The sequence below is a fragment of the Streptomyces sp. NPDC097981 genome, assembly GCF_040302565.1.
In the GTDB taxonomy this organism is placed as follows: Bacteria; Actinomycetota; Actinomycetes; order Streptomycetales; family Streptomycetaceae; genus Streptomyces.
Map to the genome: position 1 here is coordinate 170,088 of NZ_JBEORW010000001.1, position 57,024 is coordinate 227,111.

Genomic DNA, 57,024 nt, shown 5'->3' on the forward strand with positions numbered 1-57,024 from the left:
CGCTGCCGTTGGGGTTGGTGACCGTCACGTTGAGCGCCACGGCGGTGGCCCCGGCCGACACGCCGCCCGCGCCGCTGATCTGGGTGCTGAAGGTCCCCTGCCCGGGGACCTGGCCCTTGGCGGTGCCGAGGCCCGAGCGGGTGTCGACGAAGCGGACCGGCGCCATCGGGGTGTAGCCGCTGGACGCGGTGTGGGTGAAGTACCCGGCGACGTCCGCGACCAGGTCGACCGACTCCCAGCTGCCGTTGTACAGGTTGACGTAGCCGTTCGCGCCGACCGGCACGATGACCAGGTTCGGGACGGTCTGGTAGCGGGCGAAGTTGAGGTTCGACGTCTTCGGCTGCTCGTCGCCGTCGGCGAAGGCCGTCACGTGGCCCTCGCTGGTCGTGTTGGTGGCGGTGACGTTGAGGACCACCGCGGTCACGCCGGCCGGGATGCCGCCGTTGCCGCCGACCTTCAGGTGCGCGGAGGAGTACGGGGCCACCTTGCCCGCCGGTGCGCCCGTCCCGTTGCGGGTGTCCAGCAGGCGGGTCGGGCCGTACGGGGTGTAGTCCGACCCCTCCGTGGTGACCACGATGTCGTTGGAGACCACGGTCTGGGTGGCCTGGTCGGTGACGCTCACCTTGACCGTGTACGTGCCGAGCTGGTCGTAGGTGTGCGCCTCGGTGACGGTCTGGGTCCCGGCGGCGTAGTCGTTCGTCGTCTTGTTGTCGCCCCAGTCGACGTGGACCGAGAGCGTCGTGGGTGCGCTCGTGATGTCGGCCTTCAGCTCCAGCCCGCGCCCCGTGGTGGTCGTGGCGTGCAGACCCACCGCGAGGGTGGGGTTGGTGTCGGCCGCCTGCGGGGCGGCCGCGGCCTTGTTCCCGCCGGCCGCCGGGGCCTGCCGGGCCGACCGGTCGGCCGGACTGCTGAACGTGGTGGACTTCGGAGCGGCGGCCTTGCTCATGTCCGGCGCGGTGACCCCGTGGGCCCTGCCGGCGGCCGGGCCGGCCGCGTGGGCCATGGCCGGTACGAGAGAGATGCCGGCCGCGAGAACGGCCGCGGATGCTGCGATTCGGCGATGGGACACCGATTCCCCCCAATGTCGGTGAGTCCTTGATCAGGACTGAAAGCCCGCTCAGAGTACAGAGGCCGGAGGTCTTTGCCATGAGGGTTTCCGCAGGTGGGAAGCGGTTTTCTCGGAAGACTGCGGTCCGGTTTTCCGGCCGGGGCGTCGGGTCGGCGCTAGCGTGAGGACGGACTGCGAGTGCGAGCAGGTGTGACCTGGGTGCTGAGTGGAGGCGTCCATGAAGGCGGCGGTGCGCAAGTGGGAGGCGGTGCGGGAGTTCGCCCGCAGGTTGCCGGAGGCCGCGGAGGAGTTTCCCTGGGGCCCCGAGGACTGCGTCGTGAAAGTCAACAAGAAGATCTTCGTCTTTCTCGGCAACGCCGACGGCCCGCTCTCGCCCGGGCTCTCCGTGAAGCTCAAGGACGAGGCGCTGCACGGCCACGCCATGACCGCGCCCGGGGCGGAGCCGACCGGGTACGGGCTGGGGAGGGCCGGCTGGGTCTCCGTGCCGCTGGGGGAGAAGGGGGCGCCGTCCCTCGAAGTGCTGTGCGAGTGGGTGGAGGAGAGCTACCGGACGGTCGCCCTCAAGCGGCACCTGAGGGAACTCGATGCGCGAAACGAGCCAACCGGCTAAGCGCTTGCTCTTGTGCTGAGTGGAACACGTTCCTAGCATCGCTGGTGTTACATCGGTTGTGTCACACAGTGGCGTCAGTGGTGCCACGGATGCTGGGGGCTCGATGGCAGTGACAGGGAACGGCCCGCTCGCCGGGGTGCGCGTCGTGGAGCTGGCGGGGATCGGCCCCGGACCGTTCGCCGCCATGCTCCTTGCCGACCTCGGCGCGGACGTCGTCCGCGTGGACCGGCCGGGCGGCGGCGGGCTCGCCGTCGACCCCGCCTACGACGTCACCAACCGCAACAAGCGCTCGGTGCTGGTCGACCTCAAGTCCGCCGACGGCCCGGCCCGCGTCCTCGACCTCGTCGAGCGCGCCGACGTCCTGATCGAGGGCTTCCGCCCCGGGGTCGCCGAGCGGCTCGGCGTCGGCCCGGCCCACTGCCACGCCCGCAATCCGAAGCTGGTGTACGGCCGGATGACCGGCTGGGGCCAGAAGGGCCCCCTCGCGCACACCGCCGGGCACGACATCGCGTACATCGCCGTCACCGGGGCGCTCGGCATGATCGGCAACCCCGGCGAGCCCCCCGCCGTCCCCGCCAACCTGGTCGGCGACTACGCGGGCGGCTCGCTCTACCTCGTCATCGGGATCCTCGCCGCCCTTCAGCACGCCTGCACCCCAGGGGGCGGCGGGCAGGTCGTCGACGCGGCCATCGTCGACGGCACGGCCCACCTCACCGCGATGATCCACGGGATGGTGGCGGCCGGCGGCTGGCAGGACCGGCGCGGCGCCAATCTCCTGGACGGCGGCTGCCCCTTCTACGGCACCTACGAGACCTCCGACGGCGGGTACATGGCCGTCGGCGCGCTGGAGCAGCAGTTCTACGACACCTTCGTGGAGCTCCTCGGCATCAAGGACGAGGCCCCGGCCCGCAAGGACCCGGCACGCTGGGGCGAGCTGCGCGAGGCCGTCGCCGCGCGCTTCAAGTCCCGTACGCGCGAGGAGTGGACGGCGGTCTTCGAGGGAACGGACGCCTGCGTGGCGCCCGTGCTCTCGCTGCGCGAGGCCCCGCACCACCCCCACCTCGCGTCCCGCGGGACGTTCACCGAGTACGGCGGGATCGTCCAGCCCGCCCCCGCCCCGCGCTTCTCCGCGACCCCGACCCGCGTCACCTCCGGACCCGCACAGCCGGGCGCGGACACCGAGTCCGTGGCCGCCGAGTGGGACGTGCCGGCCCTGCTCCCGAAAGAGGCCTGATGGAACTGTCGATGATGCTCGACTACGCCGGCGACCCGCGACGCGCGGCGGACCGGGCGGCCGAGCTGGAGGCGGCCGGGCTCGACGCCGTGTGGGTCGCCGAGGCCTGGGGCTTCGACTCTCCGACGATCATGGGGTATCTCGCCGCCCGCACCGAGCGGATGAAGATCGGCTCGGCCATCCTCAACGTCTACTCCCGCACCCCCGCCCTCGTCGCCCAGACGGCGGCCGGGCTCGACGCCGTGTCGGGCGGCCGGGCGATGCTGGGCCTCGGCGCCTCCGGCCCGCAGGTCGTCGAGGGCTGGCACGGGAAGCCGTACGACAAGCCGCTCGGCCGGACCCGTGAGACGGTCGGGCTGTGCCGCCGGATCTGGCGCCGCGAGACGATCGACCACCGCGGCATCACCGACATGCCGCTGCCGCCGGAGAAGGGCGGCCGGCACGGCAAGCCACTGAAGATCCTCACCCGGCCGGTCCGCGACACGATCCCCGTCTACATCGCCTCGCTCGGCCCGGCGAACGTGCGGATGACCGCCGAGATCGCCGACGGCTGGCTGCCCACCCTGTTCATCCCCGAGAAGGCCGGCGCGGTGTGGGGGGACGCCCTCGCCGAGGGCACGGCCCTGCGCGCCCCGGAGCTCGGCCCGCTGCAGACGGTGGCGGGCGGACTGCTGGCGATCGGCGAGGACGCGGCCGCCGTACGGGACCTCGCGCGCCCGCAGATCGCGCTGTACGTCGGCGGGATGGGCGCGGTCGGCAAGAACTTCTACAACGACCTCGCCGTCGCCTACGGCTACGGGGAGGAGGCCCGGAAGATCCAGGAGCTCTACCTCTCCGGCCGCAAGCGCGACGCGGCGGCCGCCGTCCCGGACGAGTTCTGCGAGCTCATGACGTTGTGCGGGCCGGAGGGCTACGTCCGCGAACGGGTCGAGGCCTTCCGGGATGCGGGCGTCACCATGCTCAACGTCACACCCGTCGGAGCCGAGCCGGCCCGGCTGATCGAAACCGTCAAGAGCTGGCTCTAGGAGGCCCCCGATGCAACGCCGCATCTTCGACGCCGACCACGAGGCGTTCCGCGAAACGGTCCGCACCTTCCTCACCAAGGAGGTGCTGCCGCACTACGAGCAGTGGGAGAAGGACGGCATCGTCAGCCGCGAGGCCTGGCGGGCCGCCGGCCGGCAGGGCCTGCTGGGCCTGGCCGTCCCGGAGGAGTACGGGGGCGGCGGGAACACCGACTTCCGCTACGCCGCCGTGATCGCCGAGGAGTTCACCCGGGCCGGGGCGGCCGGGCTCGCGATCGGACTGCACAACGACATCATCGGCCCGTACCTGACCTCGCTCGCCACCGACGAGCAGAAGCGGCGCTGGCTGCCCGGCTTCTGCTCCGGCGAGACCATCACGGCGATCGCGATGACCGAACCGGGCGCGGGCTCCGACCTCCAGGGGATCCGGACCAGCGCCGAGGACCGGGGCGACCACTGGGTCCTCAACGGCTCCAAGACCTTCATCTCCAACGGCATCCTGGCCGACCTGGTGGTCGTCGTCGCCAAGACCACCCCGGAGGGCGGCGCGCACGGCCTGTCGCTGCTGGTGGTCGAGCGGGGCACGGAGGGCTTCGAGCGCGGCCGCAACCTCGACAAGATCGGCCAGAAGGCGCAGGACACCGCCGAGCTGTTCTTCCACGACGTCCGCGTCCCCAAGGAGAACCTGCTCGGCGAGCTGAACGGCGCCTTCGTCCACCTGATGACCAATCTCGCGCAGGAGCGGATGGGCATCGCGATGGCCGGCATCGCCGCCGCCGAGTACCTGCTGGAGATCACCACCGCGTACGTGAAGGAACGCGAGGCCTTCGGGCGGCCGCTCTCCAAACTCCAGCACATCCGCTTCGAGATAGCGGAGATGGCCACCGAGTGCGCCGTCACCCGCACCTTCCTGGACCGCTGCATCGTCGACCACTCCAACGGCGAGCTGGACCACGTCCACGCCTCGATGGCCAAGTGGTGGGCGACCGAGCTCCAGAAGCGGGTCGCCGACCGCTGCCTGCAACTGCACGGCGGCTACGGCTACATGACCGAATACCCGGTCGCGCGGGCCTTCACCGACGGCCGCATCCAGACCATCTACGGCGGCACGACCGAGATCATGAAAGAGATCATCGGCCGCTCGCTGCTCGGCTGACCTCCCCGATCGATGACCTCCCCCTTGGAAACCTCCGAAAGGCTTGACCAGTGAGCACCGAAGCTTACGTATACGACGCGATCCGCACCCCGCGCGGCCGCGGCAAGGCCAACGGCGCCCTGCACGGCACCAAGCCGATCGACCTGGTCGTCGGCCTCATCCACGCCCTGCGCGAGCGCAACCCCGGCCTGGACCCGGCCGCGATCGACGACATCGTCCTCGGCGTCGTCGGCCCGGTCGGCGACCAGGGCTCCGACATCGCCCGGATCGCGGCCATCGCCGCGGGGCTCCCGGACACGGTGGCCGGCGTACAGGAGAACCGCTTCTGCGCCTCCGGCCTGGAGGCCGTCAACCTGGCCGCCGCCAAGGTCCGCTCCGGCTGGGAGGACCTGGTCCTCGCGGGCGGCGTGGAGTCCATGTCCCGCGTCCCGATGGCCTCCGACGGCGGCGCCTGGTTCAACGACCCGATGACCAACTGGGACACCGGCTTCGTCCCGCAGGGCATCGGCGCCGACCTGATCGCCACCATCGAGGGCTTCTCCCGCCGCGACGTGGACGAGTACGCCGCCCTCTCCCAGGAGCGGGCCGTCGCGGCCATCAAGGACGGCCGCTTCGCCAAGTCGGTCGTCCCGGTCACCGACCGCAACGGCCTGGTCGTCCTGGACCACGAGGAGTTCGTCCGTCCGGGGACGACCGCCGACACCCTCGCCAAGCTCAAGCCGTCCTTCGCGGACATCGGCGACCTCGGCGGCTTCGACGCCGTCGCCCTGCAGAAGTACCACTGGGTCGAGAAGATCGACCACGTCCACCACGCGGGCAACTCCTCCGGCATCGTCGACGGCGCCTCGCTCGTCGCCATCGGCTCCCGCGAGGCGGGCGAACGGGCCGGGCTCACCCCCCGTGCCCGGATCGTCTCGGCGGCCGTCTCCGGCTCCGAGCCCACCATCATGCTCACCGGCCCTGCCCCGGCCAGCCGCAAGGCCCTCGCCAAGGCCGGTCTGACCATCGACGACATCGACCTCGTCGAGATCAACGAAGCCTTCGCGGGCGTCGTGCTGCGCTTCGTCAGGGACATGGGCCTCTCCCTCGACAAGGTCAACGTCAACGGCGGCGCGATCGCGCTCGGCCACCCGCTCGGCGCCACCGGCGCCATGATCCTCGGCACCGTCATCGACGAACTGGAGCGCCAGGACAAGCGCTACGGGCTCGTCACCCTCTGCGTCGGCGGCGGCATGGGCGTCGCGACGATCGTCGAACGCCTCTGAACCGTCCTGCATCCCACGCCCCCGGACCTTCCGAAACGAAAGCAGTGACCATGAGCGAGTCCACCACGATCCGCTGGGACCAGGACGAGACCGGCGTCGTCACCCTGACCCTCGACGACCCCGCCCAGTCCGCCAACACGATGAACCAGGCCTTCAAGGACTCCATCGCGGCGATCGCCGACCGCGCCGAGGCCGAGAAGGACTCCATCCGCGGCATCATCTACACCTCCGCCAAGAAGACCTTCTTCGCGGGCGGCGACCTCAAGGAAATGATCGGGCTGCGCCCCGAGCACGCACGGCTCGCCTTCGACACCGGCACCGCGATCAAGAGCTCGCTGCGCCGGATCGAGACCCTCGGCGTACCCGTCGTCGCCGCCATCAACGGCGCGGCGCTCGGCGGCGGTTACGAGATCTGCCTCGCCTCCCACCACCGCATCGCCCTCGATGCGCCCGGCTCCAAGATCGGCCTGCCCGAGGTCACCCTCGGCCTGCTCCCGGCCGGCGGCGGCGTCACCCGCACCGTCCGCCTGATGGGCATCGCCGACGCGCTGCTCAAGGTCCTGCTCCAGGGCACCCAGTACAACCCGCAGCGCGCGCTGGAGAACGGCCTCGTCCACGAACTGGCCGCCACCCCCGAGGAGATGCTGGCCAAGGCCCGCGCCTTCATCGACGCCAACCCCGAGTCGAAGCAGCCGTGGGACGTCCCCGGCTACAAGATCCCGGGCGGTACGCCGTCCAACCCGCGGTTCGCCGCCAACCTCCCGGCGTTCCCCGCCAACCTGAAGAAGCAGCTGAACGGGGCCCCGTACCCGGCCCCGCGCAACATCCTGGCCTGCGCCGTCGAGGGCGCCCAGGTGGACTTCGAGACCGCGCTGACCATCGAGGCCCGCTACTTCACCGAGCTGGTCACCGGACAGACCGCCAAGAACATGATCCAGGCGTTCTTCTTCGACCTCCAGGCCGTCAACGCCGGCCGCAGCCGCCCGCAGGGCATCGCCCCGCGCAAGGTCGCCAAGGTCGCCGTGCTCGGCGCGGGCATGATGGGCGCGGGCATCGCGTACTCCTGCGCCCGCGCGGGCATCGAGGTCGTCCTCAAGGACGTCACCGCCGAGGCCGCCGCCAAGGGCAAGGCGTACTCCGAGAAGCTGCTCGACAAGGCGGTCTCCCGCGGCCGCACCACCGAGGCGCAGCGCGCCGAACTGCTCGCCCGGATCACGCCGACCGCCGAGGCCGCCGATCTGGCCGGCTGCGACGCCGTCATCGAGGCCGTCTTCGAGGACACCTCCCTCAAGCACACGGTGTTCCAGGAGATCCAGGACGTCATCGCCCCCGACGCGCTGCTCTGCTCCAACACCTCCACGCTGCCCATCACGGGCCTCGCGGAAGGGGTTTCGCGCCCCGCGGACTTCATCGGACTGCACTTCTTCTCGCCCGTCGACAAGATGCCGCTCGTGGAGATCATCAAGGGCGAGCGCACCGGCGACGAGGCCATCGCCCGCGCCTTCGACCTCGTACGGCAGATCAACAAGACCCCGATCGTGGTCAACGACTCGCGCGGCTTCTTCACCTCGCGCGTGATCGGCCAGTTCATCAACGAGGGTGTCGCGATGGTCGGCGAGGGCATCGAACCCGCCTCCATCGAGCAGGCCGCCGCCCAGGCCGGCTACCCGGCCAAGGTGCTCTCCCTGATGGACGAGCTCACCCTCACCCTCCCGCGCAAGATCCGCAACGAGACCCGCAAGGCCGTCGAAGCCGAGGGCCTCACCTGGACCCCGCACCCCGCGGACATGGTCATCGACCGCATGGTCGACGAGTTCGACCGCCCCGGCCGCAGCGGCGGGGCCGGGTTCTACGCATACGACGAGGCGGGCAAGCGGGCCGGCATCTGGCCGGGCCTGCGCGAGCACTTCGCCAAGCCGGACGCGGAGATCCCGTTCGAGGACATGAAGGAGCGGATGCTCTTCTCCGAGGCCCTGGACACCGTCCGCTGCCTCGACGAGGGCGTGCTGACCTCGATCGCCGACGCCAACATCGGCTCCATCATGGGCATCGGCTTCCCCGCCTGGACCGGCGGCGTGATCCAGTACATCAACGGCTACGAGGGCGGCCTGCCCGGCTTCGTGGCCCGTGCGCGGGAGCTGGCAGCCGAGTACGGCGAGCGCTTCAACCCGCCGGCCTCCCTCGTGGCGAAGGCCGAGCGCGGCGAGACCTACGCCGACTGATTCCGGGGCCGGGCCGGACGCCGCGCGGGAGCGCGGCATCCGGCCCGGCTCAGCCGGACTCCGAGGCGAACGCCGCCCGCAGTTCCTCCCTGAGGGACCGCTGGAAGGCGGTGACCAGCGCCTGCACCACCATCGGCTGCATGTGCGCGGACAGCGCCTTCATCGATTCCACCCGCTCCGGATCGCTCTCGCCCTCCGTGAACGGCCCCCACACCTCGTCCCGGAACAGCGCGGTCAGCTCGTGCGCCGCCGATCTGGTGTGCTCCGTCAGCACCTTGCGCGCGGCGAGGATCGTCTCCTGCGCGATCGGCACGTCGAGGAGCGCGACTCCCAGCCGCAGCAGGCCCACGTCCATCCGGAAGCCCTCCCCGGCGGGGGTCAGCACGTTCATCGCCGTCAGCCGCTGCACGTCCGTGTCCGAGAGGGCGCGCCCCGCGCGCTTCTCCAGCTCCGCCCGGGAGACCTCCCGCGCCGAGTCCGGCGCCCAACTGGACACCAGCGCACGGTGGATCGCCAGATCGTGCGCGCTCAGATCGTCGGGCAGGGCGTCCAGGTAGCGCTCGATGGCCGACAGCGTCATGCCCTGGTGCTGCAACTCCTCGATCAGCGCGAGCCGCGACAGGTGCTCCGGCCCGTAGTGGCCCACCCGACGGCGTCCGATCACGGGAGGGGGCAAAAGCCCGCGCGTGCTGTAGAACCGTACGGTGCGCACGGTGACGCCAGCCCTGGCCGCCAGCTCGTCGACGGTGAGCATCGGCTCTGGTGCCTGGTCGGCCATCGTCCGCGCCTCGCTCTCTGCTCCACAGCTTGGGTTCAACAGTATTGCTGTCGCACCAACGATGTGAAACGGCCAGGAGCTGCCCATGCCCATGAAACTGCGACTGCCCGGACAACCCGAAGAGCTCACCCTCCCCGCCCTGCTGGCGCGCAACGCCGCCGAGCACGGCGATCTTCCCGCCCTCTCGTGGCGCGAGGGCGACGGCTGGACGACCCTCGACTGGACCGAGGTCCGCCGCAAGGTCGCGATCCTCGCCTCCGGATACGCCGCCCTCGGCGTCGAACGCGGCGAACACGTCCTGATCATGATGGGCAACCGTCCCGAGCACTGGCTCAGCGACCTCGCCCTCGTCCACCTCGGCGCCGTCCCCGTCACCGTGTACGGGACCTCCGCGCCCGAGCAGATCGCCCACATCGCCCGCCACAGCCGGGCCCGGGTCGCCCTCGTCGAGGGAGCCCGCGAGCTGGCCCGGTGGGAACCGCTGCTCGCCGACGACCGGGTGCCCCTGGAGCGGCTCGTCGTGGCCGAGGCCGCCGAGGCGGGCACGCACCGCACGTACGGCTCCCTGTATGCGAGCGGGGCCCGTACGCACCGCCCCGACGCCTTCGAGAAGGCCTGGCAGGAGACCCGCCCCGAGGACCCCCTGACCGTCGTCTACACCTCCGGTACCACCGGCGATCCCAAGGGCGTCCGGCTGACCCACCGCAACATCGTGCTCCAGGCCGTCCGCCTCGACCGGCGCACGGACCTGCCCGAGCACGCCGAGCACATCTGCTACCTGCCGTTCGCGCACATCGCCGAGCGGATCCTCGGCATCTACCTGCCGCTGCTGCGGGCCGCGCACGTCCGGCTGGTCGCCGACCCGGCCGCGGTGGCGCCCGCCGTCCGCGAGCTGCACCCGGTGCAGTTCTTCGGCGTGCCCCGGGTCTGGGAGAAGCTCGCCGCGTCCGTACGGGCCGTGCTCGCGCAGCTTCCGGCCGCGCAGCGGGAGTCCATCGAGGCCGCGAACGACCTCGCGCGCGCCCGGGCCGGCCACCGGGAGCGCGGCGAGCAGGTCCCGGCCGCGCTCGAAGCCTCGTACGCCCGGGCGAAGGAGCAGGTGCTGGACCCGCTGCTGGGCCTGGCCGGGCTGGACCGCCTGGTGTGGACGGCCAGTGCCACCGCGCCGATGCCGATCGACGTGGTGCGGTTCTGGGCGGGCTGGGGGATCACCATCATGGACGCCTGGGGCCTCACCGAGACCTCGGGCGTGTGCACGGTCAACAGCCCGGACGGTTTCCGGCTGGGCTCGGTGGGGCGACCGATCGAGGGGCTGGAGCTGCGGCTCGCCGCGGACGGGGAGATCCTCACGCGGGGCGCGACCGTCTTCGGCGGCTACCTGCGGCCCGACGGGTCGGTGGAGAGCGCGCACGACGCCGAAGGGTGGTTCGCGACGGGGGACATCGGCCGGCTCGACGAGGACGGGTTCCTCTGGCTGACCGACCGCAAGAAGGAACTGATCATCACCTCGAACGGCAAGAACGTCTCGCCGGCCCTGGTGGAGAACACCGTCAAGGAGCATCCGCTGATCGGCCAGGCCCTGGTGCACGGCGACGGCCGCTCCTACCTCGTCGCGCTGCTGGTGCTGGACGGGGAGCTGGCCCCGGCGTGGGCGGCGGCCCGCGGCATCGGGGCCGGCTCGCTCGCCGAGCTCGCGGGGCACCCGGCCGTCCGCGGCGAGATCGCCCGCGCGGTCGCGGCGGCCAACGCCCGGCTCAACAGGACCGAGCAGATCAAGCGGTACCGGCTGCTGACCGCGGAATGGGGCCCGGAGTCGGGGGAGCTGACGCCCTCGCTGAAGCTGCGCCGCAGGGTGGTCCGGGAGAAGTACGCGGACCTGATCGAGGACATGTACGCAGAACCGCACGAGGCCCCGTAACCCGACCCGACCCGGACCGGCCCCCGGCCCCGTCCCACGACGGCCGGGGGCCACGTGCGCGCCGGATCATGACGCGCTCGCCCCGGCCGCATGCTCCAGCGCGCGCACCAGCTGCCTCATGATCCTGGCGAGGCCGCGGGCGTGGTTCCAGTTCGCGTGGGAGCCGGACCCCAGCGGGCCGACCGCCGCGAAGTACTCCCATTCGGCGAGGGCTTCGAACGCCCCGGCGGGGCGCTGCGGCGAGGGTGTCCCGCACAGGGCATCGTGGAGCTTCTGCCCGCAGGTGATCAGGTCGTCGATGAGCGCCGCGACGCCCTCCGGACCAGGACGCTCGCCGTACGGGACGAGCGCCCGGCCGACCAGGGCGATCGCCTCCACGTGATCCTGCGGCACGCCCATGCCGGGGCTCCCTACCATCGTCAGCGGGTGGAGACACCAGCCTGACGGCCCGGCGGGGGACGAACACACACAGAATTGTGAGTGCTACATGCCGACCCAGCGGGCCATCCCGCCGAGGTTGTCCGGGGCGCGCCGCGACATGTGCACCAGCCCGCGGATGGTGGTCCGGGTACCGGACAGATGCCGTGTCTGTTCAGGCGCCAGCCTCCTGGCTTCCGCCAGGTACTGCAGCGATGTCTTGGCGGAGCCGGCCTCCATCTCGACCAGCGCCCGATCCACCAGATATCGGGCCCGCCGCGACATCAGCATGGTCTCCGGAAGCTTCAGCGCGCGGGCCTGACGGAGAGCGTCGCCGAAGCGGCGCATCGCAATCGATGCACCAAGCTCGTGCAGCTGGACGTTGATTCGCCCGAACGAGAGCCAGTGCACTTCCCTGGCTTCGCCGCCGACGCGGTCCGCCAGGTCGCGGGCGGCGGCCAGATGCGTTGCCACCGCGGTGGCGTCCTCGTTCTTCGCGGCGACGGTGGCCGCCCCGAGGTGAAGTTGCCCGGCCACGGCGAGGGACTCGCGGCTCGTCTGCTCGGCCAACAGGCCGTGCCCCGACGAGATCAGCGGCAGGCTCGTCGAACAGCGCCAGAGGATGGCCCGCTTGTACCGCTGCACCGCCTCGATGCACGGGTCCGATGCCCGACCCGCGGCCCATTCCATCCGGTCCAGGGCGACGCGGGCGAGGTCAGGGTGGTCAAGCTTCAGTGCCACGTCGTGGGCGGTCCGGTACGCCGAGGCGAGGGACCGCCACAGCGACGTCGACGGGGCGGTCCACACGGCGTGGGTCAGTTCCACGATCAGGCCGGGCAGCGCATGGGCCGCCGCGCGCAGGCGCGCGGCACGCACGTGCCGGCACAGCGCGTCCGCCTCGGCGATCAGGTCGGGCGCCGGCCGGATACCTGCCAGGTCCGGGTTCGGTCCGAGGTCGAACCGGTCGAGCGCCTCCCGGATCGGGGCGATGAGGGCGAGCAGCCGCTCGGAGGGCAGCAATGTCATCGCCGCCGGTCCTGTCAGCTTGGACGTGTCCACCCCGAGTGCTTGCGCCACTGCCACGACGAAACCGGGAGTTGCGGAGCGAGCGCCGCACTCGACCTGGTTCAGCAGGCTGAGGCTGTACGGAATTCGGTCGGCCAACTCGCGCTGTGAGAGGCGTCGTAAGCGACGCTGCTCCCTGATCCGGGAGCCGGTGTGGTCGTCGTCGGGTAGAGGCATGCTGGTCTCCGTCCAGGACTCGTCATCAAGGACGGTACCCGTGCCCGTGGTCCTGGGTGAGTGGTCGCCTTCGGCTCCTTTGAGGTGGGGCGATTGCATAGTGTCGGGAGACATGACGACGAGGACCTTGTACCTGCTCTGCTCGGCCGCCCCGCCCGTTTTCGAGATCGCCGGGGTGGTGGAAGAGGCGCAGCGTCGCGGTTGGGACGTCTTCCTGGGCCTGACCCCGACGGCCGCGGACTGGCTGGAGGACGGTCTCCCGGGGCTGGCAGCCCTGACCGGGCATCCGGTGCGCACGCGGTACAAGCGGCCCGGAGGGCCGGACGTGTGGCCACCCGCGGACGCCGTGCTGTTCGCCCCCGCGACGATGAACACCGTCAACCGGTGGGCGCTGGGGATCACCGACACGTGGGTCGTCGGGGTCGTGGCGGAGGGCATCGGCAAGGGCATCCCGATGGCCGTCATGCCGTGCGTGAATGCCGCATATGCGCAGCACCCGCAGTTCCCGCTGTCGCTGGAAACGCTCCGGTCGGCCGGTGTCCGGGTGCTGTACGGCGAGGGCGGGTTCGCGCCGAACCAGCCGGGCGAGAAGAAGCCGTACCCCTGGGGGCTGGCCCTGGACACCGTGGACGACATGGTGCCGGTGCACGGGACCTGAAGGCACGAAAGCGCCCCCTCCCGCGGCCCGCAGGCCGGAGAGGGGGCGCCGTGTCGTTGACGTGATCCCGTGCCACTGACCGGCCGGCCGGCCGGCCGGATACGGGGGCGGGCCTCGTGGCCGGCTGGTTCCCGTGCGCGGTCTAGCGGCCGATCAGCGGGTAGTGGTCGGACAGGTTGGTGTACGTGTACGAGGTGCCCCAGCTGGAGACCGTCCAGGGCGCCGACTGCTCCTTGACCACGTTGTTCTCCCAGCCCGCCGGGCGGGCGTTGCCCTTGCGGTAGAGGACGTAGTCCAGGTCCTCGCGCGGGTCGGTCGGGTAGCGGTAGTTCGCGATGGAGTTCAGCGCGGTGTCGAAGGAGTACGGGTGGCCCGTGCGCGAATCGGAGTTCGCCAGGTCGGCGTTGGCGAGCATGGACGCGAACTCGGGGGAGCGGGAGTCGACGTTCATGTCGCCCGCGACGATGACCTGCTCGTCCGCCGGGATGTTCTTGCCGTCCAGGAAGGCGTCCATCGCCTTGAACTGGCGGGCGCGCATGTCCGCCGCCTCGCCCGCGCCGCAGCCCGGGTCGGTGGACTGGGCGTGGGTGCCGACCACGTGCACCTTGGTGCCGTTGACGTTCAGGACGACGTAGGCGAAGCCCTTGTTGGACCACCAGTCGGCGCCGCAGGCGTCCTTGTAGACGACCTGTTCCTTGCGGATGATCGGCCACTTGCTGAGGATCGTGACACCGCCGTCCTCGGGGGTGGTGGAGGAGTACGCGCCGCCCGTGGCGTCCCAGCCGCTCTTGCTGCGGCCGACGACCGGGGTCTGGTACGGGTACTGCGCCGAGGCGTTGGACTTCAGGGCGTCCGAGGCGCCGTTGTCGAAGGCCTCCTGGAGCACGACCACGTCGTGGCCCTGGAAGAAGGACGCCTTGGGGATCTCCGAAGCCCGGTGGTCCTGACCCCAGTTGGGGTAGAGGTTCTTGCTCATCAGGAACGTGTTGTACGTGAGGACGCTGAGCCGCGGGGCCGCGGCGCTCTCCGCGGCCGAGGCGGCCGGCGCGCCGGTGGCGGCCAGCGCGCCGACGGCGATCGCCGCAACGGCCGTGGCAGCGGCGCGGTTCCGGCTGAGCTTGGTGTGCAGCATGAGGTCTCCATCATTCCTGCGGGGGAGATCGACTCCGTCATCCAAGCAGCCGCGGTTACCTCTGGGTAACACCCGTGACAAGACTTTCTGTCCGGGAGCGTACGTCTGGCACTCGCATACTGGAACCATGAGAGAAACAGAGCTCCCCGCACCCGGACCGACGGCCGCGCGCCGCCCCGATCCCGAGCCGCCGGCGCCCGGCGGGGTGCTCTGGACCATCTCCGGCGACATCCGGGCCCTGCTGATGCTGCCCGCCGCCTTCACCATGCAGGTCGCCCACCCCGCGATCGGGGCCGGGGTCGACGAGCACTCGGTCTTCCGCACCGACCCCTGGGGGCGCGGCGAGCGCTCGCTGCGCTCCGTCCAGCTGTGGGTGTACGGCGGGGAGGAGGCCGCCGAGGAGGGCCGCCGGGTGCGCCGCCTGCACAAGGAGATCCAGGGCATCGACACCCGGGGACGGCGCTACCACTCCCTGGACCCCGCCTGCTACTCCTGGGTGCACGCCACCGGCTTCCCGGTCTACCTCTACGCCGGGCGCTACCTGCTGCGCCGCTTCACCCCCGCCCAGGAGCGGCAGCTGTACCGCGAGTGGCTCCAGGTCGGCCGGATACTCGGCATCCGCGACCGGGACATGCCGCAGAGCATCGAGGAGTACTGGGTCTACTACCGCCGGATGCTGGCCGAGGAGATCGAGCCCACCAAGGTCGCCCGCGAGCTGGTCGCCACCGATGTGCCACTGCCCCGGCCCGAGGGCGGCTCCCTGCCGGTGCGGCTGCTGCTGCGGCTCACCTGGCCGGTGCTCCGGGCGGCGTTCCTGCGCTTCCGGGCCTTCGTCACCGCCGGGTACATGCCGCCCGACGCCCGCGCCGCCATCGGGCTGGAGTGGAGCCCGGCCCAGGAGCGCAGGCTCCGGCGGTTCAGCACGACCGTACGGCTCCTCGTACCGCTGCTGCCGGAGCGGCTGCGGTACCTGCCGATCGCGCGGGCGGCGCGGGCACGCCGGCACGCCGGCACCCCCTGAGGGGCGCCGGCGCGCGGGTCCGCGTGCGACCGGGAATCAGTGCTCGTGGATCGAGTCCGTCGCCGCGATCTTCTTCCAGGACTTCGGCTCCACCGGCTGCGCGTCGGGGGCCTTGAGGGAGCGGGCGGCCGGGGAGGCGGCGGACGGCGGGGCGAACGCCGGCTTGCCCGGGGTGTACAGCCAGGTCTCGAACAGCTGCGCCAGCGGCTTGTCCGACACCTTCTCCGCATAGCGGACGAAGTCCCCGACCTTGGCGTTGCCGTAGGCCCGCTCGGTCGGCCAGCCCTTGAGGATCGCGAAGAACTTCTCGTCGCCGATCTCGTTGCGCAGCGCCTGCAGGGCGATCGCGCCGCGGTCGTAGACGGCCCCGTGGAACTGGTTGTCCGGGCCCGGGTCGCCCGGCTTGACCTGCCAGAACGGGTCGTCCGCGGCGCGCAGCCGGTACGCCCAGTCGGCGAGCTCCTGCGCGGTGCCCTCGCCCTCCTTCTCCGACCACAGCCACTGGCTGTAGCGGGCGAAGCCCTCGTTGATCCAGATGTCCTTCCAGCCGTCGACGGACACGCTGTCGCCGTACCACTGATGGGCCAGCTCGTGCACGACCACCGAGACGTTGGCGCCGTTGGAGAACTGCTTCGGGCTGTAGAACGGCCGGGTCTGGGTCTCCAGTGCGAAGCCCGACGGCACGTTCGGCACGTAGCCGCCCAGGGCGTTGAAGGGGTACGGCCCGAAGACGCCCTCCAGCCACTCGGCGACCTCGCCGGTCCGCTCCACGCTCGCGCGCGCCGCGCCCGCGTTGTCGCCGAGGTCCTTGCTGTACGCGTTGAGGATGGGCAGCCCGCTCGCCGTCTTGTCGGTGGTGACGTCGAACTTGCCGATCGCGAGGGTGGCGAGGTACGTGGCCTGCGGCTTGTTCGAGCGCCAGTTGTACCGGGTCCAGCCGAGCCGGGAACTCTGTGACTGGAGGACGCCGTTGCTGATCGCCTGCGTGCCGTCCGGGACGTTGACCGAGATGTCGAAGGTGGCCTTGTCGAGCGGGTGGTCGTTGCTCGGGAACCACCAGACGGCCGAGTCGGGCTCCTGTGCGGCGACACCGCCGTCCGGGGTGCGCTGCCAGGCCGACCAGCCGTCGATCTTGAATTCCGAGGGCTTGCCGGCGTACTTGACGACGACGGTCGCCGGCTTGTCCTTCTGCAGCGGCTGGGCGGGGGTCACCTCCAGTTCGTGGGCCCCGGACGTGGCGAACTTCGCCTTGGCGCCGTTGACCCGGATCTCGCTGACCTGCAGGCCGAAGTCCAGGTTGAAGCGGGAGAGGTCCTGCTTGGCGGTGGTCAGCAGGGTGGCGGTGCCCTCCAGCAGGTCCGTCTTCGGCTGGTACTGCAGGCGCAGGTCGTAGTGGGACACGTCGTATCCGCTGTTGCCGCTGGCCGGGTAGTAGGGATCGCCGATACCCGGGGCCCCTTGGACCGAACTCGCCGCCGACGCCGGGATCACCAGCAGCAGGGAGGCGGCGAGCACGCTCGGGGCGATGACTTTGCGGTGCACGAAGAGCTCCAAGTGGTAGGGGAGACAGTTCTGTTCAACGGCTTGTCGTCCGACCGTATTCACGCCCGGCCTCCCACGTCATGTCCATGGCCCCTGCTGTCACACGATCGCCATTCGGCCGTCACAGGCCGGCGCCCGCCCCGGGCGCGGGCCGCGGCGCAGCCGGGTGACAAGCGTCACGAAGAGGCGCATTCGGGTGCTCGGCCCGCTTGCCACCGGGCCGGCGACCTGCGCAAGAAAGGCCAGAAACCGGTTCCCCGCGCGGGGTCGTCGCGCACGCACACGGGGTACCGCGGGCAACCCGGGACTACCCGGCATACTGAGCGGTCGGTAACCTGACCGGCATGACGATGATTCCTCCGCGCGCCGCCCGTACCTGTTGGCACGCAGCGATCAACCCGCTGCACGCGACCATCTACTTCTCGCCCGACCTGGGCAAGGAGTTCGCCGCCCTCGGGGTCACCGAGCGGCCTGCCGTGAACCTCGCCTCCCGGTCCGCCGCCATGGGCGCCGTCGGCGCCGGGACGGTCACCGCCACCTTCTACAACTACCGCCACGACTTCGTCGCCCGGCACCTGCCCGCCGTCTGGGACACGATCACCCCCGAACAGGCCCTCGACGCCCGGCTGCGCGCAGCCGACAGCACCCTGCGCCGGCTGCTCGGCGCGGAGACCGTCGAGTCCCCCGAGCTCGCCGAGGCCGCCGACCTCGCCCTGCGCGCCACGGAGGGCTGCACCCGGCACGCCCGGACCCTCTACGCCGCCCACGCCGACCTCCCGGTACCCGAGGAGCCGCACCTGCGCCTCTGGCACGCCACCACCCTGCTGCGCGAGCACCGCGGCGACGGCCACCTCGCCGCCCTGCTGCTCGCCGGTCTGGACCCGCTGGAGGCCCTGGTCAGCCACACCGCCACCGGCCGCGGCATGACCCCGAAGTGGATCAAGGCCATCCGCGGCTGGGAGCAGTCCGACCTCGACGCCGCCGTCGACCGGCTGCGCGAGCGCGGGATCCTCGCCGAGGACGGCGAGCTCACCGAGGAGGGCAAGGCCGTACGCGAGCGCCTCGAAGACGACACCGACCGCCTCGACGCGGCCCCGTACGAGCACCTCGGCGCCGACGGCCTGGCCCGGCTCGCCGAACTCGGCGGCGGATTCGTCATGAAGGCCGTCGCCGCCGGCGCCTTCCCCGCCGACGCCTTCGGCAAGGCCTGAGCCCCGCACCGGGCCCGAAGGGGCGGGCCGGAGGCCCCGCGCGCGGGGCTTCCGGCCTCCGTCACCGTCACCTGCCACAATTGGCAGCCTTCCAGTGCAAACGAAGGCAGGCGGGACCCGATCGTGACGATGTCCATCGAAGGCAGGATCGCCGAGGAGCTCGGCGTACGGGAGCGGCAGGTCAAGGCCGCCGTGGAGCTGCTCGACGGCGGCTCCACCGTGCCGTTCATCGCGCGCTACCGCAAGGAAGCGACCGAGATGCTCGACGACGCCCAGCTGCGCACCCTTGAGGAGCGGCTGCGGTATCTGCGCGAGCTGGAGGACCGGCGCACGGCGATCCTGGACTCCGTACGGGAGCAGGGCAAGCTCGACGCCGAGCTGGAGGCCCGGATCAACGCGGCCGACACCAAGGCCCGGCTGGAGGACATCTACCTCCCGTTCAAGCCCAAGCGGCGCACCAAGGCGCAGATCGCCCGCGAGGCCGGCCTGGAGCCGCTCGCCGACGGCCTGCTGGCCGACCCGTCGGTGGAACCGGCCGCCGCCGCGGCCGCGTTCGTCGACGCCGACAAGGGCGTCGCCGACCCGGCCGCCGCCCTGGAGGGCGCCCGCGCCATCCTCACCGAGCGGTTCGGCGAGGACGCCGACCTGATCGGCGAGCTGCGCGAGCGCATGTGGGGCCGCGGCCGGCTCGCCGCGAAGGTCCGCGAGGGCAAGGAGGAGGCGGGCGCCAAGTTCGCCGACTACTTCGACTTCGCCGAGCCCTTCACCGCGCTGCCCTCGCACCGCGTCCTCGCCATGCTGCGCGGTGAGAAGGAGGACGTCCTCGACCTCACCCTGGAGCCGGAGGACCCTGAAACCGCAGCGGTCCCCGGCCCGTCCGCGTACGAGGGCATGGTCGCCCGCCGCTTCGGGATCGGGGCCCCCTCGGGACACAGCCGCCCCGGCGACAAGTGGCTGGGCGACACCGTCCGCTGGGCCTGGCGCACGAAGATCCAGGTGCACCTCGGCATCGACCTGCGGATGCGGCTGCGCGCCGCCGCGGAGGACGAGGCCGTACGCGTCTTCGCCGCCAACCTGCGCGACCTGCTGCTCGCCGCCCCCGCCGGCACCCGGGCCACCCTCGGCCTCGACCCCGGCTTCCGCACCGGCGTGAAGGTCGCCGTCGTCGACGCCACCGGCAAGGTCGTCGCCACGGACGTGATCCACCCGCACGTCCCCGCCAACAAGTGGGACGAGTCCCTCGCCAAGCTGGCCCGCCTGGCCAAGGAGCACGCGGTCGAGCTGATCGCCATCGGCAACGGCACGGCCTCCCGCGAGACCGACAAGCTCGCCGGGGACCTGATCACCCGCCACCCCGAGCTGAAGCTCACCAAGGTGATGGTGTCCGAGGCGGGCGCCTCCGTGTACTCGGCCTCCGCCTTCGCCTCGCAGGAACTCCCGGACATGGACGTGTCGTTGCGCGGCGCGGTCTCCATCGCCCGCCGCCTGCAGGACCCGCTGGCCGAGCTCGTCAAGATCGACCCCAAGTCGATCGGCGTCGGCCAGTACCAGCACGACCTCTCCGAGGTGAAGCTCTCGCGCTCACTGGACGCGGTGGTCGAGGACTGCGTGAACGGCGTGGGTGTGGACGTCAACACCGCCTCCGCGCCGCTGCTCTCCCGGGTGTCGGGCATCAGCGGCGGGCTCGCCGAGAACATCGTGGCCCACCGCGACGCCCACGGCCCCTTCCGCAGCCGCAAGGCGCTCAAGGACGTGGCCCGCCTCGGCCCGAAGGCGTACGAGCAGTGCGCGGGCTTCCTGCGGATCCGCGGCGGGGACGACCCGCTGGACTTCTCCAGCGTGCACCCCGAGTCGTACCCGCTGGTCCGGGGCATGGCCAAGTCGGCCGGCAGCGACGTGGCGGCGCTGATCGGCAACACCGGTGTGCTGCGCTCGCTGCGCCCGGAGCAGTTCGTGACCGAGGCCTTCGGCCTGCCGACCGTGACGGACATCCTGCGCGAACTGGAGAAGCCGGGGCGCGACCCGCGCCCCGCCTTCAAGACGGCCGCCTTCAAGGAGGGCGTCGAGAAGATCGGCGATCTGGCGCCCGGGATGATCCTCGAAGGCGTGGTCACGAACGTGGCCGCCTTCGGCGCCTTCATCGACATCGGCGTCCACCAGGACGGCCTCGCCCACGTCTCGGCCCTGTCGAAGAACTTCGTCAAGGACCCGCGCGACGTGGTCAAGCCGGGCGACATCGTCCGCGTGAAGGTCATGGACGTGGACATCCCGCGCAAGCGGATCTCGCTGACCCTGCGGCTGGAGGACGAGGCCGACGGCTCGGCAGGCGCGCCCCGGCAGCGCGAAGACCGCCAGGACCGGCGCGGTGGCGGCCGTCCCCCGCAGCAGCGCGGCGGCGGCCAGGGAGGCCAGGGCGGCGGCCAGGGAGGCGGCCAGGGCCGGGGTCAGGGCGGCGGCCAGCGCCAGGGAGGCCAGCGCCAGGGCGGCGCCGGCGCCCCGGCCCCGGCGAACAGCGCGATGGCAGACGCCCTGCGCCGCGCCGGCCTCACCGGCGGCCCGGAGGAGCGCCGCAAGCGGTAGCACCGTGCAGCCCGCGGCTCCACCGGCAGCCGGCCGGGGGAGCCGCGGTGCGGGCCCGAGCGCCCCGGCGGTTCGCCGGCTTCCTGCAGATCGTCAACTCCCGGCCACGGCACGGGAAGTGCCACTGAAGTGAGCGGGACGTCCGATGGCATCGACAGCGCCACGTGAGCCGAGCGGGCGGCGTGAGCCGGTGCGCCGTGTGGGACACCGTGCGGAGGGACCGGGGGCCCTCGACCGGCCGCGGCGTGGCTGAATCCCGGCGGTGCGCTTGCAGCCACCGGCCTGCGCCGGGCCGTGTTCCGGGATGGCCGAATCGGTACCCCGCCCGGGGACCTGCCTTGCGAACTCCCGTACAAGATCTGTAGGCATGGTGGAACGCCCGTTCGCCGACTGGTGAACGGGCTTCCTTTTCCCCTCAGGACCCCACTCCCCGAGGCCGCCTTGAAGGCACAGGACGCCATGCCCACGCCCACGCACGCCTACCGACGCTGCCCGCGAAAGGGTCCGAAGAGGGATCACATGCCCCGCTCGCAACCCAGCCTCCGCAAAAGATGCGAGAAGATTCTCGGCCATCTGGATCTGACGCATCCGTTCTCCCTCGAAGGGCTCTGCAACCGGATAGCCGAGCAGCGCGGGCGCCCCATCCGCCTGCACCCGCTTCCCAAGGAGGCTGCCGAATCCGGGGTGTGCGGGCTGTGGGTGGGCACCGCCACCGTCGACTACGTCTTCTACGAGGCCCAGACCACCCCGCTCCACCGCGAGCACATCGTGCTGCACGAGCTCGGGCACATCCTGTTCGACCACAACTCCCTGGAAGCCGAGGACACCGACGGGCAGGCCCCGGTCGTCCTCGGGCGCACCAACTACACCACCAGCCAGGAGCGGGAGGCGGAAATGCTGGCCAGCATGATCCGCATCCGCACGACGGGCCCGTGCCCGCAGTCGGCCACGGCACCCCGCGGCACCCTCGCCTGGCTGGAATCCGCCATGGGCTACGGGCGGGGGAGCCATGGACGCCGCTGAACTCACCGCCCTCGGCGACTCGCTCGCCGTGCCCAGTGTCGTCTGCCTCTGGATCGCGGTCCTGCTCCGCGCCCCGGCCGCCCTGCGCTCCCCGCAGCAGCGCGGCCTGTGGCTCGCCGTGGCCACCGCAGCCGCGGCGATGACCCTGAACCTCCCGGACGTCGTCGCGTACGCCATGCGCGACCCGCACTACGCGCACACCGTAGGCCTCGTCCGCAACCTCATCGGCGTACTGTCCGCGGGCACCGTGGTCTACTTCGTCGCCGCCGCCATCCGCGGCCGGGTCCTCCAACTCGCCGCCCGGACGGGCACGGTGGCCTGGCTGACCACCCTCGTCGTGCTGGACGCGGAATCCCCCGCGCACGGTGCGCACGCCATCCCGCCGCACGGCGAACCCGTGCCCTCCCTCGCGTACTGGCTGATCCTGATTTCCGCTCACCTGATCGCCAACACCACCTGCGTCTCCCTCTGCTGGCGCTACAGCCGCCGCACCGAGAGCAAGGGCCTCGCCGCCGGGCTGCGGCTGTTCGGCCTCGGTACCGCGCTCGCCGGCCTGTTCTGGTTCGTGTACCTCCTCAAGGCCCTGTTCGGCAGTACCTGGGCGATGCCCGCCATGCCCCTGATGATGAACCTGCACGGGCTGCTGCGGGCCGCCGCGATCCTGGTGCCGACCCTGTTCGTCCTGCGCCGCACCACCGCCGACATCGCCACCGCCTGGCGGCTGTGGCCGCTCTGGCACGACCTGGTCCAGGCCGTCCCGTACGTCGCCCTCACCAAGCCGCGGGCCGGCCGGGTGGTGGAGCTGCTGTGGCCGCCGGTCCCGCGCAACCTGCTGGTGTACCGCAAGGTGATCGAGACCCGCGACGCGATCCTGATCCTCGGCGAGTACGTCGCCCCGGGCGTCCCGGAGCTCGCCCGCAGCCATGTCACCGGGCACGGGATCCCCGAGCAGCGGCGCACGGCGGCCGCGCTGGCCTGCGTACTGAAGGAGGCGCGGCAGGCGAAGCTCGCCGGGCGGCCCGGGCATCCGGGTGAGGACACGGCGTGGGAGCCGCCGGCCGCGATGCTGACCTCCGCGGAGGGCGGCGACCTCGACGAAGAGGCCCGGTTCCTGGTCGACGTGGCCCAGGCCTACGGATCGCCGTCGACCACGGACTTCGTCCCGCAACGCCCGGATGCCGCCCGGTAGCACCCGGACCCCGAACAACGTGTAGGAAGTGACCTTCTCTTGACCACCGTTCTGATCACCGGGGCCAGCGCCGGACTCGGCGCCGCCTTCGCCCGCGGCTTCGCGGCCAAGGGCTGCGACCTCGTCCTGGTCGCCCGCGACAAGGACCGCCTCGAAGACGTGGCCCGGGAGCTCGGCCGGGAGTTCGGTACGACGATCCAGGTGCTGCCCGCCGACCTGCTGGACGACGCGGACCGCACGGCAGTCGCCGAGCGGCTCGCCGACCGGGACCGGCCCGTGGACATCCTGGTCAACAACGCGGGCTTCGGTCTCCCCGCACCGTTCCCGTACAGCCCGGTCGAGGACGAGGAGCGGATGCTCGACCTGCTGGTGAAGGTCCCGCTGCGGCTCACCCACGCCGTGCTGCCGGGGCTGCGCGAGCGCCGCCGGGGCGCAGTGGTGAACGTCTCCTCGGTGGCCGGACTGCTGCCGACGGGGACGTACGGGGCCGCCAAGGCCTGGGTCACCGCGTTCAGCGAGTCCCTGCGGGTGGACATGGCGCCGTACGGGGTCCGGGTGCTGGCGGTGGTCCCGGGGTTCACCCGCACCGAGTTCCAGGCGCGGGCCGGGATGGACGTCAGCGCCCTGCGCGAGGCGGTGTGGCTGGAGCCGGAAGCCGTGGTGGCCAAGGCCCTGTGCGACCTGGCCCTGCGCCGCCCGGTGAGCATTACCGGCCGGCGCTACCAGGCGTACGCACTCGCCGTACGGCACCTGCCCCGCGGCTTCGTGGCCACGCGGCTCGCCCGCAAGCGCCGCGCGCCGCAGCAGTAGCCCCGCGGCGCCCTAGAGCTCGGTGACCTTGCCGCCCGAGACCTCCAGACGGCGGGTGACGTGCACCGCGTCCAGCATCCGGCGGTCGTGGGTGACCAGCAGCAGGGTGCCCTCGTACGCGTCCAGGGCCGACTCCAGCTGTTCGATCGCCGGGAGGTCCAGGTGGTTCGTGGGCTCGTCCAGCACCAGCAGGTTCACCCCGCGGCCCTGGAGCAGCGCCAGGGCCGCCCGGGTGCGCTCGCCGGGGGAGAGCGTGGCCGCCGGGCGCAGCACGTGGGCGGCCTTCAGGCCGAACTTGGCCAGCAGGGTCCGCACTTCGGCCGGCTCGGTGTCCGGGACCGCCGCGCAGAAGGCCTCCAGCAGCGACTCGTCCCCGAGGAAGAGGCCGCGCGCCTGGTCCACCTCGCCGACCAGCACACCCGAACCGAGCGTGGCGGCACCGGAGTCGGGCGCCAGTCGGCCCAGCAGGACGGCCAGCAGGGTGGACTTGCCCGCGCCGTTGGCGCCGGTGATCGCCACCCGGTCCGCCCAGTCGATCTGGAGGCTGGCCGGGCCGAGGGCGAAGTCCCCGCGCGTGACCGCCGCGTCGCGCAGGGTGGCGACGACCGAGCCGGAGCGCGGCGCCGCCGCGATCTCCATGCGCAGCTCCCACTCCTTGCGGGGCTCCTCGACGACTTCGAGCCGCTCGATGGCACGCTGCGTCTGGCGGGCCTTGGCGGCCTGCTTCTCGCTCGACTCGCCGCGCAGCTTCCGGCCGATCTTGTCGTTGTCCGTGGCCTTGCGGCGGGCGTTGCGGACGCCCTTGTCCATCCAGTTGCGCTGCATCTGCGCCCGGCCTTCGAGCGCCGCGCGCTTGTCGGCGTACTCGTCGTACTCCTCGCGGGCGTGCGTACGGGCGCGCTCGCGCTCCTCCAGATAGGCGTCGTAGCCGCCGCCGTAGAGGTTGATCTGCTGCTGAGCCAGGTCCAGTTCGAGGACCTTGGTGACGGTCCGGGCCAGGAACTCGCGGTCGTGGCTGATCACGACCGTCCCCGCGCGCAGGCCCTTCACGAACTGCTCCAGCCGCTCCAGACCCTCCAGGTCCAGGTCGTTGGTCGGCTCGTCGAGGAGGAAGACGTCGTAGCGGGAGAGCAGCAGCGAGGCGAGACCGGCGCGGGCCGCCTGGCCGCCGGACAGCGCGGTCATCGGCAGGTCCAGGCTGACGGCCAGCCCGAGTTCGTCGGCGACCTCCTGGGCCCGCTCGTCGAGGTCGGCGCCGCCGAGGTTCAGCCACTGGTCCAGCGTCGTCGCGTACGCGTCGTCCGCGCCCGGGGTGCCGTCGACCAGGCCCTGGGTCGCGATGTCCAGCGCCGCCTGGGCGGCGGCGACGCCCGTACGCCGGGCCAGGAACTCCCGCACGGACTCTTCGGGGCGCCGCTCCGGCTCCTGGGGCAGGTGGCCGACGGCGGCGGTGGGCGGGGAGAGCCGCAGCTCACCGGTCTCGGGCGTGTCCAGGCCGGCGAGCAGGCGCAGCAGAGTGGACTTCCCGGCGCCGTTGACGCCGACGAGGCCGATGACGTCGCCGGGGGCGACGACGAGGTCGAGATCGGCGAAGAGCGTGCGCTCACCGTGCGCGGCGGTGAGGTTCTTGGCGACGAGGGTTGCAGTCATGGTCCATCGATCCTATCCGCGTCGCAGGCCGTGGCCGTAAAGGTGGGAAGGACGTCATTGCGGCCATCGGGGAGGACATCACACCATGGGGTCATGTCGTTGCGAAACGTGCTCGTCGTCCTCTACGACGGCGTGCAGAGCCTGGACGTGACCGGGCCCGTGGAGGTGTTCGCCGCGGTCGCCCGCTTTCCGGGGCGGGCGGGGACCGGGTACGCGATCCGCACGGTGTCCCCGGGCGGCGCACCCGTACGGACGGACAGCGGGCTCTCGCTCGTGCCGGACGGGGACCTGGAGAGCGCGAGTCCGGGGCCCGGCACCACCCTGCTGGTTCCGGGAGGCCAGTACCGGGGGGACTTCGAGCCGCGGCTCACCGAGTGGCTCCGCGTGCACGGGGCCGGCGCTGAGCGGCTGGTGTCCGTGTGCACGGGCGGGCTCCTGCTGGCCGAGGCCGGGCTGCTGGACGGACTGCGGGCCACGACGCACTGGTACGTGTGCGAGCAGATGGCCCGGGACTACCCGAAGGTGGCGGTCGAACCGGATCCGATCTACGTACGGGACGGCCGGGTCGCCACCTCGGCCGGGGTCACGGCGGGGATCGACCTCGCGCTGGCGCTGGTGGAGGAGGACCACGGGAGGGAACTGGCGCTGGACATCGCGCGGCACCTGGTGGTGTTCCTGCGCCGGCCGGGGAACCAGGCGCAGTTCAGCGCGCAGCTGGCGGCGCAGACCGCGCAGCGGGATCCGCTGCGGGAGGTGCAGCAGTGGATCACGGAGCATCCGGGCTCGGACCTGAGCGTGGAGGCTCTGGCGGCGCGGGCACGGCTCTCGCCGCGGCACTTCGCGCGGGCGTTCCAGGCGGAGACGGGGGTGACGCCGGGGCGGTACGTGGAGCGGGTGCGGGTGGAGCACGCGCGGCGGCTGCTGGAGGACACGGGGGACGGTGTGGCCCAGATCTCCCGGGCCTGCGGCTACCGCACCCCCGAGGCCCTGCGCCGGGCCTTCGTCAAGACCCTGGGCCAGCCCCCGGCCGAATACCGCCGCCGCTTCGGCCCGGACCCCCACGGGAACCCCGGACCCTGAGGCTTCCGCCCGGCTTCCGGCCCCGCCCCGGCCCCTGGCCCCTGGCCTCAGTCCCTGACCCCGGACCCGGTTTCTGACCGCCGGTCTTCGGCCGCTGACCTCAGTTCTGACCGCCGGTCTTCCGCCGCTGACCCCGGCCCTGACTCGGGGGTTGCGACCGCTGAGGGTCTCGGCGCGCGGAGTCCTGCAACTCCCCGGCCTTCGCCCTCGCCCGGGGCGGCGGCCCGGACACCGTCCGGCTGCCCTCCGCTGCCGGGCGCCGCCCCCAGGACCCCCGCCTCGGACGCCGGCCGGGTGCGCCGGCCCGCGGGTTCCCGCGCGTCGGACGGCCGCGGAGCCGGGCGCAGCGGGGAGAATCCAGCCCCGCCGGGGCCGGGGGGCGTGGCACAGACCTGCCGTTCCCGTTCGGGGGCGGTGCACACCGACCCGACCACCACTCACCACTCCGGAGGAGACGTGCAGATCGCCGTCCTGCTCTACGACCACTTCACCGCCCTCGATGCCATCGGCCCCTTCGACACGCTCGGGCGCCTCCCCGGCGCCGAGGTCGTCTTTGTCTCGGAGCGCCCCGGTCCGGTGCGGACCGACAACGGGGCGCTCGCGCTCGTCGCCGACAAGGGCCTCGACGAGGTGACCCGGCCCGACATCGTCGTCGTGCCCGGCGGGCCCCACCCCGAGCTGGAGATGGGGAATCCCGCCGTCGTCGACTGGCTGCGTGCCGTCGACGCCACCACCACCTGGACCACGTCCGTCTGCACCGGCTCGCTCCTCCTGGCCGCCGCCGGGCTGCTCAAGGGGCGGCGGGCCGCCGGCCACTGGCTCTACCTGGACCAACTGCCCGCCTTCGGCGCCGAGCCCACCGGCGAGCGCGTCGTGTTCGACGGGAAGTACGTCACCGCCGCCGGGGTGTCCTCCGGCATCGACATGGGGCTCGGCCTCCTCGGCCGCATCGCCGGCGACGAGACCGCCATGGCCGTCCAGCTGATGACCGAGTACGACCCCCAGCCGCCCTACGACGCCGGATCGCCCGCAAAGGCGCCGGCCGGGATCGTCGAGCTGGTCCGTTCGCTCAAGCCTGCGCCCGCCCGCCCGAAGTCCAGCTGAACGACGGCGTACGGCGTTCCAGGAACGCGGCGACACCCTCCGCGGTGTCGTCGCTTCCGGCCGCCTGCTGCGCCCAGTACGCGTCCCGGTCCGTCCGCCCGTCCGTGAACTCCTTGGCCGCCGCCTGCGTCAGCTGGGAACGGGTGGTCAGGATGCGGGCGAAGTCGGCCACCCGCTTGTCCAGTTGCCCGGCGGGCAGCAGCTCGTTCAGGAAGCCCGCCCGCAGCGCGTGGTCCGCGTCGATCAACTCCGCGGAGAACAGCAGGTACTTGGCCACCGCCGGGCCGACCAGCGAGGCCAGCCGGCGCGTCGACGATGCGGGGTAGACGATGCCGAGCCTCGCCGGGGTCACCCCGAACGACGCCCCTTCCTCCGCGAAGCGCAGATCGCAGGCCGCCGCCAGCTGGCTGCCGCCGCCCACGCAGAATCCGCGGATCGCCGCGAGCGTCGGCTTCGGGAAGGCGGCCAGCGCGTCCTCCGCCGCCACGGCCAGCGCCTGCGGGTCCTCGTCCCCGGCCAGCGAGGAGATGTCGGCCCCCGCGCAGAAGGTCGGTCCGGCCCCGGTCAGGACGAGCACCCGTACGGCCGGGTCGGCCGCGAGTCCGCCCAGCAGGTCCGGGAGTGCGCGCCACATCGCCGCGGTCATGGCGTTGCGCTTGGCGGGGTGCGAGATGACGACCGTGGCGACCCCGTCGGCGACGGTGTGCAGGAGGGTTGCGTCCTGGGCTGCGTCCATGGGGCGGATGCTATCCCGGTCGGTCGATCCTATGATCAAACCAGTCCGCCGCGGTGCTCCAAGGGCTTGGTCAGGCACGACGCGGTCCCGGCGGGGTGCGGCGGCCGGGGGCGGGGCGGGCGTCGCGGGCGAGACAGGTCTCGCAGAAGATCAGGAACGGTCGTACAACTGACGCTGTCATACGCCAGCGGTCAGAAAGTGTCCGAATGATGCTGACTTCTGGTCAGGCGTCCGGCCCGGATCAGCCCGTTCCCCACTCTTGTCGCGTGGAGACGATCGAGCGTGAAGACGGGGGCCGGAAGATGGATGTCAGCGGGAGCGTCCCGCCAGCCAAGGAGGGCGAGCCGGAGGCACCGGCCGACCCCCTCGCGTACGAAGGCGTGTGGCGGTTCACCGTCCCTGCGGTAGAAGAATCCGTTCCGCAGGCCCGCTGGGCCGTCCGTGACCTGCTCGGCCGCCAGGGCGTCCCGGCCGGCCGGGACCTCGTGTACTCCCTGCTGCTGATCGTCTCCGAACTGGTGACGAACTCGGTCCGGCACGCGGCCCTGCTCTCGCCGGAGGTCGCGGTCGAGGTCGCCATCGGCCGGCAGTGGGTACGGGTGGCCGTCGAGGACAACCACCCGTACCGGCCCAAGGCCCTGGAGGCGGATTTCGGGCAGACCGGCGGCCGGGGGCTGCTCCTGGTGCGCGAGATCACGCTGGAGTCCGGCGGGGTCTGCGACGTCGAGCACACCTCGACGGGTGGCAAGGTCATCTGGGCGGCCCTGCCGCTCGCCGCGCCGGCCTCGCCGGCCCCCGGGCTCTGAACGCCGTACGGGCTACCAGCCCGCGGCATCACCGGTCAGTTCCCGGATCGCGGGCCGGGCCGCGTCCAGCACCGTCATGAACCATGCCGAGAACGGCGCCTCGGCGTGCCGCTTGGCCAGTTCCTCGGCGGTCACGAACGCGGTGTCGCCGACCTCCTCCGGATCCGGCCGCAGCGGCGCCTGCGCAAGACCCACGAACAGGTGGTTGTACTCCTGCTCCACCAGACCCGACGCGGGGTCCGGGTGGTTGTAGCGCACGGTCCCCGCCTCCGCGAGCAGCGACGGGGACAGGCCCAGCTCCTCGTGGGTCCGCCGGGCCGCCGCCGTGAACGGCGACTCCCCGGGGTAGGGGTGACCGCAGCAGGTGTTCGACCAGACGCCGGGGGAGTGGTACTTCCCGAGGGCCCGCTGCTGCAGCAGCAGACGGCCCTGCCCGTCGAAGAGGAACACGGAAAAGGCCCGGTGCAACAGACCGGGAGCCTGATGGGCGGAGAGCTTCTCCGCCGTGCCGATGGTGTTGCCGGACTCATCGACCAGTTCGAGCATGATCTCCTGAGTGCCGGTGCCGGGGGACGCGCTGTTCGCGGCGGTGGCTGGTGTGGTCGGCATACCCATCCTTCGCTTCGGACTTCGACCTTCAGTCTGCCGTACAAAAGAGGCTTGTCCCCACTTCGATGATCCGCGCATGTCCGCCCCCGCCGCGTGGTAAGCGCCGGGGGCGGATCACATGTGCCGTCAGACCCCGGAGGGTGCCGCGCCGCCGTCCACCGCGGACACGGGCCGCAGGACGTAGCCCGTGTACCCGTACTCGTGCCCGTACCGCTCCCGTACGTCGAGCTCCTCGCGTACGGAGGCCAGCGCGGCGGCGGCCGCCGGACCGGCCGGGGCCGCGGCGGCCACGCGCTCGCCGAGCGGTCCGTAGTACTCGGCCCAGTCGGAGTCCGGCTGGTGGTGGACGCCCAGCACCCGGTACCCGGCGGTCCGGGCGGCCGCGAGGTTGCGGGCGGTGGAGCGCAGCGGGTACTCGGCGTCCCAGAAGGCACGGGCACCGGCGGACGGCTCCGCGACCGTCCACTCGCACTCGGTGAGCACGAGCGTGCCCCCGGGTGCGAGGAGCCGCTTCCACTGCTCCAGCGCGGCGCCGAAACCGATGACGTAGGCGGACCCCTCCGCCCATACGAGGTCGAAGGAGCCGTCCTCGTGGGGGAGGGCGCCCATGTCCGCCTTGAGGGGGTGGACGCGGCCGGCGAGCCCGCGGGCCGCGGCCGCGGCCCGGAGCTCGTCGAGGAAACCGTCGTACAGGTCGACGGCGGTCACCTCGGCGCCGGCCGTGCCCGCCTCCTCGGCGAGGAGCAGCGCGCTGCGGCCGGGGCCGCAGCCCAGGTCGAGGACGCGAGGCCGCTCGGGCAGCGGTCCGCACAGGGACAGCAGGTGCCGGGTGGTCGCGTCGGAGCCGGGGGACTGCCGGGGCAGGCCGCGGTGCAGCGCGAAAAAGGCGTCGATGAACTCGGCGCGGGTGAACCCGGCCGTACCGGCGTTGTCGTGGTTGTCGTTGTTGTCGGGGTTGGCGGTGTTGTTCGTGTCACCAGTGATGTCGGTCAACGTGAACCCTTGGAAAGAGGGCTCCGGCCGATCCGGGGGCACCCCGGCAGGAGCCGGGGGAGGCACCGGTGTGATCAGGAGCGGCCGGACGCCCCGAAGAGGACGGGGATGAACCGGATTTCGCCGCGCTCGGCAGCGACCACTGCGACGGTCATCAACCCACCCCTTTTCCCGCTCTGCTCTTCCGACGGTGCGGTAAGAAATTTCACCTTAACACCCAGGCGGTTTGTGGTATCTCGGCGTGATCGTCAATGATGATCGCGCCAGGGCCCGAAGCCCCGGAATATTCGGCCTATCGGGAAGTAAACGGGTGGTGAACCCCCGCTTCCATTCATCCGATAGCCTCTGCCGACGTGCCGCCGCCCCCATGAGGCGCCCAGTGTTCGCTGCAAGGAGTGAGTTCGTCTGTCGACCGTCATCCTCACCGGCCTGCCGGTCCCCGGATCACCGCTGAACGACGAGCTGCGCTCCCTCGGCTTCGACGTCCGCTCCGCGACCGGGCCGCAGGACACCGCCGCGGTGCTCGCCGCCGTACCCGCCGACCAGCGGGTCGCAGTCGTCGACAGCGCCTTCGTCGGGCACGTCCACGCCCTGCGGCTCGCGCTGACCGACCCGCGCTTCGACGCCTGCGCCGTGACCGGGGCCTTCGCCGTCCAGCCCGCGGCCCGTGCGGCCCTGGACAAGGCCGCGGCCCTCGACCCGGACGGGGACGGCCCGTACGCGGACCGGCTCGCCGCCGCCGTCGAGGCCGCCGGTACCACCGTCCAGCGCCCCGAGCTCGGCACCCTGGTCGCCGCCGTCCCCGACACCGCCGCGGAGCGCGCCGCGGCCGCCGCGGCGGTCGCGGCCGTGGACGACGAGGCCGTACGCCTGCGCACCGCCGTCAAGTCCCGCGACGGGTTCTTCACCACCTTCTTCATCAGCCCGTACTCGCGCTACGTCGCACGCTGGTGCGCGCGACGCGGCCTGACCCCGAACCAGGTCACCACCGCCTCGCTGATCACCGCGCTGATCGCGGCCGGCTGCGCCGCCACCGGCGAGCGCTGGGGCTACGTCGCCGCCGGCGTGCTGCTCCTCGTCTCCTTCGTCCTGGACTGCACGGACGGGCAGCTCGCCCGCTACTCGCTCCAGTACTCGACGATGGGCGCCTGGCTCGACGCGACCTTCGACCGCGCGAAGGAGTACTCCTTCTACGCGGGCCTCGCGCTCGGCGCGGCACGGGGCGGCGACGACGTGTGGGCCCTCGCGCTCGGCGCGATGATCCTCATGACCTGCCGGCACGTCGTGGACTTCGCCTTCAACGAGGCCAACCACGACGCGACGGCCAACACCAGCCCCACCGCGGCGCTGTCCGACAAGCTCGACAGCGTCGGCTGGACGGTCTGGGTCCGGCGCATGATCATCCTTCCGATCGGCGAGCGCTGGGCCATGATCGCGGTGCTGACCGCCGTCACCACCCCCCGGATCGTCTTCTACGCCCTGCTCGTCGGCTGCGCCTTCGGGGCCCTCTACACCACCGCCGGCCGGGTGCTGCGCTCGCTGACCCGCAAGGCCAGGCGCACCGACCGTGCCGCCCAGGCCCTGGCCGACCTCGCCGACTCGGGCCCGCTGGCGTCGATCGGCACGGGCCTGGCCAAGGGACGGCCCGTCGCCCCGCTGGCGATGGCCCTCGTCGGCTCCGTCCTGGTCGTCGGCGACGCGGCCGTGAGGCCGTTCGGCGCCGCCTCGCTCATCGCTGCCGCGGTGTTCTACGTCATAGCCTCCGGCGCGGCCGTCTCCCGCCCGCTCAAGGGAGCGCTGGACTGGCTCATCCCACCGCTGTTCCGCTGCGCCGAGTACGTGACCGTGCTCGCGCTCGCCGTCCACGCCGACGTACCCGGAGCCCTTCCGGCCGCATTCGGACTGGTCGCGGCGGTCGCCTACCATCACTACGACACGGTCTACCGCATCCGCGGCGGCTCCGGTGCGCCGCCCAGGTGGCTGGTGTGGACGATCGGCGGGCAGGACGGCCGGGTCCTGCTGGTCGTGGTCCTGGCCGCCGTGCTGCCCCGTGACACGTTCCCCGTCGCGCTCACGGCCATGGCCGTGTTCGTGGCACTCGTGGTGCTCGTGGAGAGCATCCGCTTCTGGGTCTCCTCCGGGGCACCCGCCGTACATGACGAAGGAGAACCAGCATGATCGGCCTTGTACTCGCTGCCGGTGCCGGACGCCGCCTGCGTCCCTACACCGACACCCTGCCCAAGGCCCTCGTGCCCGTCGGCCCCGAAGGCGACGAGGAGAGCCTGACGGTCCTGGACCTCACCCTCGGCAACTTCGCCGAGGTCGGCCTCACCGAGGTCGCGATCGTGGTCGGCTACCGCAAGGAAGCCGTGTACGCGCGCCGGGAGGCCCTGGAGGCCAAGTACGGCGTCAAGATCACGCTCATCGACAACGACAAGGCCGAGGAGTGGAACAACGCCTACTCCCTGTGGTGCGCCCGTGACGTCCTGAAGCAGGGTGTGATCCTCGCCAACGGCGACACCGTCCACCCGGTCTCCGTCGAGCGGACCCTCCTCGACGCCCGCGGCAACGGCCAGAAGATCATCCTTGCCCTCGACACGGTCAAGAGCCTGGCCGACGAGGAGATGAAGGTCGTCGTCGACGGCGACGGTGCCACTCGGAGGGGCGTGCGTCAGATCACCAAGCTGATGGAGCCGTCCGACGCCACCGGCGAGTACATCGGCGTCACGCTCATCGAGCCGGAGGCCGCAGAGGCCCTGGCCGAAGCCCTGAAGACCACCTTCGAGCGCGACCCCGACCTGTACTACGAGGACGGCTACCAGCAGCTCGTCAACGACGGCTTCGTGGTCGACGTGGCCCCCATCGGCGACGTCAGGTGGGTCGAGATCGACAACCACGACGACCTCGCCAAGGGCCGGACGATCGCATGCCAGTACTGACGAGGCTCATCCCCTCCCCGGTCGTCGTCGACATCAGCCGCGGCGCCATGGACGACCTGGCCGGCCTCCTGGCCGACCAGCGGATCTCGGCGTCCGGCAAACTGGCGATCGCGATCAGCGGCGGCTCCGGCCAGGTGCTGCGCACCAAGCTGGAGCCCGTGCTGCCGCACGCCGACTGGTACCCGGTCGTCGACGGCACCATCGACTCCGCGGTCAAGCTGGCCGACGACATAAAGGGCCGTCGCTACGACGCCGTGGTCGGCCTGGGCGGCGGCAAGATCATCGACGTGGCGAAGTACGCCGCGGCGCGGGTCGGGCTGCCCATGGTGGCCGTCGCCACCAACCTGTCGCACGACGGCATCTGCTCGCCCGTCGCGACCCTCGACAACGACAACGGCCGCGGCTCCTACGGCGTGCCCACCCCGATCGCGATGGTCATCGACCTCGACGTGATCAAGGAGGCGCCAGTGCGGTTCGTCCGCGCCGGCATCGGCGACGCGCTCTCCAACATCTCGGCCATCGCCGACTGGGAGCTCTCGCACCGGATCACCGGGGAGGCCGTCGACGGCCTGGCCGCCGCGATGGCCCGCACCGCAGGCGAGGCCGTGCTGCGCCACCCCGGGGGCTGCGGCGACGACGAGTTCCTCACGGTGCTCTCCGAGGCCCTCGTCCTGACCGGCATCGCCATGTCGATCAGCGGGGACACCCGCCCCGCCTCCGGCGCCTGCCACGAGATCAGCCACGCCTTCGACCTGCTCTACCCGGGGCGCTCCGCGCTCCACGGCGAGCAGGTCGGCCTCGGAGCCGCCTTCGCGATGCACCTGCGGGGCGCGGCCGAGCAGGCCGGGCTCTTCGTCGAGGTGCTGCGCCGCCACGGCCTGCCCGTGCTGCCCGCCGAGATCGGGTTCAGCGTGGACGAGTTCGTGGCGGCCGTCGAATACGCCCCCCAGACCCGCCCGGGACGCTTCACGATCCTGGAGCACCTCAATCCGTCCGCAGCCGAGATCAGGGATGCTTACGCCGACTATGCCAAGACCATCCGTAGCTGAACTCCGGCCCGTCGTTCACCCGCCGGGCGTCAAGGACCGGCGCAGTGGCGAGCACTGGGGCGGTCGTCTGTACATGCGCGAGATCTCCCTGCGCATCACCCGCGTCCTGGTGAACACCAAGGTCACGCCCAACCAGCTGACCTACCTGATGACCCTCGCCGGTGTCCTGGCCGCCCCGGCCCTGCTCGTGCCGGGCATCTGGGGCGCCGTCCTCGGCGTGGTGATGGTCCAGCTCTACCTGCTGCTCGACTGCGTCGACGGCGAGGTCGCCCGCTGGAAGAAGCAGTACTCGCTCTCCGGCGTGTACCTGGACCGGGTCGGCGCCTACCTGTGCGACGCGGCGGTCCTCGTCGGCTTCGGCCTGCGCGCCGCGGACCTGTGGGGCACCGGCCGCATCGACTGGCTGTGGGCCTTCCTCGGCACCCTGGCGGCGCTCGGCGCGATCCTGATCAAGGCCGAGACGGACCTGGTCGGCGTCGCCCGGCACCAGACCGGCAAGGAGCCCGTCGCCGAATCCGCCGCCGAGCCGCGCTCCTCCGGCATGGCGCTCGCCCGCCGGGCCGCGTCCGCGCTGAAGTTCCACCGGCTCGTCCTCGGCATAGAGGCGTCGCTGCTCATCCTGCTGCTCGCCGTCCTGGACCAGATGCGGGGCGACCTGTACTTCTCCCGGCTCGGCGTGGCCGTGCTGGCCGGCATCGCGATGCTCCAGACGGTGCTGCACCTGGTGTCGATCCTGGCCTCCAGCAGGCTCAAGTGACGACGCCGATGCGGCTGGGCGCCGTGATCATCACCATGGGCAACCGCCCCGACGAGCTGAAGGCGCTCCTCGACTCGGTGGCCCGTCAGGAGGGCGTCCCGATCGAGGTCGTCGTCGTCGGCCAGGGCGTCGACGTCACCGGCCTGGAGGGCCTGTCGGCCGGTGTGCGCACCGTCTCCCTGCCCGAGAACCTGGGCATCCCCGGCGGCCGCAACGTCGGCATCGAGGCCTTCGGACCCGGCGGCAGCGAGGTCGACGCCCTGCTGTTCCTCGACGACGACGGGCTGCTGGAGCGCGCCGACACCGCCGAGCTGTGCCGGCAGGCCTTCGCCGAGGACCCGAAGCTCGGGATCATCAGCTTCCGGATCACCGATCCGGAGTCCGGCGAGACCCAGCGCCGGCACGTGCCCCGGCTGCGCGCCTCGGACCCGATGCGCTCCTCCCGCGTGACCACCTTCCTCGGCGGTGCCAACGCCGTCCGCACGAGGGTGTTCGAGCAGGTCGGAACGCTGCCGGGCGAGTTCTTCTACGCGCACGAGGAGACGGATCTGGCCTGGCGGGCACTCGACGCGGGGTGGCTGATCGACTACCGGGCGGACATGGTGCTCCTGCACCCGAAGACCGCCCCCTCCCGTCACGCGGTCTACCACCGTATGGTGGCCCGTAACCGGGTGTGGCTCGCCCGCCGCAACCTGCCCGTCCCGCTGGTCCCGGTCTACCTGGGCGTCTGGCTCCTGCTGACGCTCGTGCGCAGACCGTCGGCACCGGCACTCAAGGCCTGGTTCGGCGGGTTCAAGGAGGGATGGACCACCCCTTGCGGTCCCCGGCGCCCCATGAAGTGGCGCACGGTCTGGCGGCTGACCCGGCTGGGCCGACCGCCTGTCATCTGACACGCTCGCGTCTGAGAACATGGCGCGATCACGGGCCGAGCGCCCCAGGCCCGATGCCACCTTCTGCCGCATCTTGAAGACGGAAAGTTTCATCTTGTGAGTGACACAACCCAGGATGGCGCCCTCGCCACGAGCAAGCCGCCGTCCGAAGACGCGGGGCTTGCCCCCGCGGAGCTCGCCAGGAAGTACGGCCTGTCCGTCAGCGGCGCCCGGCCGACCCTGGCCGAGTACGTGCGGCAGCTCTGGGACCGGCGCCACTTCATCATGGCGTTCTCCCGGGCCAAGCTGGTCGCCCAGTACAGCGAGGCGAAGCTCGGCCAGATCTGGCAGGTGGCGACCCCGCTGCTCAACGCGCTGGTGTACTACCTGATCTTCGGCCTGATCATGAACGCGGGCCGGGGCATGGAGAAGGGGGTCTACATTCCCTTCCTGGTGACGGGCATCTTCGTCTTCACCTTCACCCAGAGCTCGCTGATGGCGGGAGTCCGGGCCATCCCCGGCAACCTCGGCCTGGTCCGCGCCCTGCACTTCCCGCGCGCCTCCCTGCCGATCTCCTTCTCGATGCAGCAGCTCCAGCAACTGCTGTACTCGATGATCGTCGTGGTGATCGTCACGGTGGCGTTCGGCAACTACCCCAAGCTGTCCTGGCTGCTGGTCATTCCGACGCTGGCGCTGCAGTTCGTCTTCAACACCGGCCTCGCGCTGGTCTTCGGGCGGATGGGTTCGAAGACCCCCGACCTCGCGCAGCTGATGCCGTTCATCACACGTACGTGGATGTACGCCTCGGGCGTCATGTTCTCGATCAGCGGGGCGCTCAAGGACAGGCACGTGCCCGCGTGGGTCACGGACGTGCTCCAGTGGAACCCGGCGGCGATCTACATGGACCTGATCCGGTACGCGCTGATCGACGACTACGGCCGGCACAACCTGCCGCCGCACGTCTGGGCCTTCGCCGTCGGCTGGGCCGTCGTGATCGGTCTCGGCGGTTTCGTGTACTTCTGGAAGGCTGAGGAGCGTTACGGCCGTGGCTGAGAACAACCGGGGCAACGTCCCCACCGTCATCGCCGACGACGTGCACATCGTTTACCGCGTCAACACCGGCAGCTCCGGCAAGGGCAGCGCCACCGCCGCGCTGAGCAAGATAATGCGCCGGGGCAAGGGCGACGCACCCGGCGTCCGCCGGGTCCACGCCGTGCGCGGCGTCTCCTTCACGGCGTACCGCGGCGAGGCCATCGGCGTCATCGGCTCCAACGGCTCCGGCAAGTCCACCCTGCTGCGCGCCATCGCCGGTCTGCTGCCCTGCGAGGCCGGCAAGGTCTACACCGACGGCCAGCCCTCGCTGCTGGGTGTCAACGCCGCACTGATGAACGACCTCACCGGTGAGCGGAACGTGGTCCTCGGCGGTCTCGCGATGGGAATGAGCCGCGAGCAGATCAGGGAGCGTTACGACGACATCGTCGACTTCTCGGGCATCAACGAGAAGGGCGATTTCATCTCCCTGCCGATGCGCACGTACTCCTCCGGTATGGCCGCACGCCTGCGATTTTCGATTGCCGCGGCGAAGGACCACGACGTTCTGATGATCGACGAGGCCCTGGCCACCGGTGACCGCAAGTTCCAGGTGCGTTCCGAGGAGCGCATCCGCGAACTGCGCAAGCACGCCGGAACCGTTTTCCTGGTGAGCCACAACAACAAGTCCATCCGCGACACCTGCAGCCGCGTGCTGTGGCTGGAGAAGGGTGAGCTGCTGATGGACGGGCCCACCGAAGAAGTCGTCTCGGCCTACGAGAAGGCGACCAGCGCCTGACCGCGGTCCCCGCCGGCCCCCGTCGTCCCGAGCGGCGGGGGCTTCGGCATGCCCGGGGCGGCCGGCGCCGACATTCGGTAGCGGAGCGAATACCCGAGAGGCTGCCGCGGCGTTGTACAGCGTAAGCTGGAGCAGTCCTGAATCACGCCAGAGGGGACGATTCCCCGCAGGTGAACGGCGTGGGGTACCCCGGGGAAAGTCCGGCGGCGTGTCCGAAATAGGATGTATTGGGTCGGCAGTGTAGAACGGGAGATGTGACGGCAATGGCTACGGGAATTCTCCGGCCCCCAGGCATTACGGCCGTCCCCCGCGCAGGCGGCGGGCGGTGACCCCCGGGCACGGTATCCGGCCCGGGCGGGACGCGGCCCGCACAGCCCCCGACGCCCACGCGAACGCCACCCTCGGCAAGGCGCGGACGGAGAACTTCCCCGTCGCCCCGTCCTTCCTCCCCCGCGCCTGGCGCGACGGCCTGATGGCGGTGTACGGGTACGCCCGCCTGGTCGACGACATCGGCGACGGCGACCTCGCCCCCGGCGGGCACGACGCCGTACTCCTCGGCCTCGACCCCGCCGCGGCGGACGACCGGCTCGCCATGCTCGACGCCCTGGAGGCGGACCTGCACCGTGTTTTCCGGCGCCCCGGCGGCCCCGGCGGCCCTCCGAGGCACCCGCTGATGCTGGCCCTCCAGCCCGTGGTCCGCGCCCACGGCCTCACCCCCGAGCCCTTCCTCGGGCTCATCGAGGCCAACCGCCAGGACCAGCACGTCACGCGCTACGAGACGTACGGCGACCTGCTCGCGTACTGCGAGCTGTCCGCGAACCCCGTCGGCCGCCTCGTGCTGTCCCTCACCGGCACCAGCACGCCCGAGCGGATCCGCCGCTCCGACGCCGTCTGCACCGCCCTGCAGATCGTCGAACACGTGCAGGACGTCGCGGAGGACCTCGGCCGGGGCCGCATCTACCTCCCGGCCGAGGACATGCACCGCTTCCACGTGGGCGAGGCCGACCTGAAGGCCCACCGCGCCGGCGCGTCCGTACGCTCCCTGGTCGCGTTCGAAGCCGAACGCGCCCGGGGCCTCCTGGATGAAGGCACCCCCCTCGTGGGTAGCGTGCACGGAAGGCTCCGGCTGCTGCTCGCGGGCTTCGTGGGAGGAGGGCGCGCCGCCCTGCGAGCCGTCACCGCCGCCGGCTTCGACGTACTCCCCGGCCCGCCCAAGCCCACCAAGAGCGGCCTGCTCCGCGAGGTGGCCGCCGTCCTGCGCACAGCGCCGAGAAAGGGGTGAGCCCGACCGTGGAGGGTTCCGCATACACGTCCGCACCGTCCGCAGCGGTCCTGGCGGCCTACAGCTACTGCGAGGCCGTCACCGGTTCTCAGGCGCGCAACTTCGCGTACGGCATCCGCCTGCTGCCCTCCGACAAGCGGCAGGCGATGTCCGCGCTGTACGCGTTCTCCCGGCGCGTCGACGACATCGGCGACGGCACGCTGGCCCCCGAGGCCAAGTTCGTCCGGCTTGAGGAGACCCGCGCCCTGCTCGGCCGGATCCGGGGCGGAGAGATCGACGAGGACGACACCGACCCGGTCGCCGTCGCCCTCGCCCACGCGGCCCGACGCTTCCCGATCCCGCTCGGCGGCCTCGACGAGCTCATCGACGGCGTCCTGATGGACGTCCGCGGCGAGACCTACGAGACCTGGGACGACCTCAAGGTCTACTGCCGCTGCGTGGCCGGAGCCATCGGGCGCCTCTCGCTCGGCGTCTTCGGCACGGTGAACACCGGCGGCCTCGGCGCGTCCGAAGCCGCGCGCGCCGGCGAGTACGCCGACACCCTCGGCCTCGCCCTCCAGCTCACCAACATCCTGCGCGACGTCCGCGAGGACGCCGGCAACGGGCGTACCTACCTGCCCGCCGAAGACCTCGCCAAGTTCGGCTGCTCCGAGGGCTTCCACGGCGACCGGGCCCCCGCCGGGGCCGACTTCGCCGGGCTCGTCCACCACGAAGTCCGGCGCGCCCGGGCCCTGTTCGTCGAGGGCTACCGGCTGCTGCCCATGCTCGACCGGCGCAGCGGCGCCTGCGTCGCCGCCATGGCCGGCATCTACCGGCGCCTCCTCGACCGCATCGAACGCGAACCCGAGGCCGTACTCCGCGGCCGCGTCTCGCTGCCCCCGCACGAGAAGGCGTACGTCGCCGTGCGCGGCCTGTCCGGCCTGGACGCGCGGACCATCTCACGCCAGAGCACACGGAGGCGGATGTGACCGCGCCGACCCGCCCGACACCCAGGCCCGGCGGGGCGCCCGGCCCTGCCCGGCCGCCGCGCACCGGCGCGCACGGACCCGCCGGCCCCGCCTGGACGTCCGCGGCCGGACCGCGGGGCGTTGCACAGCCGCGCCGGACCGCCGCCGTCGCCGGTGCAACCCCTGCCGGGGCGGCCGCGTCTCTCCCGGCGGGCGCTGCAGGCCACGGCACCGGGGAGGGCGCATGAGCGGCAGCGACAACCGCGCCGTCGTCATCGGCGGCGGCCTCGCCGGAGTGACGACCGCGCTCGAACTCGCCGACGCGGGGCTGCAGGTCACCCTGCTCGAAGGACGCCCGAGGCTCGGCGGACTCGCGTTCTCCTTCAAGCGCGGCGAGCTCACCGTGGACAACGGCCAGCACGTCTACCTGCGCTGCTGCACCGCCTACCGGTGGTTCCTCGACCGCGTCGACGGCGCCGCCCTGGCACCGCTCCAGGACCGGCTCGACGTACCCGTGCTCGACGTGGCCCACCCCGGCGGGCCGCGCCTGGGCCGGCTGCGCCGCAGCGCCCTGCCCGTACCCCTGCACCTGGCGGGCTCCCTGGCCCGCTACCCGCACCTCTCGCTCGCCGAGCGGGCGAGCGTCGGCCGCGCCGCCCTCGCGCTGCGCCGGCTCGACCCCGCCGACCCGGCGCTGGACGGCGTGGACTTCGCGACCTGGCTCGGGCGGTACGGGCAGAGCCCGCGCACCATCGAGGCCCTCTGGGACCTCGTCGGCATCGCCACGCTCAACGCGACCGCCGACCGGTCCTCGCTGGGCCTGGCCGCCATGGTCTTCAAGACCGGCCTGCTCTCCGAGAACGGCGCCGCCGACATCGGCTGGGCCACCGTCCCCCTCGGCGACCTGCACGACACCCTCGCCCGCAAGGCGCTCGACGCAGCCGGCGTACGCACCGAACTGCGCACCCGCGTCACCTGCCTCTCCCGTACCCCGGACGGGAACTGGCGGGTCGACACCGAGGGCCGGTCCCTGGACGCGGGCACGGTCGTCCTCGCCGTCCCCCAGCGCGAGGCGCACGGACTGCTGCCGCCCGGCGCCCTCGCCGACCCGGACAAGCTCCTCGACATCGGCACCGCGCCCATCCTCAACGTCCACGTGGTCTACGACCGCAAGGTGCTCAGGCAGCCCTTCTTCGCCGCGCTCGGCTCCCCGGTCCAGTGGGTCTTCGACCGCACGGACGCCTCCGGGCTGCCCGACGGCGGCCAGTACCTGGCGCTGTCCCAGTCGGTCGCCCAGGACGACATCGACGAGCCCGTCTCGGTGCTCCGCACGAAGTACCTGCCCGAGCTCGAACGGCTGCTGCCGGCCGCACGGGGCGCCAAGGTACGGGACTTCTTCGTCACCCGGGAGCGGACGGCCACGTTCGCCCCCACCCCCGGCGTCGGCCGGCTGCGCCCCGGAGCGCGGACCGACACGCCGGGCCTCTACCTCGCCGGTGCGTGGACCGCCACCGGTTGGCCCGCGACCATGGAGAGTGCCGTCCGCAGCGGACTGAGCGCGGCCCACGCCGCACTCGCCGCACTCGGCCGCCACCGCGAGCACCCCCTGCAGGAGGCGGCATGACGACCACCAGCACGACCGGAACAGCACGTACAGGACACAGAGGAGAGCCAGTGAACCCGGGGAATCCGGCTGTCGAGAACACGGACGCCGGCAACGGCGCAGCCGGAGCCGGCGTCGAGAAGGCGGACACGATCGCCCTCCTGGAGCGCGGCCGCACGCTGTCGACCCCCGTGCTCCGCGCCGCAGTCGACCGGCTCGCGGCGCCGATGGACACCGTTGCCGCGTACCACTTCGGCTGGATCGACGCCGAGGGCAACGCGGCCGACGGAGACGGCGGCAAGGCCGTCCGCCCCGCCCTCGCGCTGCTCTCCGCCGAGGCGGCGGGGGCCGCGGCCGAGGTAGGCATCCCGGGCGCGGTCGCGGTCGAGCTGGTGCACAACTTCTCGCTGCTCCACGACGACCTGATGGACGGCGACGAGCAGCGCCGCCACCGCGACACGGTCTGGAAGGTGCACGGTCCGGCCCTTGCGATCCTGGTCGGCGACGCGCTCTTCGCGCTCGCCAACGAGGTCCTGCTAGAGCTCGGCACCGTCGAGGCGGGCCGCGCCGCACGCAGGCTGACCACGGCCAGCCGCAAGCTCATCGACGGCCAGGCACAGGACATCTCCTACGAGCACCGCGAGCGCGTCAGCGTCGAGGAGTGCCTGGAGATGGAAGGCAACAAGACCGGCGCCCTGCTCGCCTGCGCGGTCTCCATCGGCGCCGTCCTCGGCGGCGCGGACGACCGTACGGCCGACAAGCTGGAGGAGTACGGCTACCACCTGGGCCTCGCCTTCCAGGCGGTCGACGACCTCCTCGGCATCTGGGGCGACCCGGAGTCCACCGGCAAGCAGACCTGGAGCGATCTGCGCCAGCGCAAGAAGTCCCTGCCGGTCGTCGCCGCCCTCGCGGCGGGCGGACCCGCGTGCGAGGAGCTCGCGCAGCTGCTCGCCGCGGACGCCAAGAGCAACGACTTCGCGAACTTCTCGGAGGAGGAGTTCGCGCACCGCGCCGCACTCATCGAGGCCGCGGGCGGGCGCGAGTGGACCGCCGAGGAGGCGCGCCGCCAGCACGCGATCGCCATCCGCGCCCTGGACGACGTGGACATGCCGCAGCGGGTGCGCGAACAGCTCGTCGCCCTCGCCGACTTCGTCGTCGTGCGCAAGAGGTGATCGGCACCCGAGCAGGGATATGACTCGCGAGTCGCCGGCCGGCGCCACCTGACAGGAGCGTCCGGCCGACGGCATACCCCAGCACAGCAGAGCACACTGCCACGTAAGGGGAAGCCATGACAGCGACGACCGACGGCGCCGGTACCCCCGGCGCCGGCCCGGATGACACCACCCCCGGCCCGGCCCCGGCCGGCCGGCCCGAGCCGGGCGGCGCTCCCGCCGCGATGCAGGGCGTCCACGACGCCGCCGCGCGGGCGACCCGACACCTGCTGGCACGCCAGGACGCGGCCGGGTGGTGGAAGGGCGACCTGGAGACCAACGTCACCATGGACGCCGAGGACCTGCTGCTGCGGCAGTTCCTCGGTATCCGGGACGAGGCGACCACGCAGGCCGCCGCCCTCTTCATCCGGGGCGAACAGCGTGCGGACGGCACCTGGGCCACCTTCCACGGCGGGCCGCCCGAACTCTCAGCCACCATCGAGGCGTACGTCGCCCTGCGGCTCGCCGGAGACGCGCCCGACACCCCGCACATGGCCCTCGCCTCGGCCTGGATCCGGGCCCACGGCGGGATCGCCGCCGCCCGCGTCTTCACCCGGATCTGGCTGGCCCTGTTCGGCTGGTGGAGCTGGGACCACCTGCCCGAACTCCCGCCCGAACTGGTCTTCCTGCCCCCGTGGGTGCCGCTGAACATCTACGACTTCGGCTGCTGGGCCCGCCAGACCATCGTGCCGCTGACCGTGGTCTCCGCGAAGCGCCCCGTCCGTCCGGCCCCGTTCGCCCTCGACGAGCTGCACACCGACGCAACGAGGCCGTATCCCCCCGTCCGTCCGGCCCCGGTGGCCAGTTGGGCCGGCGCCTTCCAGCGGATGGACAAGTTCCTCCACGTCTACCGCCGCTTCGCCCCGCGCCGGCTGCGCAAGGCCGCGATGGACACCGCAGCCCGCTGGATCGTCGAGCGCCAGGAGAACGACGGCTGCTGGGGCGGGATCCAGCCACCGGCCGTGTACTCCGTCATCGCCCTGCACCTGCTCGGGTACGACCTCGCGCACCCGGTCATGCGGGCCGGCCTGGAGTCCCTGGACCGGTTCGCGGTGTGGCGCGAGGACGGCGCCCGGATGATCGAGGCCTGCCAGTCCCCGGTCTGGGACACCTGCCTCGCCGCCATCGCCCTGGCCGACGCGGGCCTGCCGCCCGACCACCCCGCCCTGGTGAAGGCCGCCGACTGGATGCTCGGCGAGGAGATCGTCCGTACCGGTGACTGGGCGGTCCGGCGGCCCGGACTCGCTCCCGGCGGCTGGGCGTTCGAGTTCCACAACGACACCTACCCCGACATCGACGACACCGCCGAGGTGGTCCTCGCCCTGCGCCGGATCAGGCACCCCGAACCGGCCAGGGTCGAGGCGGCCATTGCCCGCGGGGTCTCCTGGAACCTCGGCATGCAGTCCGGGAACGGGGCCTGGGGCGCCTTCGACGCCGACAACACCAGCCCGTTCCCGAACCGGCTGCCGTTCTGCGACTTCGGCGAGGTCATCGACCCCCCGTCGGCCGACGTCACCGCGCACGTGGTGGAGATGCTCGCGGCCGAGGGAAAGGCGGCCGACCCGCGGACCCGGCGCGCCGTCGCCTGGCTGCTGGACGAACAGGAGCCCACCGGCGCCTGGTTCGGCCGCTGGGGCACCAACTACGTGTACGGAACGGGGTCGGTGGTCCCGGCCCTGACGGCCGCGGGCATCGCCCCCGCGCACCCGGCCGTCCGGCGGGCGGTGCGCTGGCTGGAATCCGTACAGAACGAGGACGGCGGGTGGGGCGAGGACCAGCGCTCGTACAAGGACCCGGCGTGGGCCGGGAAGGGCGCCTCCACCGCCTCGCAGACCGCGTGGGCGCTGATGGCCCTGCTCTCGGCGGGGGAGCGGGAGGCCAAGGCCGTCGAGCGGGGCATCGCGTACCTCGTGGAGACCCAGCAGGCGGACGGCTCCTGGGACGAACCGTACTTCACCGGCACCGGCTTCCCCTGGGACTTCTCCATCAACTACCACCTGTACCGGCAGGTGTTCCCGCTGACCGCCCTCGGCCGCTACCTGTACGGCGAACCCTTCGCGCCGGGGGAGGCCTGATGGCCGCCGACCGGGCCGGGCCGCCCGGACCGCAGGCCCCGATGCTGGTCGCCTGCGCCCTGCGCATCGAACAGGCGGCCCTGCGCAGCGGCGGCGGCCGCGCCGCGACGCGCACCGGACCGGGCCACACCGTCCTGCGCACCGGCATGGGGCCGCGCGCCGCCGAGCGGGCCGTCGGACGGGCGCTTTCCGAGCCGGGGCTGTGCCTGGCCCCCGTCCTCGCCACGGGGTTCTGCGCCGGGCTGGTCCCCGGCATGAGCCCCGGCGACCTGGTCGTCGCCGAGGAGACCCGGGATCCGCGGGGCAGTGTCACCTGCGACGGCACCGTCCTGCTCGCCGAGGCACTGGCCCGGGCCGCTCCCGGCCGGACCGTGCACACCGGCGTACTGACCGGATCCGACCACGTCGTCCGCGGCCAGGAGCGCGCCCGGTTGCGCGCCACCGGCGCCATCGCGGTCGACATGGAGTCCGCGGCCACCCTGTGGACGGCCACCCGGGCCGCCGCACATGGCCGGAACCGTCCGGTTGCGGCCGTCCGGGTGATCGTGGACGCTCCGGAGCATGAGCTCGTCCGTATCGGCACGTTCCGCGGTGGAATATCGGCCTTCCGCGTACTGCGTGCCGTACTGCCCGCGTTTGCTGACTGGCACCGTTCTTTGCTGCTCCCCAGGAGGTGAGTCAGATGGCCATGCCACTGCGACAGACCATCAGGGTCGGGACGTATCTTCTCGAACAGAAGCTCCGCAAGCGTGAGAAGTTCCCGCTGATCGTCGAGCTGGAACCGCTCTACGCCTGCAATCTGGCCTGCGAAGGGTGCGGGAAGATCCAGCACCCGGCAGGCGTGCTCAAGCAGCGCATGCCGGTGGCCCAGGCGGTCGGCGCGGTACTGGAGTCCGGCGCGCCCATGGTGTCCATCGCGGGCGGCGAGCCGCTGATGCACCCGCAGATCGACGAGATCGTCCGGCAGTTGGTGGCCAGGCGGAAGTACGTGTTCCTCTGCACCAACGCGATGCTGCTGCGCAAGAAGATCGAGAAGTTCACCCCGTCCCCGTACTTCGCCTTCGCCGTGCACATCGACGGGCTGCGCGAACGGCACGACGAGTCGGTCGCCAAGGAAGGCGTCTTCGACGAGGCGGTCGCCGCCATCAAGGAGGCGAAGAGCCGCGGGTTCCGGGTCACCACCAACTCGACCTTCTTCAACACCGACACCCCGCAGACGATCATCGAGGTGCTCAACTACCTCAATGACGACCTCAAGGTCGACGAAATGATGATCTCGCCCGCCTACGCCTACGAAAAGGCCCCCGACCAGGAACACTTCCTGGGGGTCGAACAGACCAGGGAACTCTTCAAGAAGGCATTCGCGGGCGGGAACCGGGCACGCTGGCGGCTCAACCACTCCCCGCTCTTCCTCGACTTCCTGGAGGGCAAGGCCGATTTCCCCTGCACCGCCTGGGCCATTCCCAATTACTCCCTCTTCGGCTGGCAGCGCCCCTGCTATCTGATGAGCGACGGCTACGTGCCGACGTACCGGGAGCTGATCGAGGACACCGACTGGAGCAAGTACGGCCGCGGAAAGGACCCGCGCTGTGCGAATTGCATGGCGCACTGCGGATACGAGCCCACCGCCGTCCTCGCCACCATGGGCTCCCTCAAGGAGTCCCTGCGGGCGGCCCGGGAGACCCTCGGCGGCAACCGGGGCAAGCCGGCATGACGCCGGCACCGGAAGGAGGCAAGGGATTCGACCTCGGCGCCCTGCTGGCCGAACGCGGCGCGGAGCGCTACGAGCTGCACGCACGGCACCTCAACCACCAGCTGCCGCGGATGCTGCACACGATCGGCTTCGACAAGGTCTACGTCCGGGCCGAGGGCGCCCACTTCTGGGACGCCGACGGAAACGACTACCTGGACATGCTGGCCGGTTTCGGCGTGATGGGCCTCGGCCGGCACCACCCGGTGGTCCGGCAGGCCCTGCACGACGTCCTGGACGCACAACTGGCCGACCTGACCCGCTTCGACTGCCAGCCGCTGCCCGGGCTGCTGGCGGAGAAGCTGCTCTCGTACAGCCCGCACCTGGAGCGGGTGTTCTTCGGCAACAGCGGCACCGAAGCCGTGGAGACCGCCCTGAAGTTCGCCCGGTACGCGACCGGGCGGCCCAGGGTCCTCTACTGCGACCACGCCTTCCACGGGCTGACCACGGGCTCGCTCTCGGTCAACGGGGAGGGCGGGTTCCGGGACGGCTTCGCGCCGCTGCTGCCCGACACGAAGATCGCCCTCGGTGACCTGGCCGCGCTGGAGCGGGAGCTGAAGCGCGGCGACGTGGCCGCCTTCGTCGTCGAGCCGATCCAGGGGAAGGGCGTGCTCGCCGCCCCGCCCGGGTTCCTGCTCGCGGCGCAGGAGCTGCTGCACCGGCACAAGGCGCTGCTCATCGCGGACGAGGTGCAGACGGGCCTCGGCCGGACCGGCGATTTCTACGCGTACCAGCACGAACCAGGCGTGGAACCGGACCTGGTATGCGTGGCCAAAGCCCTTTCGGGCGGCTACGTCCCGGTCAGTGCGACCCTGGGCAAGGACTGGATCTTCAGACGCGTCTACTCGTCCATGGACCGGGTCCTGGTGCACTCCGCCAGCTTCGGTTCCAACGCGCAGGCGATGGCGGCCGGGCTGGCGGTGATCTCCGTCATGGAGGACGAGTCGGTCGTCGCGAACGCCCTCGCGATGGGCGACCTGCTGCGCGGACGGCTCGCCGCGCTCGTGGACGAGTACGAGCTGCTCCACGAGGTGCGCGGGCGGGGCCTGATGGTCGGCATCGAGTTCGGGCGGCCGTCCTCGCTGGGGCTGCGCAGCCGGTGGACCATGCTCCAGGCGGCACGCAAGGGGCTCTTCGCGCAGATGGTCGTGGTGCCGCTGCTGCAGAAGCACCGGATCCTGACGCAGGTGTCGGGCGACCATCTGGAGGTCATCAAGCTCATCCCGCCGCTGATCGTGGACGAGCGCGACGTCGACCGGTTCGTCGGCGCCTTCCGCCAGGTCATGGACGAGGCGCACGGCGGCGGCGGGCTGATGTGGGACTTCGGCAGGACGCTGGTGAAACAGGCCGTCGGCGGCGGCTGACGGCCTGCTCGGCTTCCGGCCGGGTCCTCGTCCTCAGTCGAGCAGCCGGTCCCGCAGCCGGTCGAGGGTCTCGGGCGTGAGGCCGAGGCCCTCGGCGAGGTACTGCTCGACCCCGCCCCAGTGCTCGTCGATGGTGTCGAAGGCCGCCGTCAGGTACTCGGCGCGCGCGTCGAAGAGCGGGGCGAGCAGTTCCATCACCTCGGGGGAGCGGGCCTCCGGCGCGCTGCTGCCGCGGTGCACGCGGTAGCGGCGGTGCGGGGCGTTGGACTCCAGGTAGTCCGCCGTGATCGCTTCGCGCTCGACGCCCAGCGCGAGCAGGGTGACGGCGATCGAAAGCCCCGCCCGGTCCTTTCCGGCCGCGCAGTGCATCAGCACCGGAATGCTGTCCTCGGCGAGGGCGTGCACGACCCGGCTGTGCTCGGCCGTGCGGTTCTTGACCATCGAGCGGTACGAGTGGGTCATCCGGGCGGCGGCCTTTCCGTTGCCGAGGAGGCCGCGGAGCTGTTCGAGGTCGCCGTCGCGGACCATCTTCCAGAATTCCTTGCCGTCGGCCGGATCCGACAGCGGGATGTTGACGTTCCGCACGCCGGGGAGCTCGACGTCGAGACCCTCCAGGGCGTGGTCGGCGCCGTTGCGGAAGTCGAAGATGGTGTGCAGGCCGAGCGATGCGAGAAATTCTGTATCGGTATCGGTGGCATGTGCCAGATGTCCGCTACGGAACAGTCGTCCCGTCTTGACCCGTCGCCCGTCGGCGGTCGGCAGGCCACCCACATCACGGAAGTTGCGTACTCCGGCCAGCTGAGGCTCCGGCACGGGGTCCATCCGCGGTGGCTGGGGTATCTGCTGGGTCACGGGAATTCCTCCGCGTCGTGGTGGGATGTCCGGATTGCGCTGCTTGGGGCCAACTTGCCATAACCGGAGGCGAGATCGGGCGCAGCCCCGTGAGGCAGATCATACGGTGACCGTGCGTGCCTGATCGTCAAAGTCGAATGGCCGGGCCGGGGCGGTCGTTGGCGGCGGGGAATGGACGGAGGGTGACCGGAATTCCTTCGGATTCCGCGTCCTGTGAATCCGTCAGGAAATTCACGGCTTGTTCCCTGCGGCCGCGCTGGATTACCTTCGCGATCGATCCGGACGGACCGCCGAATCCTGCCACCGTCCGGAAACCGCACTCGACTATTCACGCGCGCGGCAGGAGCGGGGGAACCAGGTAAGTCGCTGTTCCCGATCTTTGTACCGGGACGGCTCGGGGTGAAGTCGTACGTGTTCCTTTCATGTGCGGCCGGGCATCTCCCGTCCGAACCCGACAGCTCACCTCGCAGGCGACGGAGAGGAATTCGCCATGCCTGCAAAGGGTAAGCACCGCCGTCCCAAGTCCCGTTCCATGGCGCGCGGTTTCGCCGTTGCAGGCACCGGTGGTGCGGCCCTCGCGCTGCCGCTGCTGGGTGCCGCCGGCGCCCACGCGGCCGGAGCCCCGGCCGCAGCACCCGCCGCGGCTCCCGTGCAGGCCCCGCAGGCTCCGACGGAGTTCCGGGCCGCGCCCGCCGCTGCCGCGCAGGCCGCCCCGGCCGTCTACACGGTCGTGCCGGGCGACTACCTCTCCAAGATCGCCCAGGACCGCCACCTCTCGGGCGGCTGGCAGCAGCTGTACGCCGACAACCGCGAGGCCGTGGGCGGTAACCCGTCGCTCATCCACCCCGGGCTGAAGCTGACCCTGGGTGCGCCGGGCGAGGCGGCCCCGGCCGAGGAGTCCGCTCCGGCCCCGGAGAAGAAGTCCCCGGCCCCCCACGGCAAGGGCTCCGCGGATGCCGCGCCGGCCCCCGCCGCCGCACCTGCACCCGCCAAGAAGAGCGGGTCCGCCGCCGGTGCGGTCAGCGCCGCCGGCTTCGTCGCCCCCGTCTCCGGCGGCGGGATCTCCACCCAGTACAAGACCCCCGGCGCCATGTGGTCCAGCGGCTACCACACCGGTGTCGACTTCATCGCGAGCTCCGGCACCACCGTCCGGGCCGTCGGCGCGGGCACCGTGGTCTCCGCCGGCTGGGGCGGCGCGTACGGCAACGAGGTCGTCATCCGGCACGCGGACGGCAAGTACTCCCAGTACGGCCACCTGTCCCAGCTGAACGTCTCGGCCGGCCAGAGCGTGACCGCCGGCCAGACCATCGGCCTCTCCGGCTCCACCGGCAACTCGACCGGCCCGCACCTGCACTTCGAGATCCGCACCGGGCCGTCCTACGGCTCGGACATCGACCCGCTGGCCTACCTCCGCTCCAAGGGAGTGAGCATCTGACGGCCCTCGCCGCCGGAGGGGCAACCTGACACGTGAGGCCGGGACCCGAGGGGGGTTCCGGCCTCACGCCCTGTTATTCCGTACCGACCGGGTGGTATAGATCACGGTCCGTCAACCCCTTCCTACGGTGGCGTAGGTCACGTGCAGGGGTGAAGGATGGGGTCTCGTGGCAGCGACGAAGACGACACTCAAGACCATCGGCTCGTACGCGGCGATCGGGGACAGCTTCACCGAGGGTGTGGGGGACCCGGGGCCCGGGGAGACCTTTCTCGGCTGGGCGGACCGGCTGGCCGTACTCCTGGCCGATCAGCGCGAGGAACATGAATTCCGGTACGCGAACCTGGCCGTGCGGGGGCGCCTCCTCGACCAGATCGTCGCCGAACAGGTCCCCCGGGCCAAGGAGCTCGCACCGGACCTGGTGAGCTTCTGCGCGGGCGGCAACGACATCATCCGGCCCGGCAGCGACCCGGACGACGTGGCGGAGCGGTTCGAGGCGGCCGTCGCCGACCTCACCGGAGCCGTCGGCCAGGTCATGATCACCACGGGCTTCGACACCCGCGGGGTGCCGGTCCTCAAGCACCTCCGGGGCAAGGTGGCCACGTACAGCGCCCATGTGCGCGCGATCGCCGACCGCTACGACTGCCCGGTGCTCGACCTCTGGTCGCTGAAGTCCGTACAGGACCGGCGCGCTTGGGACGACGACCGGCTGCACCTCTCGCCCGAGGGGCACACCCGGGTCGCGCTGCGCGCCGCCCAGGTGCTGGGGCTGGAGGTGCCGGCCGACCCCGACCAGCCGTGGCCGCCGCAACAGCCGCGCGGCTCGGTGGACGTGACCCGGGACAACATCCAGTGGGCGCGGGAGCACCTCGTGCCGTGGATCGGGCGGCGGCTGCGCGGGGAGTCCTCCGGGGACCACGTCGAGGCGAAGCGCCCGGACCTGCTGCCGCTGTAGCCCGGCCGGAGCAGCGGGGAACGGGGAGGGGAGTGCGGGGAGGGGTAACACGGGGAGGGGTAACACGGGGAGGGGTGCACGGGGAGGGGTGCGCGCGGCGGAATCCTTCGGGGCCGGTGCGCGTTGGCATGGTGATAGACCGGTACTTCGTACGGCCTCTCACGCCCATCCGCCCCACCCTCCCAGGAGGCGCTTTGACCGGCTCCCGTCCCCTGCGTCCACGGTTGCGCGCCCTGCGTCCCGAAGCATTCGGCGCGGATCCGTCCGGCGCTCGCCTGGAGCGGATCCTGCGCTCGCCGAACTTCGCCGACGGCGTCTTCCAGAACCCGGTCGGGGCCCGGACCAGGCCCTCCGGCTCCATGCTGGAGTTCGCCAAGATCTACTTCCACAAGGAGCAGCGGATCCGGCGCAACCCGGGCGCACCGATCCCGGTGTACCCGACGACGCTCGCCGAGCTGGCCAAACCTCCGGTCAGCGGGCTGCGTCTGACCTGGATGGGGCACTCCGGCGTACTCGCGGAGATCGACGGGCGGCGGGTGCTGTTCGACCCCGTGTGGGGTGAGCGGTGCTCTCCCTTTCCGTTCGCCGGCCCCAAGAGGCTGCACCCCGTACCCGTACCGCTCGCCTCGCTGGGCCCGGTCGACGCCGTGGTGATCTCGCACGACCACTACGACCACCTCGACCTGCCCACCATCAAGGAGCTGGCCGGTACGGACACGGTCTTTGCCGTCCCCCTCGGCGTCGGCGCCCACCTGGAGCGCTGGGGGGTGCCGCCGGACCGGCTGCGCGAGCTCGACTGGAACGAGGGCACCGAGATCGCGGGGCTCTCGCTGACGGCGACCCCGGCCCGGCACTTCTGCGGGCGCGGCCTGCGCAACCAGCAGAACACCCTGTGGGCCTCCTGGGTGGTCGCGGGCGACGAGCACCGGATCTTCCACAGCGGTGACACCGGCTACTTCCCCGGGTTCGGGGAGATCGGCGCCGAGCACGGCCCCTTCGACGCCACCATGATCCAGATCGGTGCGTACTCGGAGTACTGGCCCGACATCCACATGACCCCCGAGGAGGGCATGCGCGCCCACCTCGACCTCCAGGGCGGGATCCCGCACGGCACCATGCTGCCGATCCACTGGGGCACGTTCAACCTGGCCCTGCACCCGTGGGACGAGCCCGGCGAGGGCACCGTGGCCGCAGCCGAGGCCACCGGGGCGGCCGTCGCGCTGCCGGTCCCGGGTCAGCCGTTCGAGCCGGGCGCCGCCGACGCCCCGGGCGAACCGTGGTGGCGCCCGTTCGTGGCCTCGTCCGCCCCGCCCGTCCCCGCGGCGCCGTCCCGCCCGGCCGGGACCGGACGGCCCCCCGCCGTGGCCCACGAGGAACCGGAGGCCGTCGGCTCGTAGACGCCGGCCGGGAGACCCCGGCAGCCAGGGGGTGTGCGTCGCTCGCGGCCGCTGCGCACGCACGCCCCCGGCGGATTCGGGCTGCCGTACGAGCGCTCCATCGGGAGCGGGAAGCACCCCGGTGAAGTTCCCCAACTGGCTTTCAGGGGCGTGATCGTGCGGTCTAGCGTGGGTTGATCAACGCCGGGCCCCGGAACCCCTGGGGGCCCGGGCCCCACGTAGAGGACGCCGATGTCCGGACTCCGCGCCGCCCGCCACGCCCCGTCGAGACACGCCGTCACCGGTCCCGTCCGGCAGATACACCCCCAGCTGGTCCGTGCCGCCCTGCTGCCCACGCTCGCCGCCGGGCTCATCGGCACCGCCGCGGTGATCTTCACGTTGCAGCTCGGCGGGGGCGCGGGGGCGCGGGACGCCAGGCTGTGGCCGCTCCTGGCAGGCTGCGCCCTGCTCGTCGCCGGCGCACTGGCCGCCGCCCTCCTCGGGGCCCAGCGCACCGCCAAGGCCGTCCGGGACCGCTGCGAGGCCCTGCGCCGCTCCAGCGTGCGCGGACGGCAGGAGCTGCGGGCGGCCGCCGAACGGCTGGAGCGGGGTGAGCCGCCGGCCCGCCCGATCCGCGGCGGCCCGACGGCGCCGCCGCCCGGCGTCGACCCGGCCCGGGTGGACGAGTTCTGGCTGCTCTCCCAGGAGCTGCGCGGCGCCCGCGAACTCGCGCACACGACCCTCGTACGGCTGGCCGGCCCGGCCGTGCCGTGCGACAGCGACCGCAAGGTCGAGGTCTTCGTCAACCTCGCGCGCCGCCTCCAGTCACTCGTGCACCGGGAGATCTCGCTGCTCGACGAGCTGGAGGACACGGTCGAGGACCCCGACCTCCTCAAGGAGCTCTTCCACGTCGACCACCTCGCCACCCGGATCCGCCGCCACGCGGAGAACCTGGCCGTCCTCGGCGGCGCCGCCTCCCGGCGCCAGTGGACCCGGCCCATCGACCTGAGCGAGGTGCTGCGCTCCTCCGTCGCGGAGGTCGAGCAGTACACGCGGGTCAAGGTGGTGCCCCCGGCGGGCGGCACCGTCCGCGGCCACGCCGTCGCCGACGTGGTGCACCTGCTGGCCGAACTGGTCGAGAACGCCACGGTGTTCTCCGCCCCCGACACCGACGTGGTGGTGCGCGCCGAGCGGGTCACCGCGGGCATCGCCGTCGAGGTGGAGGACCGCGGGCTGGGCATGCCGGCCGCGGAGCAGCACCGGATGAACGCACTGCTCGTCGACCCCGACCAGATCAGCGTCCGGCACCTGCTGGCGGACGGGCGGATCGGCCTGTTCGTGGTCTCGGCGCTGGCCCGCCGGCACGGGATCGCCGTCGAGCTCAAGTCCAACATCTACGGCGGCGTGCTCGCCGTGCTCGTGCTGCCCCAGGAGCTGCTGGGGGCGGAGGCACCCGGCGCCGCCGACGCGCTCGGCGGCTCCCGGGCCACCTCGTGGGGGACCGGGGAGGGGACCGCAGGCATGCCCGCGCTGGAGCCCGTACGGGCAGCCGTGCCGCGGCCGGCACCGTTTCCCGCACCTCAGCCGCGGCTCGTGCCGCGGCCCCAGCCCGTGCCGGAGCTGCAGCCGCCGACCGTGCCGGTCTGGGGGGCACCACCCGTACCGGGCCCGGACACGCGTACGCGCCCGAGGGCGGCGCGGGGGACCGGGCAGGCGGGCCGGGTGACGGACCTCCGGGAGCCGCAGGCGGCGCCGGTCGCGGAGACGACGCCGGACCTCGGACCGGATCCGCGGCGGGACGCGACCCACGGCATGAGCCGCGGCCCGGCCCCGGGAGCGGCGCCGGCCGTGCGGGAGCCGGCCCCCCCGGCGCCCGCTCCCGCGTACCCCCCTGCCCCTGCCCCCGAGCCCGCCCCTGCCCCCGAGCCCGTGTCGGCGGCCCGGCCGCCCGTCCCCGTGACGGTGTCCGTACCGGCCGCCCGGACGGACCCGGACCGGCCGCCCCTGCCCCGCCGCCGGGCCCAGTACCACCTCGCCCCGCAGCTGCGCGACGCCCCCGCCCCGCGGCGGGCCGGCGAACCCGAACAACCCGTGCACGACCCGGGCCTGATGGCCGCCTTCCAACGGGGCTCAGGTCTCGCCCGGTCGGAGAACCAGCCATGACCCCGACCTCCCACACCGGCAAGGAGCGCACCACCATGGGCGGCGAAGCGGCGACCACGACCAGTCGGCTCTCGGATCTCGACTGGCTGCTCGGCGGCCTGGTCCAGCGGGTCCCCTCCACGCGCAGCGCGGTACTCCTCACCGCGGACGGCCTCGTCACGTGCGTGCACGGCCTCGACAACGACAGCGCCGACCACCTGGCGGCACTGGCGTCCGGGCTGTACTCGCTCGGGCGGAGCGCCGGATCCCGGTTCGGGGACGGCGGGGAGGTCCGGCAGGTGGTGGTCGAGCTCGACAGCGCGCTCGTGTTCGTCTCGGCCGCCGGTGCGGGCACCTGCCTGGCCGTCCTGGCCGACCGGGAGGCCGATGCCGGCGTACTCGGCTACGAGATGGCGATGCTGGTCAAGAGCGTCCGACCGTACCTGGCGGCCCCGCCGCGGCGGCCCGCCGGCGAGCCGCAGTGATGTGCGTCCGCGCCGCGCACGGCATGGGGGCCCCGCGCGACACGCCCTGGCTCGACGACTCGGCGGGCCGGGTGATGCGCCCGTACACGGCGAGCGGCGGCCGGACCCGGCCGGCCGCCGCCCTCGACCTGCTGTCCCTGGTGACGGCGACGGGGGTGCGACCGCGCGGCCCCCTCGGCGCGGAGCACGCCCTGGCGCTGCGCCTGTGCGCGGGCTCCGCGGCCGTCACCGTCGCCGAGGTGGCCGGGCAGCTGCGGCTGCCGACGGTGGTGGTGAAGGTACTGCTGTCCGACCTGATGGAACACGGCGCCGTCACGGTGCAGGCGCCGCGGTTCCCGGGCGGCGGATACGTGGCCGACGACGACCAGAACCTGCTCCGGGCGGTGCTCGATGGTCTACGCCGACGACTGTGACACCCGCTCGGCCCCCGTCCTGCCCGCGACGCTGAAGATCCTGGTCGCGGGCGGGTTCGGGGCGGGCAAGACGACCTTCGTGGGCGCGGTGAGCGAGATCGAGCCGCTGTGCACGGAAGAGCTGCTGAGCGGGCTGAGCGAGGGCCCCGATCCGCTTGACCGGGTCGAGACGAAGACGTCGACGACCGTCGTGCTCGACTTCGGCCGGATCACCCTGGACGAGCGGCACGTCCTGTACCTCTTCGGCACGCCGGGGCAGCAGCGCTTCTGGTTCCTGTGGGAGGAGCTGTGCGCGGGCGCGCTGGGTGCGGTGGTGCTCGTGGACACCCGGCGGCTCGCCGACTGCTTCCCGGCGGTGGACTTCTTCGAACGGCGCGGCATCGGGTTCATAGTCGCCGTCAACGAGTTCGACGAGGGCCACCGCTACACCGCCGAAGAGGTCCGCGAGGCGGTGGGGCTCGGGCCGGAAGTGCCCGTCGTACGGTGCGACGCACGGCTGACGAGCTCCGGGACGGGGACCCTGGCCGCCCTGGTCCACCACCTGCTCTTCACCGCGGCAACGGACAAGTCGGCAAACTCAGCGAAGCCTTGGGATGGGGGAGAACCGCGATGACGTAC

The 57,024-nt window shown here is 72.1% G+C and carries 51 protein-coding genes and 1 riboswitch (2 of these 52 running past the window's edge); of the genes, 40 read left to right on the forward strand and 11 right to left on the reverse strand.

The features are described from left to right. Positions 1-1,069 carry the 5' portion of a hypothetical protein gene (locus tag ABTY04_RS00750; RefSeq protein ID WP_352211123.1) on the reverse strand. Its footprint begins 587 nt before the window's first position, so the window shows 1,069 of its 1,656 coding nt (coding positions 1-1,069); its start codon is at positions 1,067-1,069; the stop codon falls past the left edge of the window. Between the two features lie 217 nt (positions 1,070-1,286). Between ABTY04_RS00750 and ABTY04_RS00755 the strand changes: the two genes are divergently transcribed. From ABTY04_RS00755 to ABTY04_RS00780, 6 genes are all read left to right on the forward strand, one after another. Beyond that, a complete protein-coding gene (locus tag ABTY04_RS00755; RefSeq protein WP_352211124.1) occupies positions 1,287-1,679 on the forward strand; it encodes an MmcQ/YjbR family DNA-binding protein in 393 nt (130 codons plus the stop codon). Between the two features lie 103 nt (positions 1,680-1,782). After that, positions 1,783-2,913 carry a CaiB/BaiF CoA transferase family protein gene (locus ABTY04_RS00760; RefSeq protein ID WP_352211125.1) on the forward strand — a complete coding sequence of 377 codons (1,131 nt, stop codon included), beginning with the start codon at positions 1,783-1,785 and terminating at the stop codon, positions 2,911-2,913. Further along, positions 2,913-3,938: an LLM class F420-dependent oxidoreductase gene (locus ABTY04_RS00765; protein ID WP_352211126.1), complete on the forward strand. Its 1,026-nt coding sequence runs from the start codon at positions 2,913-2,915 to the stop codon at positions 3,936-3,938. The genes ABTY04_RS00760 and ABTY04_RS00765 overlap by 1 nt, the downstream gene beginning before the upstream one ends. A gap of 10 nt (positions 3,939-3,948) precedes the next feature. Further along, positions 3,949-5,091: an acyl-CoA dehydrogenase family protein gene (locus tag ABTY04_RS00770; RefSeq protein ID WP_352211127.1), complete on the forward strand. Its 1,143-nt coding sequence runs from the start codon at positions 3,949-3,951 to the stop codon at positions 5,089-5,091. Between the two features lie 50 nt (positions 5,092-5,141). Further along, positions 5,142-6,356 carry an acetyl-CoA C-acetyltransferase gene (locus ABTY04_RS00775; RefSeq protein WP_352211128.1) on the forward strand — a complete coding sequence of 405 codons (1,215 nt, stop codon included), beginning with the start codon at positions 5,142-5,144 and terminating at the stop codon, positions 6,354-6,356. Between the two features lie 50 nt (positions 6,357-6,406). After that, positions 6,407-8,578, forward strand: coding sequence for a 3-hydroxyacyl-CoA dehydrogenase NAD-binding domain-containing protein (locus ABTY04_RS00780; RefSeq protein WP_352211129.1), 2,172 nt, complete (start codon positions 6,407-6,409; stop codon positions 8,576-8,578). A 49-nt stretch (positions 8,579-8,627) separates the two neighbouring features. Here the strand turns inward: ABTY04_RS00780 and ABTY04_RS00785 are convergent, their stop codons facing one another. Beyond that, a complete protein-coding gene (locus tag ABTY04_RS00785) occupies positions 8,628-9,356 on the reverse strand; it encodes a MerR family transcriptional regulator (protein WP_352211130.1) in 729 nt (242 codons plus the stop codon). An 85-nt stretch (positions 9,357-9,441) separates the two neighbouring features. Here ABTY04_RS00785 and ABTY04_RS00790 point away from each other — a divergent pair, with 85 nt between their 5' ends. Next, positions 9,442-11,274 carry an AMP-dependent synthetase/ligase gene (locus tag ABTY04_RS00790; protein WP_352211131.1) on the forward strand — a complete coding sequence of 611 codons (1,833 nt, stop codon included), beginning with the start codon at positions 9,442-9,444 and terminating at the stop codon, positions 11,272-11,274. Between the two features lie 66 nt (positions 11,275-11,340). On the opposite strand, the gene ABTY04_RS00795 is transcribed toward ABTY04_RS00790, so the two are convergent. Further along, on the reverse strand, positions 11,341-11,673 hold the full coding sequence (locus ABTY04_RS00795; protein ID WP_352211132.1) for a DUF6415 family natural product biosynthesis protein: 333 nt from the start codon (positions 11,671-11,673) through the stop codon (positions 11,341-11,343). 84 nt (positions 11,674-11,757) lie between these two features. Beyond that, positions 11,758-12,933: a helix-turn-helix domain-containing protein gene (locus ABTY04_RS00800; protein WP_352211133.1), complete on the reverse strand. Its 1,176-nt coding sequence runs from the start codon at positions 12,931-12,933 to the stop codon at positions 11,758-11,760. A 112-nt stretch (positions 12,934-13,045) separates the two neighbouring features. Here ABTY04_RS00800 and ABTY04_RS00805 point away from each other — a divergent pair, with 112 nt between their 5' ends. Beyond that, a complete protein-coding gene (locus ABTY04_RS00805) occupies positions 13,046-13,591 on the forward strand; it encodes a flavoprotein (protein WP_352211134.1) in 546 nt (181 codons plus the stop codon). 142 nt (positions 13,592-13,733) lie between these two features. Here ABTY04_RS00805 and sph read toward each other — a convergent pair whose 3' ends face one another. Beyond that, positions 13,734-14,723, reverse strand: a complete 990-nt coding sequence (gene sph, locus ABTY04_RS00810; RefSeq protein ID WP_352211135.1) for a sphingomyelin phosphodiesterase — start codon at positions 14,721-14,723, stop codon at positions 13,734-13,736. A gap of 127 nt (positions 14,724-14,850) precedes the next feature. Here sph and ABTY04_RS00815 point away from each other — a divergent pair, with 127 nt between their 5' ends. After that, positions 14,851-15,744: an oxygenase MpaB family protein gene (locus ABTY04_RS00815; RefSeq protein WP_352211136.1), complete on the forward strand. Its 894-nt coding sequence runs from the start codon at positions 14,851-14,853 to the stop codon at positions 15,742-15,744. A gap of 36 nt (positions 15,745-15,780) precedes the next feature. Here the strand turns inward: ABTY04_RS00815 and ABTY04_RS00820 are convergent, their stop codons facing one another. Further along, the gene (locus ABTY04_RS00820; protein ID WP_352211137.1) at positions 15,781-17,286 is read right to left on the reverse strand and encodes a M1 family metallopeptidase; all 1,506 of its coding nucleotides are present in this window, start codon (positions 17,284-17,286) and stop codon (positions 15,781-15,783) included. 344 nt (positions 17,287-17,630) lie between these two features. Here ABTY04_RS00820 and ABTY04_RS00825 point away from each other — a divergent pair, with 344 nt between their 5' ends. The 5 genes from ABTY04_RS00825 (at position 17,631) to ABTY04_RS00845 (ending at position 24,099) form a co-directional block, all read left to right on the forward strand. After that, positions 17,631-18,497, forward strand: coding sequence for an SCO6745 family protein (locus ABTY04_RS00825; protein WP_352211138.1), 867 nt, complete (start codon positions 17,631-17,633; stop codon positions 18,495-18,497). A 123-nt stretch (positions 18,498-18,620) separates the two neighbouring features. Beyond that, positions 18,621-21,077, forward strand: a complete 2,457-nt coding sequence (locus ABTY04_RS00830; RefSeq protein WP_352211139.1) for a Tex family protein — start codon at positions 18,621-18,623, stop codon at positions 21,075-21,077. Between the two features lie 519 nt (positions 21,078-21,596). Next, on the forward strand, positions 21,597-22,100 hold the full coding sequence (locus ABTY04_RS00835) for a hypothetical protein (protein ID WP_352211140.1): 504 nt from the start codon (positions 21,597-21,599) through the stop codon (positions 22,098-22,100). After that, the gene (locus tag ABTY04_RS00840; protein ID WP_352211141.1) at positions 22,087-23,289 is read left to right on the forward strand and encodes an MAB_1171c family putative transporter; all 1,203 of its coding nucleotides are present in this window, start codon (positions 22,087-22,089) and stop codon (positions 23,287-23,289) included. The genes ABTY04_RS00835 and ABTY04_RS00840 overlap by 14 nt, the downstream gene beginning before the upstream one ends. A 39-nt stretch (positions 23,290-23,328) precedes the next feature. Next, a complete protein-coding gene (locus ABTY04_RS00845; RefSeq protein WP_352211142.1) occupies positions 23,329-24,099 on the forward strand; it encodes an SDR family NAD(P)-dependent oxidoreductase in 771 nt (256 codons plus the stop codon). A gap of 12 nt (positions 24,100-24,111) precedes the next feature. Here the strand turns inward: ABTY04_RS00845 and abc-f are convergent, their stop codons facing one another. Then, a complete protein-coding gene (gene abc-f, locus ABTY04_RS00850; protein ID WP_352211143.1) occupies positions 24,112-25,749 on the reverse strand; it encodes a ribosomal protection-like ABC-F family protein in 1,638 nt (545 codons plus the stop codon). A gap of 93 nt (positions 25,750-25,842) precedes the next feature. Between abc-f and ABTY04_RS00855 the strand changes: the two genes are divergently transcribed. Further along, the gene (locus tag ABTY04_RS00855) at positions 25,843-26,829 is read left to right on the forward strand and encodes a GlxA family transcriptional regulator (RefSeq protein ID WP_352211144.1); all 987 of its coding nucleotides are present in this window, start codon (positions 25,843-25,845) and stop codon (positions 26,827-26,829) included. Between the two features lie 456 nt (positions 26,830-27,285). Further along, positions 27,286-27,933 (forward strand): DJ-1/PfpI family protein, encoded by a 648-nt coding sequence (locus ABTY04_RS00860; protein WP_352211145.1) that lies wholly within the window; start codon positions 27,286-27,288, stop codon positions 27,931-27,933. On the opposite strand, the gene ABTY04_RS00865 is transcribed toward ABTY04_RS00860, so the two are convergent. Then, positions 27,899-28,669: an enoyl-CoA hydratase/isomerase family protein gene (locus ABTY04_RS00865; protein WP_352211146.1), complete on the reverse strand. Its 771-nt coding sequence runs from the start codon at positions 28,667-28,669 to the stop codon at positions 27,899-27,901. The genes ABTY04_RS00860 and ABTY04_RS00865 overlap by 35 nt on opposite strands. 302 nt (positions 28,670-28,971) lie before the next feature. Here ABTY04_RS00865 and ABTY04_RS00870 point away from each other — a divergent pair, with 302 nt between their 5' ends. Then, positions 28,972-29,475, forward strand: coding sequence for an ATP-binding protein (locus ABTY04_RS00870; protein ID WP_502996529.1), 504 nt, complete (start codon positions 28,972-28,974; stop codon positions 29,473-29,475). Positions 29,476-29,487: 12 nt separating this feature from the next. Here ABTY04_RS00870 and idi read toward each other — a convergent pair whose 3' ends face one another. Continuing rightward, positions 29,488-30,084, reverse strand: coding sequence for an isopentenyl-diphosphate Delta-isomerase (gene idi, locus ABTY04_RS00875; protein WP_352211148.1), 597 nt, complete (start codon positions 30,082-30,084; stop codon positions 29,488-29,490). Positions 30,085-30,210: 126 nt separating this feature from the next. Then, positions 30,211-31,077 (reverse strand): class I SAM-dependent methyltransferase, encoded by an 867-nt coding sequence (locus ABTY04_RS00880; protein ID WP_352211149.1) that lies wholly within the window; start codon positions 31,075-31,077, stop codon positions 30,211-30,213. A 405-nt stretch (positions 31,078-31,482) separates the two neighbouring features. Between ABTY04_RS00880 and ABTY04_RS00885 the strand changes: the two genes are divergently transcribed. The 15 genes from ABTY04_RS00885 to ABTY04_RS00955 all read left to right on the forward strand — a co-directional run bounded on the left by ABTY04_RS00885 (position 31,483) and on the right by ABTY04_RS00955 (position 48,751). Further along, the gene (locus ABTY04_RS00885) at positions 31,483-33,255 is read left to right on the forward strand and encodes a DUF5941 domain-containing protein (RefSeq protein ID WP_352211290.1); all 1,773 of its coding nucleotides are present in this window, start codon (positions 31,483-31,485) and stop codon (positions 33,253-33,255) included. Further along, a complete protein-coding gene (locus tag ABTY04_RS00890) occupies positions 33,252-34,016 on the forward strand; it encodes a phosphocholine cytidylyltransferase family protein (RefSeq protein WP_352211150.1) in 765 nt (254 codons plus the stop codon). The genes ABTY04_RS00885 and ABTY04_RS00890 overlap by 4 nt, the downstream gene beginning before the upstream one ends. After that, complete coding sequence (locus tag ABTY04_RS00895) at positions 34,004-35,065, forward strand: iron-containing alcohol dehydrogenase family protein (protein ID WP_352211151.1); 1,062 nt, start codon at positions 34,004-34,006, stop codon at positions 35,063-35,065. The genes ABTY04_RS00890 and ABTY04_RS00895 overlap by 13 nt, the downstream gene beginning before the upstream one ends. Beyond that, positions 35,043-35,822 (forward strand): CDP-alcohol phosphatidyltransferase family protein, encoded by a 780-nt coding sequence (locus tag ABTY04_RS00900; protein WP_352211152.1) that lies wholly within the window; start codon positions 35,043-35,045, stop codon positions 35,820-35,822. The genes ABTY04_RS00895 and ABTY04_RS00900 overlap by 23 nt, the downstream gene beginning before the upstream one ends. An 8-nt stretch (positions 35,823-35,830) precedes the next feature. Continuing rightward, positions 35,831-36,712 carry a glycosyltransferase family 2 protein gene (locus ABTY04_RS00905; RefSeq protein WP_502996530.1) on the forward strand — a complete coding sequence of 294 codons (882 nt, stop codon included), beginning with the start codon at positions 35,831-35,833 and terminating at the stop codon, positions 36,710-36,712. Between the two features lie 96 nt (positions 36,713-36,808). After that, the gene (locus tag ABTY04_RS00910) at positions 36,809-37,744 is read left to right on the forward strand and encodes an ABC transporter permease (protein ID WP_352211154.1); all 936 of its coding nucleotides are present in this window, start codon (positions 36,809-36,811) and stop codon (positions 37,742-37,744) included. Then, positions 37,737-38,519, forward strand: a complete 783-nt coding sequence (locus ABTY04_RS00915) for an ABC transporter ATP-binding protein (RefSeq protein ID WP_352211155.1) — start codon at positions 37,737-37,739, stop codon at positions 38,517-38,519. The genes ABTY04_RS00910 and ABTY04_RS00915 overlap by 8 nt, the downstream gene beginning before the upstream one ends. A 325-nt stretch (positions 38,520-38,844) precedes the next feature. Further along, positions 38,845-39,801: a squalene synthase HpnC gene (gene hpnC, locus ABTY04_RS00920; RefSeq protein WP_502996522.1), complete on the forward strand. Its 957-nt coding sequence runs from the start codon at positions 38,845-38,847 to the stop codon at positions 39,799-39,801. Further along, positions 39,798-40,769, forward strand: coding sequence for a presqualene diphosphate synthase HpnD (gene hpnD / locus ABTY04_RS00925; RefSeq protein WP_502996523.1), 972 nt, complete (start codon positions 39,798-39,800; stop codon positions 40,767-40,769). Before hpnC ends, hpnD begins: the two co-directional genes overlap by 4 nt. Positions 40,770-40,992: 223 nt before the next feature. Then, positions 40,993-42,372, forward strand: a complete 1,380-nt coding sequence (gene hpnE / locus ABTY04_RS00930) for a hydroxysqualene dehydroxylase HpnE (protein ID WP_352211157.1) — start codon at positions 40,993-40,995, stop codon at positions 42,370-42,372. Positions 42,373-42,422: 50 nt separating this feature from the next. Then, positions 42,423-43,523, forward strand: a complete 1,101-nt coding sequence (locus ABTY04_RS00935) for a polyprenyl synthetase family protein (protein WP_502996524.1) — start codon at positions 42,423-42,425, stop codon at positions 43,521-43,523. A 116-nt stretch (positions 43,524-43,639) separates the two neighbouring features. Further along, entirely contained in the window at positions 43,640-45,637 is a 1,998-nt protein-coding gene (gene shc, locus ABTY04_RS00940) for a squalene--hopene cyclase (protein ID WP_352211159.1), read from the forward strand. Then, positions 45,637-46,314 (forward strand): phosphorylase family protein, encoded by a 678-nt coding sequence (locus ABTY04_RS00945; RefSeq protein WP_352211160.1) that lies wholly within the window; start codon positions 45,637-45,639, stop codon positions 46,312-46,314. Before shc ends, ABTY04_RS00945 begins: the two co-directional genes overlap by 1 nt. 5 nt (positions 46,315-46,319) lie before the next feature. Continuing rightward, a complete protein-coding gene (gene hpnH / locus ABTY04_RS00950) occupies positions 46,320-47,351 on the forward strand; it encodes an adenosyl-hopene transferase HpnH (protein ID WP_352211161.1) in 1,032 nt (343 codons plus the stop codon). After that, positions 47,348-48,751: an aspartate aminotransferase family protein gene (locus tag ABTY04_RS00955; RefSeq protein ID WP_352211162.1), complete on the forward strand. Its 1,404-nt coding sequence runs from the start codon at positions 47,348-47,350 to the stop codon at positions 48,749-48,751. The genes hpnH and ABTY04_RS00955 overlap by 4 nt, the downstream gene beginning before the upstream one ends. 33 nt (positions 48,752-48,784) lie before the next feature. Here the strand turns inward: ABTY04_RS00955 and ABTY04_RS00960 are convergent, their stop codons facing one another. Then, entirely contained in the window at positions 48,785-49,603 is an 819-nt protein-coding gene (locus ABTY04_RS00960; RefSeq protein ID WP_502996525.1) for a tyrosine-protein phosphatase, read from the reverse strand. A gap of 311 nt (positions 49,604-49,914) precedes the next feature. Then, positions 49,915-50,091: riboswitch (cyclic di-AMP (ydaO/yuaA leader) on the forward strand. A gap of 2 nt (positions 50,092-50,093) precedes the next feature. Between ABTY04_RS00960 and ABTY04_RS00965 the strand changes: the two genes are divergently transcribed. The 8 genes from ABTY04_RS00965 to ABTY04_RS01000 all read left to right on the forward strand — a co-directional run. Beyond that, a complete protein-coding gene (locus tag ABTY04_RS00965) occupies positions 50,094-51,038 on the forward strand; it encodes a LysM peptidoglycan-binding domain-containing M23 family metallopeptidase (RefSeq protein WP_352211163.1) in 945 nt (314 codons plus the stop codon). Positions 51,039-51,204: 166 nt separating this feature from the next. After that, complete coding sequence (locus ABTY04_RS00970; RefSeq protein WP_352211164.1) at positions 51,205-51,990, forward strand: SGNH/GDSL hydrolase family protein; 786 nt, start codon at positions 51,205-51,207, stop codon at positions 51,988-51,990. Between the two features lie 194 nt (positions 51,991-52,184). Continuing rightward, positions 52,185-53,387 carry an MBL fold metallo-hydrolase gene (locus ABTY04_RS00975; protein ID WP_352211165.1) on the forward strand — a complete coding sequence of 401 codons (1,203 nt, stop codon included), beginning with the start codon at positions 52,185-52,187 and terminating at the stop codon, positions 53,385-53,387. Between the two features lie 231 nt (positions 53,388-53,618). Continuing rightward, positions 53,619-55,529 (forward strand): ATP-binding protein, encoded by a 1,911-nt coding sequence (locus ABTY04_RS00980; RefSeq protein WP_352211166.1) that lies wholly within the window; start codon positions 53,619-53,621, stop codon positions 55,527-55,529. Positions 55,530-55,564: 35 nt separating this feature from the next. Continuing rightward, positions 55,565-55,993, forward strand: a complete 429-nt coding sequence (locus ABTY04_RS00985) for a roadblock/LC7 domain-containing protein (protein ID WP_352211293.1) — start codon at positions 55,565-55,567, stop codon at positions 55,991-55,993. 23 nt (positions 55,994-56,016) lie between these two features. Then, the gene (locus ABTY04_RS00990; RefSeq protein WP_352211294.1) at positions 56,017-56,406 is read left to right on the forward strand and encodes a DUF742 domain-containing protein; all 390 of its coding nucleotides are present in this window, start codon (positions 56,017-56,019) and stop codon (positions 56,404-56,406) included. Beyond that, positions 56,384-57,019, forward strand: a complete 636-nt coding sequence (locus ABTY04_RS00995; RefSeq protein ID WP_352211167.1) for a GTP-binding protein — start codon at positions 56,384-56,386, stop codon at positions 57,017-57,019. The genes ABTY04_RS00990 and ABTY04_RS00995 overlap by 23 nt, the downstream gene beginning before the upstream one ends. Further along, positions 57,016-57,024, forward strand: partial view of a GAF domain-containing protein gene (locus ABTY04_RS01000; RefSeq protein ID WP_352211168.1) — the beginning only. Its footprint extends 543 nt past the window's final position; 9 of the gene's 552 nt are visible here — the first part of the coding sequence; it begins with the start codon at positions 57,016-57,018; its stop codon lies off the right edge, out of view. Before ABTY04_RS00995 ends, ABTY04_RS01000 begins: the two co-directional genes overlap by 4 nt.

Bases quoted from the DNA above. Each gene is read 5' to 3' on its own strand.
- ABTY04_RS00855 (WP_352211144.1), top strand. From the start codon at position 25,843: ATGTCGTTGCGAAACGTGCTCGTCGTCCTCTACGACGGCGTGCAGAGC.
- ABTY04_RS00890 (WP_352211150.1), top strand. From the start codon at position 33,252: ATGATCGGCCTTGTACTCGCTGCCGGTGCCGGACGCCGCCTGCGTCCC.
- hpnE (WP_352211157.1), top strand. From the start codon at position 40,993: ATGAGCGGCAGCGACAACCGCGCCGTCGTCATCGGCGGCGGCCTCGCC.
- ABTY04_RS00770 (WP_352211127.1), top strand. From the start codon at position 3,949: ATGCAACGCCGCATCTTCGACGCCGACCACGAGGCGTTCCGCGAAACG.
- ABTY04_RS00825 (WP_352211138.1), top strand. From the start codon at position 17,631: ATGACGATGATTCCTCCGCGCGCCGCCCGTACCTGTTGGCACGCAGCG.
- ABTY04_RS00835 (WP_352211140.1), top strand. From the start codon at position 21,597: ATGCCCCGCTCGCAACCCAGCCTCCGCAAAAGATGCGAGAAGATTCTC.
- ABTY04_RS00790 (WP_352211131.1), top strand. From the start codon at position 9,442: ATGCCCATGAAACTGCGACTGCCCGGACAACCCGAAGAGCTCACCCTC.
- ABTY04_RS00980 (WP_352211166.1), top strand. From the start codon at position 53,619: ATGTCCGGACTCCGCGCCGCCCGCCACGCCCCGTCGAGACACGCCGTC.
- ABTY04_RS00900 (WP_352211152.1), top strand. From the start codon at position 35,043: ATGCCAAGACCATCCGTAGCTGAACTCCGGCCCGTCGTTCACCCGCCG.
- ABTY04_RS00905 (WP_502996530.1), top strand. From the start codon at position 35,831: ATGCGGCTGGGCGCCGTGATCATCACCATGGGCAACCGCCCCGACGAG.
- abc-f (WP_352211143.1), bottom strand. From the start codon at position 25,749: ATGACTGCAACCCTCGTCGCCAAGAACCTCACCGCCGCGCACGGTGAG.
- shc (WP_352211159.1), top strand. From the start codon at position 43,640: ATGACAGCGACGACCGACGGCGCCGGTACCCCCGGCGCCGGCCCGGAT.
- ABTY04_RS00840 (WP_352211141.1), top strand. From the start codon at position 22,087: ATGGACGCCGCTGAACTCACCGCCCTCGGCGACTCGCTCGCCGTGCCC.
- ABTY04_RS00755 (WP_352211124.1), top strand. From the start codon at position 1,287: ATGAAGGCGGCGGTGCGCAAGTGGGAGGCGGTGCGGGAGTTCGCCCGC.
- ABTY04_RS00945 (WP_352211160.1), top strand. From the start codon at position 45,637: ATGGCCGCCGACCGGGCCGGGCCGCCCGGACCGCAGGCCCCGATGCTG.
- ABTY04_RS00895 (WP_352211151.1), top strand. From the start codon at position 34,004: ATGCCAGTACTGACGAGGCTCATCCCCTCCCCGGTCGTCGTCGACATC.
- ABTY04_RS00760 (WP_352211125.1), top strand. From the start codon at position 1,783: ATGGCAGTGACAGGGAACGGCCCGCTCGCCGGGGTGCGCGTCGTGGAG.
- ABTY04_RS00985 (WP_352211293.1), top strand. From the start codon at position 55,565: ATGGGCGGCGAAGCGGCGACCACGACCAGTCGGCTCTCGGATCTCGAC.
- ABTY04_RS00955 (WP_352211162.1), top strand. From the start codon at position 47,348: ATGACGCCGGCACCGGAAGGAGGCAAGGGATTCGACCTCGGCGCCCTG.
- ABTY04_RS00995 (WP_352211167.1), top strand. From the start codon at position 56,384: ATGGTCTACGCCGACGACTGTGACACCCGCTCGGCCCCCGTCCTGCCC.
- sph (WP_352211135.1), bottom strand. From the start codon at position 14,723: ATGCTGCACACCAAGCTCAGCCGGAACCGCGCCGCTGCCACGGCCGTT.
- hpnH (WP_352211161.1), top strand. From the start codon at position 46,320: ATGGCCATGCCACTGCGACAGACCATCAGGGTCGGGACGTATCTTCTC.
- ABTY04_RS00765 (WP_352211126.1), top strand. From the start codon at position 2,913: ATGGAACTGTCGATGATGCTCGACTACGCCGGCGACCCGCGACGCGCG.
- ABTY04_RS00990 (WP_352211294.1), top strand. From the start codon at position 56,017: ATGGGGGCCCCGCGCGACACGCCCTGGCTCGACGACTCGGCGGGCCGG.
- ABTY04_RS00795 (WP_352211132.1), bottom strand. From the start codon at position 11,673: ATGGGCGTGCCGCAGGATCACGTGGAGGCGATCGCCCTGGTCGGCCGG.
- ABTY04_RS00780 (WP_352211129.1), top strand. From the start codon at position 6,407: ATGAGCGAGTCCACCACGATCCGCTGGGACCAGGACGAGACCGGCGTC.
- ABTY04_RS00870 (WP_502996529.1), top strand. From the start codon at position 28,972: ATGGATGTCAGCGGGAGCGTCCCGCCAGCCAAGGAGGGCGAGCCGGAG.
- ABTY04_RS00965 (WP_352211163.1), top strand. From the start codon at position 50,094: ATGCCTGCAAAGGGTAAGCACCGCCGTCCCAAGTCCCGTTCCATGGCG.
- ABTY04_RS00785 (WP_352211130.1), bottom strand. From the start codon at position 9,356: ATGGCCGACCAGGCACCAGAGCCGATGCTCACCGTCGACGAGCTGGCG.
- ABTY04_RS00805 (WP_352211134.1), top strand. From the start codon at position 13,046: ATGACGACGAGGACCTTGTACCTGCTCTGCTCGGCCGCCCCGCCCGTT.
- ABTY04_RS00865 (WP_352211146.1), bottom strand. From the start codon at position 28,669: ATGGACGCAGCCCAGGACGCAACCCTCCTGCACACCGTCGCCGACGGG.
- idi (WP_352211148.1), bottom strand. From the start codon at position 30,084: ATGCCGACCACACCAGCCACCGCCGCGAACAGCGCGTCCCCCGGCACC.
- ABTY04_RS00800 (WP_352211133.1), bottom strand. From the start codon at position 12,933: ATGCCTCTACCCGACGACGACCACACCGGCTCCCGGATCAGGGAGCAG.
- ABTY04_RS00815 (WP_352211136.1), top strand. From the start codon at position 14,851: ATGAGAGAAACAGAGCTCCCCGCACCCGGACCGACGGCCGCGCGCCGC.